The organism is Mycobacterium sp. SMC-4, assembly GCF_050205565.1.
GTDB lineage: Bacteria > Actinomycetota > Actinomycetes > Mycobacteriales > Mycobacteriaceae > Mycobacterium.
Window position 1 is genome coordinate 228091 of record NZ_JBNMQU010000007.1, and the last position, 56665, is coordinate 284755.

General features: G+C 66.0%; 55 protein-coding genes and 2 pseudogenes (2 of these 57 running past the window's edge). 27 read left to right on the plus strand and 30 right to left on the minus strand.

The genetic code is table 11. The annotated features are described in order from the left end of the window. On the minus strand, positions 1 to 549 hold the beginning of the coding sequence (locus ACQI46_RS14515; RefSeq protein WP_427094700.1) for an amidohydrolase family protein. Its footprint begins 642 nt before the window's first position; only the first 549 of its 1191 coding nucleotides appear in the window; the start codon lies at positions 547 to 549; the stop codon falls past the left edge of the window. 282 nt (positions 550 to 831) lie between these two features. Then, positions 832 to 1599 carry an SDR family NAD(P)-dependent oxidoreductase gene (locus tag ACQI46_RS14520; RefSeq protein ID WP_427094701.1) on the minus strand — a complete coding sequence of 256 codons (768 nt, stop codon included), beginning with the start codon at positions 1597 to 1599 and terminating at the stop codon, positions 832 to 834. A gap of 337 nt (positions 1600 to 1936) precedes the next feature. Between ACQI46_RS14520 and ACQI46_RS14525 the strand changes: the two genes are divergently transcribed. Next, complete coding sequence (locus ACQI46_RS14525) at positions 1937 to 3346, plus strand: cytochrome P450 (protein WP_427094702.1); 1410 nt, start codon at positions 1937 to 1939, stop codon at positions 3344 to 3346. Between the two features lie 206 nt (positions 3347 to 3552). Here ACQI46_RS14525 and ACQI46_RS14530 read toward each other — a convergent pair whose 3' ends face one another. From ACQI46_RS14530 to ACQI46_RS14540, 3 genes and pseudogenes are all read right to left on the minus strand, one after another. Beyond that, on the minus strand, positions 3553 to 4518 hold the full coding sequence (locus ACQI46_RS14530; RefSeq protein WP_427094703.1) for an NADPH:quinone oxidoreductase family protein: 966 nt from the start codon (positions 4516 to 4518) through the stop codon (positions 3553 to 3555). A gap of 150 nt (positions 4519 to 4668) precedes the next feature. Beyond that, on the minus strand, positions 4669 to 5850 hold the full coding sequence (locus ACQI46_RS14535) for a cytochrome P450 (protein ID WP_427094704.1): 1182 nt from the start codon (positions 5848 to 5850) through the stop codon (positions 4669 to 4671). A 183-nt stretch (positions 5851 to 6033) separates the two neighbouring features. Next, positions 6034 to 7235 (minus strand): annotated as a pseudogene (locus tag ACQI46_RS14540) (cytochrome P450). 357 nt (positions 7236 to 7592) lie between these two features. On the opposite strand from ACQI46_RS14540, the gene ACQI46_RS14545 reads away from it, so the two are divergent. Beyond that, complete coding sequence (locus tag ACQI46_RS14545) at positions 7593 to 8996, plus strand: WS/DGAT/MGAT family O-acyltransferase (protein ID WP_427094705.1); 1404 nt, start codon at positions 7593 to 7595, stop codon at positions 8994 to 8996. A gap of 14 nt (positions 8997 to 9010) precedes the next feature. Here ACQI46_RS14545 and ACQI46_RS14550 read toward each other — a convergent pair whose 3' ends face one another. After that, positions 9011 to 10564 carry an AMP-binding protein gene (locus ACQI46_RS14550; protein WP_427094706.1) on the minus strand — a complete coding sequence of 518 codons (1554 nt, stop codon included), beginning with the start codon at positions 10562 to 10564 and terminating at the stop codon, positions 9011 to 9013. An 82-nt stretch (positions 10565 to 10646) separates the two neighbouring features. On the opposite strand from ACQI46_RS14550, the gene ACQI46_RS14555 reads away from it, so the two are divergent. From ACQI46_RS14555 to ACQI46_RS14565, 3 genes are all read left to right on the plus strand, one after another. Then, entirely contained in the window at positions 10647 to 11360 is a 714-nt protein-coding gene (locus tag ACQI46_RS14555; protein ID WP_427094707.1) for an enoyl-CoA hydratase/isomerase family protein, read from the plus strand. 61 nt (positions 11361 to 11421) lie between these two features. Next, positions 11422 to 11874, plus strand: coding sequence for a Zn-ribbon domain-containing OB-fold protein (locus ACQI46_RS14560; protein ID WP_427094798.1), 453 nt, complete (start codon positions 11422 to 11424; stop codon positions 11872 to 11874). A gap of 11 nt (positions 11875 to 11885) precedes the next feature. Continuing rightward, the gene (locus tag ACQI46_RS14565; protein WP_427094708.1) at positions 11886 to 13040 is read left to right on the plus strand and encodes a thiolase family protein; all 1155 of its coding nucleotides are present in this window, start codon (positions 11886 to 11888) and stop codon (positions 13038 to 13040) included. 7 nt (positions 13041 to 13047) lie between these two features. Here the strand turns inward: ACQI46_RS14565 and ACQI46_RS14570 are convergent, their stop codons facing one another. Beyond that, positions 13048 to 13689, minus strand: a complete 642-nt coding sequence (locus ACQI46_RS14570) for a TetR/AcrR family transcriptional regulator (protein ID WP_427094709.1) — start codon at positions 13687 to 13689, stop codon at positions 13048 to 13050. 202 nt (positions 13690 to 13891) lie between these two features. Here ACQI46_RS14570 and ACQI46_RS14575 point away from each other — a divergent pair, with 202 nt between their 5' ends. Next, complete coding sequence (locus ACQI46_RS14575) at positions 13892 to 15190, plus strand: cytochrome P450 (RefSeq protein ID WP_427094710.1); 1299 nt, start codon at positions 13892 to 13894, stop codon at positions 15188 to 15190. 53 nt (positions 15191 to 15243) lie between these two features. Further along, positions 15244 to 15684 (plus strand): hypothetical protein, encoded by a 441-nt coding sequence (locus ACQI46_RS14580; RefSeq protein ID WP_427094711.1) that lies wholly within the window; start codon positions 15244 to 15246, stop codon positions 15682 to 15684. Positions 15685 to 15706: 22 nt separating this feature from the next. Here the strand turns inward: ACQI46_RS14580 and ACQI46_RS14585 are convergent, their stop codons facing one another. Next, the gene (locus tag ACQI46_RS14585; RefSeq protein ID WP_427094712.1) at positions 15707 to 16132 is read right to left on the minus strand and encodes a hypothetical protein; all 426 of its coding nucleotides are present in this window, start codon (positions 16130 to 16132) and stop codon (positions 15707 to 15709) included. 79 nt (positions 16133 to 16211) lie between these two features. Here ACQI46_RS14585 and ACQI46_RS14590 point away from each other — a divergent pair, with 79 nt between their 5' ends. Beyond that, positions 16212 to 16730, plus strand: coding sequence for a hypothetical protein (locus ACQI46_RS14590; protein ID WP_427094713.1), 519 nt, complete (start codon positions 16212 to 16214; stop codon positions 16728 to 16730). A 21-nt stretch (positions 16731 to 16751) separates the two neighbouring features. Here the strand turns inward: ACQI46_RS14590 and ACQI46_RS14595 are convergent, their stop codons facing one another. The 12 genes from ACQI46_RS14595 to ACQI46_RS14650 are packed head-to-tail and all read right to left on the minus strand — an operon-like array spanning position 16752 to position 31350. Next, on the minus strand, positions 16752 to 18368 hold the full coding sequence (locus tag ACQI46_RS14595; protein ID WP_427094714.1) for an MCE family protein: 1617 nt from the start codon (positions 18366 to 18368) through the stop codon (positions 16752 to 16754). Continuing rightward, positions 18368 to 19681 carry an MCE family protein gene (locus ACQI46_RS14600; protein ID WP_427094715.1) on the minus strand — a complete coding sequence of 438 codons (1314 nt, stop codon included), beginning with the start codon at positions 19679 to 19681 and terminating at the stop codon, positions 18368 to 18370. The genes ACQI46_RS14595 and ACQI46_RS14600 overlap by 1 nt, the downstream gene beginning before the upstream one ends. Before the next feature lie 56 nt (positions 19682 to 19737). Then, positions 19738 to 21234 carry an MCE family protein gene (locus tag ACQI46_RS14605; protein WP_427094716.1) on the minus strand — a complete coding sequence of 499 codons (1497 nt, stop codon included), beginning with the start codon at positions 21232 to 21234 and terminating at the stop codon, positions 19738 to 19740. Further along, the gene (locus ACQI46_RS14610) at positions 21218 to 22321 is read right to left on the minus strand and encodes an MCE family protein (RefSeq protein ID WP_427094717.1); all 1104 of its coding nucleotides are present in this window, start codon (positions 22319 to 22321) and stop codon (positions 21218 to 21220) included. Before ACQI46_RS14610 ends, ACQI46_RS14605 begins: the two co-directional genes overlap by 17 nt. After that, positions 22322 to 23347: an MCE family protein gene (locus tag ACQI46_RS14615; RefSeq protein ID WP_427094718.1), complete on the minus strand. Its 1026-nt coding sequence runs from the start codon at positions 23345 to 23347 to the stop codon at positions 22322 to 22324. Beyond that, positions 23344 to 24540: an MCE family protein gene (locus ACQI46_RS14620; protein WP_427094719.1), complete on the minus strand. Its 1197-nt coding sequence runs from the start codon at positions 24538 to 24540 to the stop codon at positions 23344 to 23346. The genes ACQI46_RS14615 and ACQI46_RS14620 overlap by 4 nt, the downstream gene beginning before the upstream one ends. A 9-nt stretch (positions 24541 to 24549) precedes the next feature. Further along, on the minus strand, positions 24550 to 25407 hold the full coding sequence (locus ACQI46_RS14625; protein ID WP_427094720.1) for an MlaE family ABC transporter permease: 858 nt from the start codon (positions 25405 to 25407) through the stop codon (positions 24550 to 24552). A 12-nt stretch (positions 25408 to 25419) separates the two neighbouring features. Continuing rightward, the gene (locus tag ACQI46_RS14630) at positions 25420 to 26229 is read right to left on the minus strand and encodes an MlaE family ABC transporter permease (RefSeq protein WP_427094721.1); all 810 of its coding nucleotides are present in this window, start codon (positions 26227 to 26229) and stop codon (positions 25420 to 25422) included. Continuing rightward, positions 26229 to 27395: a thiolase C-terminal domain-containing protein gene (locus ACQI46_RS14635; protein WP_427094722.1), complete on the minus strand. Its 1167-nt coding sequence runs from the start codon at positions 27393 to 27395 to the stop codon at positions 26229 to 26231. Before ACQI46_RS14635 ends, ACQI46_RS14630 begins: the two co-directional genes overlap by 1 nt. Beyond that, positions 27392 to 28603, minus strand: coding sequence for an OB-fold domain-containing protein (locus tag ACQI46_RS14640; protein WP_427094723.1), 1212 nt, complete (start codon positions 28601 to 28603; stop codon positions 27392 to 27394). The genes ACQI46_RS14635 and ACQI46_RS14640 overlap by 4 nt, the downstream gene beginning before the upstream one ends. A 36-nt stretch (positions 28604 to 28639) precedes the next feature. Continuing rightward, positions 28640 to 29848 carry a CaiB/BaiF CoA transferase family protein gene (locus tag ACQI46_RS14645; RefSeq protein ID WP_427094724.1) on the minus strand — a complete coding sequence of 403 codons (1209 nt, stop codon included), beginning with the start codon at positions 29846 to 29848 and terminating at the stop codon, positions 28640 to 28642. A gap of 5 nt (positions 29849 to 29853) precedes the next feature. Further along, positions 29854 to 31350, minus strand: a complete 1497-nt coding sequence (locus ACQI46_RS14650; protein WP_427094725.1) for an aldehyde dehydrogenase family protein — start codon at positions 31348 to 31350, stop codon at positions 29854 to 29856. 293 nt (positions 31351 to 31643) lie between these two features. Here ACQI46_RS14650 and ACQI46_RS14655 point away from each other — a divergent pair, with 293 nt between their 5' ends. The 5 genes from ACQI46_RS14655 to ACQI46_RS14675 all read left to right on the plus strand — a co-directional run bounded on the left by ACQI46_RS14655 (position 31644) and on the right by ACQI46_RS14675 (position 35445). Beyond that, on the plus strand, positions 31644 to 32345 hold the full coding sequence (locus tag ACQI46_RS14655; RefSeq protein WP_427094726.1) for an SDR family NAD(P)-dependent oxidoreductase: 702 nt from the start codon (positions 31644 to 31646) through the stop codon (positions 32343 to 32345). A 68-nt stretch (positions 32346 to 32413) separates the two neighbouring features. Further along, the gene (locus ACQI46_RS14660) at positions 32414 to 33274 is read left to right on the plus strand and encodes a mycofactocin-coupled SDR family oxidoreductase (protein ID WP_427094727.1); all 861 of its coding nucleotides are present in this window, start codon (positions 32414 to 32416) and stop codon (positions 33272 to 33274) included. Positions 33275 to 33314: 40 nt separating this feature from the next. Then, positions 33315 to 33509 (plus strand): ferredoxin, encoded by a 195-nt coding sequence (locus ACQI46_RS14665; RefSeq protein ID WP_427094728.1) that lies wholly within the window; start codon positions 33315 to 33317, stop codon positions 33507 to 33509. Between the two features lie 48 nt (positions 33510 to 33557). Continuing rightward, a complete protein-coding gene (locus ACQI46_RS14670; protein ID WP_427094729.1) occupies positions 33558 to 34928 on the plus strand; it encodes a cytochrome P450 in 1371 nt (456 codons plus the stop codon). Between the two features lie 79 nt (positions 34929 to 35007). Then, positions 35008 to 35445: a hypothetical protein gene (locus ACQI46_RS14675; protein ID WP_427094730.1), complete on the plus strand. Its 438-nt coding sequence runs from the start codon at positions 35008 to 35010 to the stop codon at positions 35443 to 35445. A 107-nt stretch (positions 35446 to 35552) separates the two neighbouring features. Here the strand turns inward: ACQI46_RS14675 and ACQI46_RS14680 are convergent, their stop codons facing one another. Genes ACQI46_RS14680 through ACQI46_RS14705 form a run of 6 tightly spaced genes read right to left on the minus strand, consistent with a single transcriptional unit; the run spans position 35553 to position 42001 of the window. Beyond that, positions 35553 to 36764: a DUF1214 domain-containing protein gene (locus ACQI46_RS14680; RefSeq protein WP_427094731.1), complete on the minus strand. Its 1212-nt coding sequence runs from the start codon at positions 36762 to 36764 to the stop codon at positions 35553 to 35555. Then, on the minus strand, positions 36751 to 37539 hold the full coding sequence (locus ACQI46_RS14685) for a sugar phosphate isomerase/epimerase family protein (protein WP_427094732.1): 789 nt from the start codon (positions 37537 to 37539) through the stop codon (positions 36751 to 36753). The genes ACQI46_RS14680 and ACQI46_RS14685 overlap by 14 nt, the downstream gene beginning before the upstream one ends. Beyond that, positions 37539 to 38705 (minus strand): sulfotransferase family protein, encoded by a 1167-nt coding sequence (locus ACQI46_RS14690; protein WP_427094733.1) that lies wholly within the window; start codon positions 38703 to 38705, stop codon positions 37539 to 37541. Before ACQI46_RS14690 ends, ACQI46_RS14685 begins: the two co-directional genes overlap by 1 nt. Continuing rightward, positions 38702 to 39829 carry an LLM class flavin-dependent oxidoreductase gene (locus tag ACQI46_RS14695; RefSeq protein ID WP_427094734.1) on the minus strand — a complete coding sequence of 376 codons (1128 nt, stop codon included), beginning with the start codon at positions 39827 to 39829 and terminating at the stop codon, positions 38702 to 38704. Before ACQI46_RS14695 ends, ACQI46_RS14690 begins: the two co-directional genes overlap by 4 nt. A 14-nt stretch (positions 39830 to 39843) precedes the next feature. Continuing rightward, the gene (locus ACQI46_RS14700; protein ID WP_427094735.1) at positions 39844 to 41019 is read right to left on the minus strand and encodes an acyl-CoA dehydrogenase family protein; all 1176 of its coding nucleotides are present in this window, start codon (positions 41017 to 41019) and stop codon (positions 39844 to 39846) included. Then, a complete protein-coding gene (locus tag ACQI46_RS14705; protein WP_427094736.1) occupies positions 41003 to 42001 on the minus strand; it encodes an acyl-CoA dehydrogenase family protein in 999 nt (332 codons plus the stop codon). The genes ACQI46_RS14700 and ACQI46_RS14705 overlap by 17 nt, the downstream gene beginning before the upstream one ends. 247 nt (positions 42002 to 42248) lie before the next feature. Between ACQI46_RS14705 and ACQI46_RS14710 the strand changes: the two genes are divergently transcribed. Genes ACQI46_RS14710 through ACQI46_RS14725 form a run of 4 tightly spaced genes read left to right on the plus strand, consistent with a single transcriptional unit; the run spans position 42249 to position 45866 of the window. Next, entirely contained in the window at positions 42249 to 43382 is a 1134-nt protein-coding gene (locus ACQI46_RS14710) for an amidohydrolase family protein (RefSeq protein ID WP_427094737.1), read from the plus strand. Positions 43383 to 43401: 19 nt separating this feature from the next. Continuing rightward, positions 43402 to 44544: an amidohydrolase family protein gene (locus ACQI46_RS14715; protein ID WP_427094738.1), complete on the plus strand. Its 1143-nt coding sequence runs from the start codon at positions 43402 to 43404 to the stop codon at positions 44542 to 44544. Between the two features lie 3 nt (positions 44545 to 44547). Next, complete coding sequence (locus ACQI46_RS14720) at positions 44548 to 44961, plus strand: Rieske (2Fe-2S) protein (protein ID WP_427094739.1); 414 nt, start codon at positions 44548 to 44550, stop codon at positions 44959 to 44961. 32 nt (positions 44962 to 44993) lie between these two features. Then, positions 44994 to 45866, plus strand: coding sequence for an alpha/beta fold hydrolase (locus tag ACQI46_RS14725; protein WP_427094740.1), 873 nt, complete (start codon positions 44994 to 44996; stop codon positions 45864 to 45866). 11 nt (positions 45867 to 45877) lie between these two features. Here ACQI46_RS14725 and ACQI46_RS14730 read toward each other — a convergent pair whose 3' ends face one another. Continuing rightward, complete coding sequence (locus ACQI46_RS14730; RefSeq protein WP_427094741.1) at positions 45878 to 46360, minus strand: hypothetical protein; 483 nt, start codon at positions 46358 to 46360, stop codon at positions 45878 to 45880. Between the two features lie 69 nt (positions 46361 to 46429). On the opposite strand from ACQI46_RS14730, the gene ACQI46_RS14735 reads away from it, so the two are divergent. From ACQI46_RS14735 to ACQI46_RS14780, 10 genes and pseudogenes are all read left to right on the plus strand, one after another. Next, a complete protein-coding gene (locus ACQI46_RS14735; protein ID WP_427094742.1) occupies positions 46430 to 47728 on the plus strand; it encodes an NADH-ubiquinone oxidoreductase-F iron-sulfur binding region domain-containing protein in 1299 nt (432 codons plus the stop codon). A gap of 8 nt (positions 47729 to 47736) precedes the next feature. Next, positions 47737 to 48012 (plus strand): ferredoxin, encoded by a 276-nt coding sequence (locus ACQI46_RS14740; protein WP_427094799.1) that lies wholly within the window; start codon positions 47737 to 47739, stop codon positions 48010 to 48012. 1 nt (position 48013) lies between these two features. After that, on the plus strand, positions 48014 to 49669 hold the full coding sequence (locus ACQI46_RS14745) for a thiolase C-terminal domain-containing protein (protein ID WP_427094743.1): 1656 nt from the start codon (positions 48014 to 48016) through the stop codon (positions 49667 to 49669). After that, on the plus strand, positions 49666 to 50559 hold the full coding sequence (locus ACQI46_RS14750) for an alpha/beta fold hydrolase (protein WP_427094744.1): 894 nt from the start codon (positions 49666 to 49668) through the stop codon (positions 50557 to 50559). The genes ACQI46_RS14745 and ACQI46_RS14750 overlap by 4 nt, the downstream gene beginning before the upstream one ends. Continuing rightward, complete coding sequence (locus tag ACQI46_RS14755; RefSeq protein ID WP_427094745.1) at positions 50559 to 51377, plus strand: NAD(P)-dependent oxidoreductase; 819 nt, start codon at positions 50559 to 50561, stop codon at positions 51375 to 51377. The genes ACQI46_RS14750 and ACQI46_RS14755 overlap by 1 nt, the downstream gene beginning before the upstream one ends. Positions 51378 to 51387: 10 nt before the next feature. Beyond that, positions 51388 to 52209 (plus strand): annotated as a pseudogene (locus ACQI46_RS14760) (NAD(P)-dependent oxidoreductase); the annotation flags it as partial. Between the two features lie 113 nt (positions 52210 to 52322). Beyond that, positions 52323 to 53525, plus strand: a complete 1203-nt coding sequence (locus ACQI46_RS14765; RefSeq protein ID WP_427094746.1) for a cytochrome P450 — start codon at positions 52323 to 52325, stop codon at positions 53523 to 53525. Between the two features lie 28 nt (positions 53526 to 53553). Beyond that, entirely contained in the window at positions 53554 to 53754 is a 201-nt protein-coding gene (locus tag ACQI46_RS14770; protein WP_427094747.1) for a ferredoxin, read from the plus strand. Further along, positions 53751 to 54956 carry a cytochrome P450 gene (locus ACQI46_RS14775; protein WP_427094748.1) on the plus strand — a complete coding sequence of 402 codons (1206 nt, stop codon included), beginning with the start codon at positions 53751 to 53753 and terminating at the stop codon, positions 54954 to 54956. The genes ACQI46_RS14770 and ACQI46_RS14775 overlap by 4 nt, the downstream gene beginning before the upstream one ends. Positions 54957 to 54963: 7 nt before the next feature. Then, a complete protein-coding gene (locus ACQI46_RS14780; RefSeq protein ID WP_427094749.1) occupies positions 54964 to 55743 on the plus strand; it encodes an alpha/beta fold hydrolase in 780 nt (259 codons plus the stop codon). Between the two features lie 97 nt (positions 55744 to 55840). Here the strand turns inward: ACQI46_RS14780 and ACQI46_RS14785 are convergent, their stop codons facing one another. The 3 genes in view from ACQI46_RS14785 to ACQI46_RS14795 are tightly spaced (at most 17 nt apart) and all read right to left on the minus strand, a layout consistent with a single transcriptional unit that may run on beyond the window. Beyond that, complete coding sequence (locus ACQI46_RS14785; protein WP_427094750.1) at positions 55841 to 56125, minus strand: DUF1330 domain-containing protein; 285 nt, start codon at positions 56123 to 56125, stop codon at positions 55841 to 55843. 17 nt (positions 56126 to 56142) lie between these two features. Next, on the minus strand, positions 56143 to 56334 hold the full coding sequence (locus ACQI46_RS14790) for a ferredoxin (RefSeq protein WP_427094751.1): 192 nt from the start codon (positions 56332 to 56334) through the stop codon (positions 56143 to 56145). Then, positions 56331 to 56665, minus strand: partial view of a cytochrome P450 gene (locus ACQI46_RS14795; RefSeq protein WP_427094752.1) — the final stretch only. It continues 940 nt past the right edge of the window; only the last 335 of its 1275 coding nucleotides appear in the window; its start codon lies beyond the right edge, outside the window; the stop codon is at positions 56331 to 56333. The genes ACQI46_RS14790 and ACQI46_RS14795 overlap by 4 nt, the downstream gene beginning before the upstream one ends.

The window sequence follows — 56665 nt, forward strand, 5'->3', positions numbered from 1 at the left end:
CAGCTCCTCGATCGCCTTCTCGACGATCGGCAGCGTGATGACCGGGGTGACGAAGATGCGGTTCTGGTAGTTGAAGCCCCAGACCTCGTCGAGCCACTGATTCAGCGAATGGATGATGACGTGGATGGCGACCGGATCGTCGCGCAACCGCTCCTCGATGAGGCTGGCCAGCGTCGGGAACATCAGGCTGCGGTCCACGCCGAGTTCGTTCATGAGCTCGAGGCGGGGACCCGGCTCGAAGAACGCGGGGATGGATCGCATCGGCTCACCGAAGAGCTCACGCTTGCTCTTGCCGTCCGGGTTGCCGAACTTGAAGTACTCCTCCCAAGCACCCGGCTTGGCGACATGCGAGAACGTCGGGTTCGGGATGTAGTTGCTGATCTGTCCCTTGATCGCGATCTTGGTCCGACCGTTGACCTCGACGTACTGGACGATGTCCTTGTACTCCTTGGGCAGGTACTTGGTCATCGCCTCCGGCGGCTCATACAGATGGTTGTCCGCGTCGAACAGCGGGAACGGGATGTCAACCCGGTGGGAAAGTTGCCCCATGGAACACTCCTTTTCGTCTCGGGAGAATCGTATTCTCATTTCCGGCGGGCTGCAATCACCCAACCGCTTAGAACTGCCCAGACCCTGCCGGAAACCGGCCGTTTCCCGCCGATCTGGCTCTGGGTGCCGGAAGGAGGCGGCAGCGAGGCGCACCTCGGAAGACCCCGACGAATATCAAGTCCCCGGTCGGACGGTTCCGACGAAACCGTGAGCGCCGCGCCCATGTTCGCGGCGTGTGCTCGTCGGACCGACCAACGTTCAGAATCTCGGCCGAACGAGAAACTAATCCGGAGTCGACCGGAAATCGACGCGGAGCAGTCGCGAAGCCCGAGCCGCCAGTTCGGGCACCATGGCGCCGAAAGCCAGTGCCACCCGGATATCGACGGGCGCGACCATGGCCTCGCCCCTGTTGCGCTCGATCGAGGTCAAGACGGCACGAACGACTTGTTGCGGGCTGCTTGTGCGCAGACCACGCGGCACGGCCAGTCCACTTTCGACGAACATTCCGGCGTCACGAACGAGCACCGGCTCCACTATGGAGACACCGATGCCCGTCTCGTGGAGGTCCTGCCGCAAGGCCAACGCAAAGCCGCGAAGGCCGAATTTGGTCGCGTTGTACACCGCCGAGTTCGGCGCGGTCACCCGGCTCCCTGCGGAGCCGACGAAAACGATGTGCCCTCGGCGTCGATTCGCCATCATCGGTATTAGGCCACGCGCCAGCATCATCGGGGCCCTCAGATTCACCGACAGGGCGTCGTCGAGCTCCTCGACAGGCATGTCACCGACTCGCCCTCCTGCCTGAACAGCGGCGTTGGCTATCAGCACGTCAACCGAGCCGGCTTGCTCGATCAGCCGTTGGACATCCCGGCGCCGGGCGAGATCAGCGACTACCGAAGTAGCGCCCAACTCCTCCGAGAGTTCCTCCAATTCGTGCTGCCGGCGGCCCGTCAGTAGCAGTTCGGCACCTGCTTCTTTGAGACCTCGCGCGAGCGCCTCGCCGATTCCTCCGGTAGCTCCCGACAGAAGGACGGTGCTGCCCTTTACCCGCATGAGCGTGAGCCTTGACGACAAGGCGAAAAGATCCAGCGGGAATGCGCCCCACCGCTTCCCGACGACGACGCCACGAAAACACCACGAGCCCAGGTCATTACCATCTGGACACCGTACGAGCTGTTCAGATGCTTTGCCTACTCTCCCCCGGACTCCGCCTGTGGTGCACCCTCCTTCACCTCGGCGCCGATGGGCCGCGGAACCCAGCCGTCGACCGGACTTCGCATCGTCAAGTCGCTCGACCACCGCCGAATCAACCCGTCACACAACTCGAAGCCCTACCCCGGTTCGCTGACTCAGGTCATATTCGAGCCGCCACTGCGGTAGTCTTTCGCCTGTGACAGCCGGCGGCGCGGACGGGGCGGGTTCCAGTGGGGCGAACGCGCGCCGACGCCCACCAGGGCCCAGCCTTCTTGCCCTGAGCGCAATCGCGATGAGGATGCCCAACTCACCGTATACATTGCTGCCTGAAATAGCTCGGCGTTACGGTGACATCGTCAACATACCGATCCCCGTGCCCGGCATGACAGTAACTCTGCTCAGCCATCCTGATCATGTCGAACACGTGATGACACGTAAACACACGGGTTACGTCAAGCACGAGTCAACCCGCGAGCTGTTTTTCGGCGAGCCTGCCCCATTCGGCCTGCTTGCGGGCGAGGAGTGGAGGCGCGTTCGCCGGTCACTCAGTCCGCACTTCGGCGGCCAGGCGTTGACCGCAGTCAGCTCGCAACTCACGGGTGCGTTGACGGAACGTGTTTCGGCGTGGAGCCGCTATGCCGATTCCGGACAGTCGATGGAGCTACAAGACGAACTCGGTGTGGTGGTCTTGGACGGTCTGTTGCGGTCGATGTTCAGCACTGCGTTGCCGACCGAACGATTGCGGCGATTCGCCACGGCCGCTCAGCATTATGACCAGTACGTGGCGGCCCGCGTGGCCACCTATTTCCTGCCAGGCTTCCTCCCCCGGCCCTACCGCTTTCGTGGCGAGCCCGCTAAGCGATTTCTGTTCGCCCAGGCTGACGATTTCGTCGCCCGGCGCCTACGCGAAGGGCCGCGACGGACTCCCGACGTCCTCGACACGTTACTGAGTACGTCGTACGAGGGTTCGCAAGAGCATCAGTACGCGCGGCTACGGGCCGACCTGTTCTCCCTCATGCTGGGGGCGGTGGGGACGACAACCGCCGCCGTGGGATGGGCAGTGGGATTGCTGTTCGCCAACCCGCCTGCCCTGGCCAGAGCGTACGACGAGGTCGATGCCCTCGGAGGGGCAGAACTGGGCTTCGGGCAGCTCCAGAATCTGGAATACCTACAGTGTTGCCTCGACGAGGCTCAGCGCATCCAATCGGCATCACCGGCCAACGTCCGCACCGCGGTTGACGACGACGAAGTTGGTGGTTACCACATCCCGGCAGGCTCACAGATCCTCCTCTCCCCGTATGGCCTACACCGCGACACCAGATTCTGGGACGCTCCGGAGGAGTTTCGGCCGAGCCGGTTCGTCGGCCACGAAACGAATCGAAATGCGTTCCTGCCGTTCAACGTCGGGCCGCGCAAATGTATGGGTTATCGACTTGCGAATACAGCCGGAGTGCTGACTCTGGCAGCGATACTGCAACGCTACTCAGTAGAGCTTCCTCCCGAGTGGCGGCCCCGCCACGAATTTCGACGGGCGAGCAAGGTGCCCCGCGGACTATCGGTGACGCTGTCCCATCGCCGATTGGTACGAAGCGCCTCCACACATTGACGGACGATCGTCCACAGAACATCGCCCCATCAACGAGCGTGGTCACGCGGGTCGGCCGACCCACGTCACTTGTGATCGTTTGCCGCAACCCGGGATCGAAGCGAATTTGCCTCCGGAGACTGGCGACTTTCCTTCCTGGCACGCGCATGTCGGTGGCTGCGCCTACGCCGCGTCGAAGCGGTTTCCGGGCCAGGGCCCACTGACAGTCACGGCACGAGCACGGCCTTGCCGAACACTTCCCCTCGAGCCAGACGCTCGAGCGCGTATCTGGCATCAGACAACGGGAACACCTCAGGAACAGGTGGGCGGAGACCGGCCTTCACCAACCCCGCGATGGCGGCCTGTAGTGAGGTTCGGCCCTCTCGTACGCGATCGACAAAGTCGGTTGAGTTCACCCCGACGATGTCAACATTCCGGTCACGCAGCCGGTCGAGCCTGAACGACGGGATACCTTCGCCGGAGGCGAATCCCAGAACAAGCAGCCGGCCGCCTGGCGTGATCACATCGAGGGCGGCACCGGATACACCGCCACCGACCTGATCGACGACCACGTCTACACCGCGGCCGGCTGTGCATCTTCTGACCTGTGTTGTCCAGCCGTGGTCGAGCAGCAGCACTGCGTCGGCTCCGAGTGACTCGACGAATCGAATCGCTTGCCGCCTTTGCACCATCGCGATGACTCTTGCGCCGAGCGCCTTGGCAACCTGCACTGTGGCAGTCCCGATTCCGCCGGCAGAGCCGAAAACCAGAACCGTCGCTCCGGCTTGCAGGCCGCCTCGGTGGACCAGTGTGTAGTACGCCGTGTAGTAGTTGGCCAGCAAGCACGATGCCGATGCGTCGTCGAGGTCCGGTGGTGACTTGACCACATAGGCCGCGGGAACCGCTACCCGCTCTGCATAGCCGCCGAGCATCGGACAGGCGGACACTCTTTGCCCCACAGCGAATTCAGAACCGGGCGGTGCTGAGCGCACCGTTCCCGCAACCTCGTTACCAGGAATGAACGGAGGGTCCGGTTTCCACTGGTAGCGACCGCTGATGAGGAGCAGGTCCGGGTGACAAACGCCGGCAGCGCCAACATCGATCACCACCAGATCGTTCGACGCAGGTTCGGCGACGTCGGCGTACTCCAAACACGATGGGCCGCAGAGCCGTCGCACCACAGCAGCTTTCATACTGTGCGCAGCCGCGACCACCGACGACAGGAAGTCACGCCGAGCCCCGACTCCGGTAACTTGCCGCTCTTGACGGACGACCGTGGACGAAGCCAGGCGCGGCGTTTGTTCGCGGAGGCTCGTGACCTGGACCCAAGGACAGGGGCACTGTCACCACTGCACCGGCAGAGTGACGAGACCGCCGCCCAACGTCTCACGCTGGATCACGAGTTCTTCGACAGGTACCGCCAATTGCATGGTCGGGAACCGGGTCACCAGATTGGTCAAAATCGCCTGCAATTCGGTCCGGGCCAATGGCGCGCCCAGACAATATCGACTGCCGTGGCCGAACGTGATGTGTTTCGAGGACGGGCGTGTGACGTCAACACGGTCAGCATTGTCGAAAACGGCGGGATCATGGTTCGCGGCACCCACATCGAGCAGCATCAAGTCGCCGGCGGCGATTTTCTGGGTGCCGACCTCGATATCGGTTCGCGCGTACCTCGGAATGGCACCGCCGCCACGAAAGGAGGCACGGAGGGTTTCCTCCACCGCGTTCGGGACGAGGCTCGGGTCATCGACTAGCCGCTGCCATTGGTCCCTGTTTGCCAATAACAGCAAGACCGCCATCCCGATCTGAACGATCGTCGACTCATGACCGGCGAAGAGCAGCGACATCGACACCATGACGACCTGTTCGTCGGTCAGTTCCGCATTTCCTGCCAGCCGTGAGATCACGTCGTCATCGGGGTTACGGCGCTTCTCCGCAACCAATTTCGCCCCGTAGTCGAACATCTCGAGCATTCCGGCTTCGGAACGGACTCGGTCAGTCGTGCTGCTGACGTCCTTGATCCAGACGCGGAATTTGTCGCGGTCTTCGTACGGCACACCAAGAAGTTCACAGATGACCAGAAGCGGCAATGGCACCGCAACTGCCGAGTGCAGATCTGCCGGCGCGCCCTGCCGTTCCAGATCGTCGAGGAGCTGTGTGGTCAATTGCTGTACCCGGGGCCGAAGCGACCCCATGTGTTTCGGCGCGAACAGCGGCTGCAGCAACGCCCGGAACTGGGCGTGGATTTCGTGCTCATTCTCGAAGTCGAGGCCTGGTGGCGGACCGCCCATCATCATCGACGCATCAGCGCGCGCGGCGACTTCTGGTTGCCTGTGAGCTCGTCCCAACCGTTCGTCGTCCAGCAGATCACGTACCTGCTCGTGATGGACGACGATCCATGCACTGTCGCCGACCACAGTCTTGACCGGGTGAACCGGACCGCGTTCCTGGAGCTCGCGCATACGTCGAGCAACAGTGGTCGGATCGCCTTGCTCGTAGGGCAATTGCGTCAGCGCGTCCATAGATCCCCGTAATTAGCTAGTCGAACGTCGTGCTGCCCTAGCCACTATAAGTCGATATCAAGTACTGAACAATGGAAGCGCTCGACCAGAGATTCCGTTCTCCTGCGGCGTTCTTGATCGGGCATGCCCGTGCCTGCTCCCCGGGCACACCACCGAGGGAGCAACTACGGGTGGTTCGATGATTCAGCGAGAGATCTCGACCGGAAGGTGCGACCACCCTGCCACTGTCGGCGTCATGACTTTTCTGGCTGATTCCCAGTCGATCCGATATTCCGGCATCAGGTCGAGCAGGCGGTCCAGAGCCACGGTTGCCTCCATGCGGGCCAGCGCTGCACCGAGGCAACTGTGGATTCCGTAGCCGAGACCCAGGTGGACGGACTGACTGTGTGCGCGCTCGGTGTCAAACCTGTCAGGATCGGCGTAGGCACGTGGATCGCGGTTGGCAGATGCTCCGCAGAGCAATACGGCTTTGCCCGCGGGAATGACTGTGCCGGCGATCGTAACCTCACGTAAGGTCCGACGCAGGTTGTAACGAACGGGTCCATCGAAGCGCAGCACTTCTTCGATAGCGGCAGGGATCTTGCGGCGATCCCTTTGAAGCGCCCGCCACTGGTCGGGGTGTTCAGCGAAGAGCGCCACCGCGCTGCCCACCAGTTTGGTGACCGTTTCGGAGCCGGCGCCACCGAGAACCAATGCAAACGAGGTGATTTCGAGGTCATCCAGTCGTGTCGGACCTTCACCGTCACGGTCGACCTCCGCAGCAACCAGATGACTGATCATGTCGTCGCGCGGACGAGCGCGACGCTCCTGCGTCAGTGCGTAGTAGAAGGACACGGCATCAGTCAGGGCCTGCGTAGCGACATCGTCGCGTTCGAACTGGCCGGGGGTGATGCGGTTGACGAAGTCCATCCACTGCCGCATCTGCATCCGACTTTCCTCCGGAACACCTGCGAGCTCGCTGATTACGTCGACCGGGAAGTGCGCGGCGAAATCTTGGACGACATCGAAGCGATGGCCTTCGATATCCCCAAGTAGCGGTCGACGAGCTCAACCACTGAGCCGCGCAATGCCGCGATCGATCGTGGTGTGAAAGCCTTGTTCACGAGACTTCTCATTCTCCGGTGCTCCGGCGGGTCCATGAACAGGATCGCCTTCGGCGGATCGTCGTCGGACTTCATCATCGTCAAGTCGATGCCTGCGGCGGACGAGTACGTCTCGTAGTCTCGGTACGCCGCGATCACATCGGCGTATCGGGTCAGCGCGTAGAAGTCGTGATCAGAGTTGTAGATCACGGGCGAGCTTTCCCGGAGTCGCCGGTACACGGCGTGATGGTCTCGGAGAAACTCCTCGGAGTAAGGATCAAAAGTCGTCTCGCGGTTGACCATTGCGGTTGCCTCCCCGTGGATTGATGCTCGACCAGCAGCACCCACGCCAACTCTAGGGTGTGGCCGGGCCGAGTACCGTATGAAGCAAGGCCGGGTCGGTGTCCGCGGGCAACGCACCACGGTACGGCCAACTCGACGCGGCGGGTAAGACAATTCGTAAAAGCGTCTTCAACGAGGGCTTCGGAGTCACTGCCCCCACGCAATCGGTGTGCGATACTTCTGATCCCGCATCGCACCATTGTTCTTCCGCACGAGCGGGCGGTGGATGAGGCAACGATACGGTACAGCAGCCCCTCGGAATTCCATCCGGCGACCTGTCCGACCGGCGCGATTCTGACAGTCAGGGAGACGAAGTCGATGACAATCGCACGTCTTGGCGGTTTCGACACCAGCTTTCTGTTCCTCGAGTTCGGTCCCCAGACGATGAACATATCGACCCTGATCGAGCTGGACTTCTCCACCGCGCCCGATGGTTACAGCTATGAAAGTCTGCGCCGGTATCTATTGGACCGGATGGACGCGTTGCCGGAGCTTCGCGTGAAGCTCGCCGATACGCGCCTCAATCTCGACAACCCGGTATGGGCCGAGGACCCGGACTTCAACCTGGACCGGCACCTGCATCGAGTTGCACTACCCGCGCCTGGGGGTCGATCTCAACTCTCGGAAGTCGCAGCGAATCTCATTCCTGCGCCGCTGGATCGTAGCCGTCCCCTCTGGGAGCTGTGGGTCATCGAGGATGCCTCCGCTCCAGGGCGCCCAATCAACTCCAGGGCGATTGCGTTGCTGCTCAAGCAGCACCACGCGATCATGGACGGAGCAAGCGACACCGACCTGATGAGTCGGTTGTGTACCACCGACGTCGCCCGATCACATCCCGATCGCATCGCCGGCCCGGACACTTTGAGCACCGGACAAATCGCGGTCGACGGTGCGCTGCGTTTCGTGCAACGCCCCGCGCACATTGTCATGAAGCTGTTGCCCACCATCGCGCGAGGGGTGGTCAATTCGATGAAGCTGTCTGCACGCGGACTTGCGATGGCCAGCCCGTTGCGAACTCCGGCCACAAGGTTCAACGGCAACATCTCAGGTGAACGCAGTGTCGCATTCCTACAACTGGACCTCGCCGACGTCATGGCAGTGAAGACAGCGTTCGGCGTCAAGGTCAACGATGTCGTGCTGGCGCTCATCTCCGGCGCGTTGCGTGGCTACCTCGCTGACTTGGGCGAGCTGCCTGCGGAAGCCCTGACCGCACTGGTGCCGGTGGCGGTCAACGACCGGACGGAGACCGGTGGCGCCAATCAATTGTCAGCAGCCTTCTGCAGCCTCCAGACCCACATCGCTGACCCGGCGGAACGGCTGAAAGCCATCGCTCAGGCAAGTGTGACGGCCAAGAAGCACAGCACTGCTCTGGGTCCGACGATCCTGCAAGACACCCTGCAGTACGTTTCTCCCAGGATTCTGGGTTGGGTACTGAGGCTCTACGTCTGGTCCGGCATCGCAAGCCGACGGCCGTTGTTCAATGTCGCCATCTCCAATGTGCCGGCCCCGCCGGTGCAGTGGTACCTGTCGGGCGCGAAAGTCACTGCGATGTACGGGATCCCTCCCGTGATGCACGGTGTCGGGCTGAATGCCGGTGTGAGCTCACTCAACGGCAAGCTCGAAGTGGGGCTTGTGTCGTGTAGACGACTCTTACCGGATCTCTGGAACGTGGCGGATCGCCTTCCTGACGTTTTGGCAGAGCTGCTCGACGCTGCATCCTGATCACGGCCCGCTTACTAACTGCGCAGACCTTGACGCACGAGGTACTTCTGCACCTTTCCGCTGGCCGTTCGCGGGAAGTCCTCGACCTGTCGCAGCTCCTCGGGCCACTTCTGGGTCGCAACGCCGTGGGCCTTGAAATGGGCGCGTACCTCGTCCAGAGACGGCATTGCGTGCCCGTCGCGGACCCGCAGCACTGCGGCGGCGTGTTCCCCCAGTCGTGAGTCGGGAGCCGCCACCACCACAGCCTCGGCGACCGCCGGCATCGCCAGCAGCACCTCTTCGACCTCGAGGGCGCTGATGTTCTCGCCGCCACGGATGATCACGTCGGACTTGCGGTCCGTGATGGTCAGGTACCCGTCCTCGTCGAGGACGCCGACGTCTCCCGTGCGGTACCAGCCGTCCTCGTCGAAGGCCTGCGCGGTCAGCTCGTCGTCGGTGTAACCGAGGCACAGATCCGGGCCGCGGCTGTAGATCTCGCCGTCGGGACCGAGCTTGATCTCGACGCCGGGCCGGGCGTTGCCGTCGGTGAACAGGCGCTTCTCGGCCGGCGCGGTAGGGCGCGATCCGGTGATCGACGGATGCTCGGTGCTGCCATAAGACCGGAAGACGAACATGCCGAGGTCATGCAGGCGCTGGGTCACCGCCGTGGGAACGGTCGAGCCGCCGAGACCGACGGTGGTGAAGTGACGCAGGTGCTCGGGTCGGCAGTCGGGGTGGTCGAGCAGGCTGGTTACGAAGTAGGGCGGGCCGCCGCCGATCGACAGTCCGTCACGTTCGATGAGCTCGAGCACCCGCCCGGGATCCCACACGTCGCACAGGTCGATCGGTGCGCCCTCCAGGACCGGGATCAGGAACGCGCCGACCATCCCGATGAAGTGGCCGACGGGCGTGGCCGTCAGCTGGCGGCCACGGTCGGGGGGATAGTTCTCCAGCAGCTGGCGGGTCTCGAAGCTCAGGGTCTGGTGACTGTGGATCACGCCTTTGGGGTTGCGGGTGGTGCCGGAGGTGAACGCGATCAGGGCCGGGGCGGCCGGGTCGGCGTCGACGGTGCCGGTCATCGGCTCGTCGGCGAGCAGTTCCTCGAAGGGACACCCGTTGCCGTCGACGTGGTCGGCGCCGACCAGTCCGACGATCGGGATCTCGGTGCACAGGTCAGGCAGATGGCGCATCCGACCGAATTCTTCGGTGGTGACGAAGGCGCGCGGCTTGGCCGTCCCCAGGATGTGGGTGAGTTCTTTGCGACCGTAGAAGTGCACGATGGGCACGATCACGGCCCCGAGGAACGCCGAGGCCCAGAACGTGACGGCGGCTTCGCGCCAGTTGGGCAATTGCATCGCGACGACGTCTCCGGCGCCGACCCCGCGGGCCTGCAGGCCGGCGGCCAACCGCCGGGCGTCGCGCTCGACATCGGCGAACGTGCCTGTGTACGGGCGCACCTGGGAGTGCACGCAGAACCCGGTCTGCGGGCTGTCCTTCAACCCTCGCGCCAGTAGGTCGCCGAGCGTCTCTCGGGTCCACCAGCCTTCCTGCTCATACCGCTTGACCAGCTCCGCAGGAATCGTCCGCATGTTCCTCCCATAGCAGGTGAATGCTCACGTGATGCTATTCTCCGCAAACGAGAATGCCAATACCGCAGATGGAGAATGCTTGATGGTCGACCTCGAGATCGAAGACGGCTTGGCGATCATCACCATCGATCGACCGCAGGCGCGCAATGCGATCTCTCTGGAGACGATGGATCACCTCGACAAGGCACTCGACGGCGCGCAGGGTGCCGCCGCGCTGGTGCTCACGGGCACCGGTGACCGGGCGTTCGTCTCGGGCGGCGACCTCAAAGAACTCAGCGCGCTGCGCACGGTCGAGCAGGCGTCGGCGATGTCGTTCCGGATGCGGTCCATCTGCGACCGGGTGGCTCGATTCCCCGGGCCGACCGTCGCCGCGCTCAACGGGCATGCGCTGGGCGGCGGTGCGGAGTTCGCGGTGGCGGCCGACATCCGGTTGGCGGCCGACGACATCAAGATCGGCTTCAACCAGGTCGCGCTGGCGATCATGCCTGCGTGGGGTGGCGCCGAACGACTGGTCGAGCTCGTGGGTTACAGCCGGGCGCTGCTGCTCGCCGGCACCGGACGCATCCTGCCGGTCGCCGAAGCCGAGCGCATCGGCCTCGTCGACCAGGTGATTCCGCGTGCGTCGTTCGACGAGCAGTGGCGGCTGATCGCGCGCTCACTGGCCACCGCGCCGGCAGGTCAGGTCAAACGGGTCATGCGCGGCGCGCCGACCACGGAAGCCGTGGCCGCGTTCGCCGGGTTGTGGGTGTCCGACGAGCACTGGGCGGCGGCGGACAAGGTGATGAAACGCAGCTGACGTGGGCCGGGCGTGGCTGCGACGGGGCGGTTCTCTCTAGACGAGAACGTCATTTCCGATTATCGTCACTGCCGTGTCGACCTCGCAGCGGGCGCTGGCGCCCGAGATCTCCACTTGGCCCAATGACGACCCGCAGTTGATCGGTAGCCGATGCACGGGTTGCGGAGCGACCACCTTCCCGGTGCAGCAGCGCTGCCCGAAGTGCAGCGGCGGCGAGATGTCCGAGGTGCTGTTGCCGCGACGCGGCACCCTCGTGGCATGGACGACGCAGGGCTTCCCGCCGGGACCCCCGTACAAGGGTCCGGCCGGCAAGGACTTCGTACCGTTTGGCGTCGGATTGGTCGAATTGCGCGAGGGTGACCAGGGCGTCATCCGGGTCGAGGGCCGCCTCACCGAGAACGATCCGGCCAAACTCCAGTTCGGGCAGGACGTCGAGCTGACCATGGTGCCGTTCACCAAGGACGAGGACGGCGCCGAGATCATCACGTTCGCGTTCGCACCGGTCGGCAACTGAGAAGGATGACGATGAGCAACTCCGCCAATGACGTCGCGATCATCGGCGTCGGCCTGCACCCGTTCGGCCGGTTCGACAAGACCGCGATGGAGATGGGCGCCGACGCCATCCAGTTGGCCCTGACCGATGCGGGCCTGGAGTGGAAGGACATCCAGTTCGGTTTCGGCGGTAGCTATGAGGTGTCCAATCCCGATGCGGTGACCCGTCTCGTCGGCTTGACCGGTATCACGTTCACGAACGTGTTCAATGCGTGCGCCACCTCCGCGTCGGCGATTCAGCAGACTGCCGACACGATCCGGCTGGGTAAATACGACATCGGTATCGCCATCGGGCTCGACAAGCACCCGCGCGGCGCCTTCACCGACGACCCCGCGAAACTCGCGCTGCCGCAGTGGTACGCCAACAACGGCCAATTCGTCACCACGAAGTTCTTCGGCATGAAGGCCAACCACTACATCCACAAGCACAACATCTCCGAGGAGACGTTGGCGCGGGTGGCCAACAAGAACTTCCGCAACGGTGCGCTGAATCCGAATGCCTTCCGCCGCAAGGAGATCTCGGTCGAGGAGATCATGGCCTCGCCGGTGCTGAATTATCCGTTGCGGCAGTACATGTTCTGCGCGCCCGACGAGGGCGCGGCCGCGGTCATCATGTGTCGCGCCGACATCGCGCACAAGTACACCGACAAGCCGGTGTATGTGCGCGCCAGCGAGATCAGGACGCGGACCTACGGCGCCTACGAAGTGCACGCCACCTCTGCGCCGCTGGACGAGGACCCTTCGCCGACGGTGTTCGCCGCCAAGGCCGCGTACGAGGCGGCCGGCATCGGGCCCGAAGACGTCGACATCGCGCAGTTGCAGGACACCGACGCCGGAGCCGAGGTCATCCACATGGCCGAGACCGGACTGTGCGCCGACGGCGAGCAGGAGAAGCTGTTGGCCGACGGCGCAACGGAAATCGGTGGCAGCATGCCGATCAACACCGACGGCGGATTGATCGCCAACGGCGAACCCATCGGGGCCTCGGGGCTGCGGCAGATGCACGAGTTGGTGCGTCAGTTGCGCGGCGAAGCCGGCGAACGCCAGGTGCCGGGTAATCCCCGGGTCGGCCTGGCACAGGTGTACGGCGCACCCGGCACCGCGTCGGCGACGATCGTGTCGCTGTGACGGGTTGCTACTGACCGCTGCGCAGCGCCACTCCCCCGTCGCCGAATGCGGCGGCGGTCTCGGGCAGCGGCTCACCTTCGAGTTGGCGTAGCCACTGTTCGCAGAACTCGAAGGTCTCGTCGTGGCCGGTGCTCATGCCCAGCGCACGCTCCATCACGATCGCCTGCGACACCGCGGTGGCGAAGACGGTCCACACCACCGGCGGGACGCCGGTGTCGTCCTCGGCGCCGTGCCGGTGCAGCGCTTCGGCGATCGCCTGGTTCTGCGCCTCCCGGAATCGTTCGGCGTAGTAGACGATTTCGGCGCGTAACGCCTTGCGGTGGTTGGCCAGACCCATGAACTCCATGGTGAGGCGGGTTGCTTCGGGCGCCGTACTGAACCGCCACAGCGCCCAGAGCGGCTGCGGAGACTGCAGCGCGGTGGTCAGCACCGTCAGCCCCTCCTCGGCCCTGCGCCGGAACACCGCCAGGAAAAGGTCCTCCATGGTGCGGAAGTAGTAATGCACCAACTGGGGTTTGAGTCCGGCCTGATCAGCGACGCGACGCGACGTGACGGCCGCGTACCCCTCTGCCAGGAGCAGCTGTTCGGCAGCGTCGAGCAACACCACGCGGTTCTTCGCGTCGGGGGCCCCGATTCGTCGCGATGTCATGGTCACCTCCTGTCTTGCACCGGTATCGCCCACGCTCGGACAGCACCGGTGAGTGCGCGACATGCGGCCTGATCTTGACCCTAGCTCGCAAGCCATGCTAAGCAGGTGCTCAGCATCTGCGTCAGCGTACGCCGGTACACCGGAACACCACACGGTTCCGGACCACATTCAGCGACAACCCGCAGCCCCGGGAGGCATGGACATGACGGACACGAGCGATTTCGACACGATCGACTACTTCACCGATCCCGCCCTCGTGCCCGACCCTCATCCCTATTTCGACCATCTGCGCAGCAAGTGTCCGGTGGTCAAGGAACCCCACTACGGCGTGCTGGCCGTGACCGGATACGACGAGGCCGCCACCGTCCTGAAGGACACCGACACGTTCTCCTCCTGCATCGCCGTGGCCGGCCCGTTCCCTCCCCTGCCGTTCACTCCCGAAGGTGACGACATCACCGACCAGATCACCGCGCACCGGCCCCAGATGCCGATGTACGAGCACATGGTCACGATGGATCCGCCGGAGCACACGAATGCCCGCTCGCTGCTCAACCGGCTCCTGACCCCCAGCCGCCTCAAGGAGAACGAGGACTTCATGTGGCGGCTGGCCGACGAGGTGCTCGACGACATCATCGGCGACGGTTCGGTCGGCCGCTGCGAGTTCCTCACTGCGTACGCAAAGCCGTTCTCACTGTTGGTGATCGCCGACCTGCTGGGCGTCCCGGAGTCCGACCACGAAGAGTTCCGCACCGTGCTCGGCGCGCCGCGTCCGGGCGCGAACGTGGGTTCGCTCGACCACACCGACCTGGTCTCGACCAACCCGCTGGAATGGCTCGACGACAAGTTCATCTCCTATGTCGAGGACAGGCGCGAGAATCCGCGCGACGACGTCCTCACAGCCCTGGCGACCTCGAAGTACCCCGACGGGTCCACCCCGCCGGTCATCGAGGTGGTGCGCTCGGCGACGTTCCTGTTCGCCGCCGGCCAGGAGACCACGACCAAGCTGCTCTCGGCGTCGCTGCGGGTGCTCGGCGACCACCCCGACATCCAGGAGGCCCTGCGCCGCGACCGCAGCCGCATCCCGGTGTTCGTCGAAGAGGCCCTGCGCATGGACGCGCCGGTCAAGAGCCAGTTCCGGCTGGCCAAGAAGCCGACCAAGGTGGGCGATGTCGACGTACCCGCCGGCACCACGATGATGGTGTGCCCCGGCGCGGTCAACCGCGACCCGAGCCGCTTCGAGAACCCCCACGAGTTCGACCTGAACCGCAAGAACGTGCGCGAGCACATCGCGTTCGGACGCGGGGTGCACTCGTGCCCCGGTGGGCCCCTGGCCCGCGTCGAGGGTCGGGTCTCGATCGAACGCATCCTCGACCGCATGGGCGACATCGCCATCGACGAGGAACTGCACGGCCCGCCCGGGAACCGTCGTTACAACTACGAGCCGACGTTCATCCTGCGCGGATTGACGGATCTGAACATCACGTTCACCCCAATTCGGTGAGCACATAAGCCGATTCGAGTACGGACCGACATTCTGCGTTCTAGACTTCGACAATGGTGTTGAGCAAAACGCTGCCGATGGCTGCTGCCGGTATGGCCTGCTTGTGTGCGGCGAGCACGGTGCTCGCCGCGGGAGTGGCCGAGGCACAGCCACCGCTTCGGCACGTGCGCTACACCGTGGGCGCCAGCCAGGACATCGCCAACGCCGAGATCTACTACCGTCAGGTCGATCCGCCGACGTGGGCGGAGTACAGCCACAATCCGTACCAGTTCACGCCCAACGTCGAGTTCAACCTCGGGCCGGGCAAGCCGTGGGTGTTCGAGACCATGCTCCGCGATCCGGATCAGTGGGCGATGGTGGTCGTCGGTATCCCGACCCAGATGACGCCCCCGTTGGAGGCACCGGGATTCGTGTGCGAACTACGCGTCGACGACGTCGTGGTCGCCACGGATTCGGGCTCCAAGGGGGCGCTCTGCTCGATACGCCCCTGGTGACCGCCGGCGGTTTCCCAGCCGGCTAGAGCGGCGGCTCGTTGATGCTCGCCGACGCATCGCCACGCGCCCAGAACGAACGGTTGTCCTTGCTGATGCAGGTCAGGAACAGGCCGTCCGGCGCCTGGGCCACCTGTCCGTCGAGCGCCGGACACAGGTCCCCCTCGTTCTTCACGCCGTGCATCTCCGGCGACCGGAACCACCGGGGCTCGTACCGCCGCGGGGATCCGCAGAACACCAGCCGCCCCCAATTCGTCACGCCGAACGCGTAATACGTGGTGTTGGCGCAGTACGACCCCAGCACGACGTTCGGCTGGATACCCGGGGTGCAGTTCGGGTAGTTGCAGTCGGCGCCCGGCGGAGGCGGCGGCGGCTGAGCGGCGACGGGCGGAGCCGCCAGCAGCCATGCCGGAGCCGTCAGAGCAGCAAGTCCCGCGAAAACAGAGCGCACTCGGCCATTTTCACATATTCGGATAACGAAATTCTCCCTTTTGAAGAGCATTTCTCAAGGCACCGTTAGGCTTTGGAGCATGGGTACTGCACGCGCACTCGGAGTCCTGGCCGCGACAGCGGCAACCGCGATCGCAAGCCTGGCCGGGGCACCCGCCGCGCAGGCCGAGGACTGGGGTGTGGACATCAGCGGCACGTGGGACGTCTACTCCGACGGAGAGTGGGCCAGGACCAACGAGGTGCTGATCGACCAGAAGTCCGTGCGGGAGACCTGGACCGTCGACGTGAACTGCGTCAGCCCGATCGAGTGCACCGGCGTGGTCAAGAGCAGCCTCGGCTGGACGGGCACCGCCCGGCTCGACGACTTCTGGTACATCGAGCACGAGGTGCCCAACTGGATGCCGTGTCCCAACGGCACTTTCGCGACCGGATATCAGAAATTCATCATGTGGGGCATGAACCCGGACATCGAACGACGCGTCACGCGGTTCATCACCACCATGGGCGGCCGCAACGTCACCAAGAGCGACAGCGGGGCGTGCGGCGTGAACCATCCGAAGGTGATCGAAATCCCGGTGCGGGCCGAAAAGCTCTCCTGACCCGCACCGGCAGTCCGCCGGTCACTTCGGCAGCAGGTCCTTCCAGGACGCCGGCGCCGGACCGGATGCCACCGTCCTGACCTGTTGCAGCGAACCGTCCGGCGCAAGGTACTTGCCGGTCTTCGGGTCGTACTGCGCGGTGGCGACCGACGGCCCGTCCGCGGGCTCTCCCTCGAACGCACTCGGCGCGACCGGCGTCGCTCCCGGAGCGAACTCCGCGGGCGCAGGTGCAGGTGCCGGAGGCGCACCCGGCGCGGGCGGCCCGACCGGGAACGGAGGTGTTCCCGGCGGTGACACCGGCGGTGTCCCCATCCGTTGGCCTCCCGGTGGGAGCGGAGTCCCCTCGAGCGGAGCGTGGATGCGGTCCTCCCCCTCGACGCGAGCATCGATCGGGATGCCCTGCTTGACCAGGTTGGGATCGAACGGGTACGGCCCGAGCGGATGCTGCCGGATGGCCTGCGGCACGAAGCCGCGGGGGTCGTTGCACAGCTCGACGGTGGGCGCACGCTTGCCGGGGTGGGCCATGCACGGATAGTTGCGGGCACCGCGGACGTTCATCGGCGAATCCTGCGGCAGCTTGCAGTAGAGGCCGTCCGGCGTGTCGATCACCGTCTCGTCCTCGGGACTACGCCACTGCGACGGCGGCAGGAAGCCGACGGTGCAGGGATTCGGATCGCTGATGGTCAGCGCGAAGTCACCCATCGGCAGACCCGACGGCGCGTTCTGCGGCAGGCCGAAAGACTGCTGCGCGGCGATGATGCCCGGGAACAAGACCAGCAGCTGCTCGATCGAGGGGTTGTACGTCACCAGGATCTGACCGACAGTGGTCAGGTTGGCCAACAGGACGGGCAGCGTGGGCTTGACCTGCTCCAGCAGCGAGCTGACCTCGTCGGCGAACCCGGGCCCCTGCTGCAGCATCGTCCGGATCTGCGGATCGTTCTGCACCACCTGGGCTGTCACCCCATCGAGGCTGCGCGCCCAGGTGCGGATGGCCTGCGTCGTCTCGGCCTGCGAATCCAGCAGCGGCTTCATGTCGTCGACCAGCGTGCGCGTCTGATCGGAGACACCACTGAGCTCGTCGGTGATGTCAGAGGCCGAGTCCAGCAGTGACCCGAACTCCGGACCGGCGCCGTTGAAGGCCTTGTAGGTCTCGTCGAGCAACTCCGGGATGCGGTCCTTGGGCAGGCTGTCCACCATCGCGCTCAGCTGATCCAGCATCGGCCCGGTCTCCTGCGGAATCGTGGTGTTCTCCACGGTGATTCGCGATCCGTTCTCCAGATACGGTCCGGAGTCGGTGCGCGGACGCAGATCCACATACTGCTCACCCACGGCAGAGACGCTGCGTACCTCGGCCTGCAGGTCCGCGGGCACCTTGGGTGAGGTATCCAACGACAACGTCGCTTCGGCGCCGTTCTCGGTCAGCGCCACCGAGGTGACCTTGCCGATCTGCACACCGCGATAGGTCACGTTGCTGAAGCGGTACAGACCGCCGGAGGCCGGCAGCTCCAGCTTCACGGTCAGGCGGCCGACACCGAGCAGTGTCGGCACCTGCATGTAGGCGAAGATCATCACCGCCACACCCACGATCGACGCGATCGTGAAGATGATCAACTGATTCCGGACGAAACGGGTCAGCATCAGCGACCACCTCCAGGTGCCGGAGCGACAGGCACGGCGGGCTCTGTCGCGCTCTGAGCTCCATACGGTCCCGCGAAGATCTGCTCACCGGTGATGGGCTGCGACTGCGGCAACCACGGCTGCGCCGGGGGTGGCGGGGTCACCGGCAGCAGCGGCGCGGCCACCGGCGGCGGCGCGGTCACCGCACCCTCGGGCGGAGGCGGCAGCGCATCGGCCGGCGGCGGGGCCACCCCGAGCTTCAGCGGATCGTAGGAGTAGTTCAGGTAATACGGATCGCCCGGCGCGGGAATGAGTTTGGCGTTCTCGTCACCCCACCGCGTACCGAGGAGAAGGGTCTTCTTCAACCGCGGATAGGTCAGGTCGAAGGTCGCGTACAGGTTGATGTAGTCACCTCGCGTGATGCGGTCGGCGAACGTCGGCCCGTACGGGAACGCCGTCGCCCACAGCACCGCCAGGTTCAAGTCGGGACCGATGTCGGCCAGCGCCCCGAGGATGGGACCCAAGTTCTCCAGGTTCTTGATCAGGTCGTCGCCGGCGTCGTTGACCAGTCCGGTGGTGGTGTCGCTGAATTCGCCGAGCTTCTGCAACGCCGTGGTGAACTGCGGGCGCTGCTCGATGAGCACATCGATGGCCGGCGGCACCTCTTTGAGGGCCCGGTCGATCACCTCTCGCTGACCGGCGAACGTGCCTGCGACACGGCGCAGTTGCTGCATGGACGCCACGATGTTGTCCCGCTGCTCGTCGAGCACCCCGACGAAGTTGTCCAGCCGCGTGAGCAGTTCACGAATCTCGTTCTCACGCCCGGATATCCCGGTGTTCATGCTGTGGATGATGTCGCCGATCTGCCCCAGACCGCCGCCGTTGGCCACCGTCGACAGCGACGACAACGTCTGCTCGGTGGTGGGATAGATGGAGGCGTCGTTGAGCGGCAGTGTCGCCCCGGGCTGCAGCCGGCCGCTGGGCTCCTCGCCCAGCGGCGGGTTCAGCGCCAGGTGCATCGAGCCGAGCAGGCTGGTCTGGCCGATCGTCGCCACGGCATTGGCCGGGACCACCACGTCGGGCTTGACCGAGATCTCGATGTTGGCATGCCAGTTGTCGACCGTCATCTTGCCGACGCTGCCGACGATGACGTCGTCGATCATCACCGGCGAGTTCGATTCCAGCGTCGCCACGTTCGGCATCTGCACGACGTAGGTCTGCGCGTCGGCACCGCGGCCCGGAGCACCGGGAAGCGGCAGCGAGTTCACTCCCTGGAAGGCGCAGCCCGTCAGGGACAGCGCAGCGCTGACCCCCACGACGCTCAGTCGCTTCATGCCGGGGATGCTCGGTCGCTTCGCTCCGGGCATGCTCGGTCGCTTCGCTCCGAAGATCATGACGGCGGCATCCCTTCTGCCGGAAGCAGTGGCCCGTTGGCAGGCGCCGGCGGACCGCCCGGCGCCGGGGTCGGCGGCAACAGCAGACCGTCGACGGACTGCGGCTGCGGGGGCAGATTGCTCTGGATGTTGGGCGGTCCCGGAATCGGCGCGCCGGGGAACAACGGCGGCGACGGGATCGCCGGTGCGTCGTCGTCGGTCGTGTAGATTCCGCGCGGCCCGTGCGGATCGGTCCAGCCCGGAGGCGGCGGGATGTCCCCGGAACCGGTGTAGGCGGACACCGTCGGCCGCGGCTCCGGCGGGTCGTTCGGACCGCTACCGCCGGGCGCCAGCTTCGGATCGGTGTAGATCAACCGCTCAGGGCTGACGGCCGGCCGCAGGTAGGCGTTGATCGGGAACGGCAGGTTCCCGAAGTTCAACAGCCGCAGGGCCGGTCCCAGGTACTGGGCGCACAGCTTGGCGGTCTCGGGCGCGGTGGTGTTGGCGACGCCGCCGATCAGACCGCACACGAACCACACCGGGTTCGAGAAGTTCGACAGCGCGAACGCGCCCGTCACCGAGCCGCCGTTGGGATAGAAGATGTTCTCGAAGTTCGCGATCGCGTTCGGCATGATGTGCAGCACGTTCTCGAACGCCATCCGGTTGTCGACGAGGATCTGGGTCAGGCTCGCCAACCGCTGCACCTGCTCGGAGGTCTGGTCTCTGCTGCCGGCCACGAAGCGCTGCACGTCGCCGATCGCCAGGGAGAACTCCGTGAGCGCCGAGTCGAGTTCGGACCTGCTGTCGTTGACGACGCTGGTCAGGCTCGCCAACCGGTTCTGGAAGAGCACGATCTGCTGCTTGCTGTCGCGCAACGCGGTGACGAACACCTGCAGATTCTTGATGATGTCGCCGATGTTCCCACTGCCTTCGGCGAAGATCCTTGCCGCACCGGACAATTGCCGCAGCGTCTCGCGCAGCTTCTCCCCGTTGCCGCCCATCGCATCAGCTGCGCTGTCGACGAACCGCGAGATGGACGTGCCGTCCATGCTGGCCTGCGGACCCAGCTCGGTGGCCAGCCGGGTCAACTGCGTCTTGACCTCGTCCCACTCGACGGGCACCGCCGTGCGCTCGCTGGGGATGACGCCGCCGTCATCCATGGTCGGGCCCCCACCCTCGCGGTAGGCCGGCGTCAACTGGACATACCGGGCCGCCACGAGGTTCTGCGCGACGATCACCGCACGCGCGTCGGCAGGCACGCTGACGCCGCGGTCGACCTTGAGGGTCATCTTGGTCTGGGTGCCCTCGGGCTCGATCTTGTCGATCGAACCGACCTTGACGCCCGAGACGCGCACTTCGTCGCCCGGGTAGATCGCGGTGGCGGTCGGAAAGTACGCCGTGATGGTGTACGGGCCGAAGAACACCTGGCGCACCAGGAACGCGGCACCGGCGACCAGCAGGAGGGCCAGCACGATCGCCGTGCCGGCCACCAGCGGCTTACGGGTTGCCATCATTGGGCAGATCTCCTGGCTGCGGAATGCTGTTGACAGGGAACGGGATCTCGGCGCGCGGTCCGGCGTTGTCCGGCGGCTGGCCCGCGTCCACGCCACGGCGGAAGCCGAACGCGTACTCGAGGAACGGCTGCAAGATCTGAGCGGGCGACACGTTGGGCACCAGCGCGTTGTAATACGCGCCGTTGGAGACGATCTCGCCCTGGGTCAGGTAGTACTTCGCTCCACCGGGCAGCATCTTGGCGAGGTTGTCGCGGTTCTTCTCCAGCACAGCCACGACCGTGTTGAGCCGTTCGAGTGCCGGCGCGAGCTCGGCCTCGTTGTCGGCGACCACGCCGCGCAGTTCCTGCGACACCGCGGTGATGTTGCTCAGCAGGCTGGTGATCGCGTGGCGCCGGTCATTCAGCACGGCGAGCAGATCGTTGGCGTTGAGGATCAGCGAGTTGACCTGCTTGCTGCGCTCGGAGAAGATCCCGGTCACGTCACCGGCCGTGCGAAGCAGCTCCGCGAGGCTCTCGTTGCGGCTGTTGAGCGACTTCGACAGTCGCGACAGTCCGTCGAAGGTCGGACCGAGTTGTGGCGCCACCTGGTCGAGTGTTTCGGCCAGCGTGTCCAGCGACCGGTTCAGCGAATCGGTGTCGGTTTCGGCGGTGTTGGACGTCAGCTCGCCGACGGCGTCGGTCAGGGAGTACGGCGACGACGTCCGCGAGGTCGGGATGGCCTGTTGCGGGTCGAGGGTTCCGCTGCCGGCGGACTCGAGCGCGAGCACGCGCTCACCGAGAAGTGTGCCGGTCCGGATGTGCGCCGTCGTGTCGGACCCGAGCGCGTACTTGCCGTCGATGGTGAATCCGACGAGGGCGTCGCCGTTTTCGAGCTCCACCGACGACACCGAGCCGACCTTGATGCCCGATACCGTCACGTCGTTGCCGACGGTCAGTCCCCCGGCTTCGACGAACAGCGCCTGGTACCGGATGGCGGTGGCCCACTGCAGGAGTCGTTCCGGCTGCAGGCCGACCGCGATGACCAGGATCATCAGCACGACGCCGATGAACCCTGCCTTGGCGAGTTGAGAACCGCGATACTTGAGCATCTACTCGTCCACGCACCTTCCCGTTTCTTGCTTGATCCAGGGGAAGACGACGGTTCGTCCCTCGAGATCGCTGGCGCGGAAGGTGATACCGCAGATGTAGTACGGGAACCAGGCTCCGTAGGAGCCCACGCGGGCCAGCTTGCGGTAGATCTCGGGCAACCGCTGCAGCGTGGCGTCGAGGCGGTCGAGATCGTTGGTCACGAAGGGTGCGAGCCGGCTCAGCTCGTCGACGGTCCCGGCGAGCGGGGCACGTCCCCGGCCTAGCAGGTCGGCCATCGATGCGGTGCCGTTGTCCAGCGCCTCGATGGCCGTGCCGATCGGGTCACGGTCTGCCGACAGTCCACGGACCAGTTGCTCGAATTTGTCGATGGCGTTGGAGAATTCCTCGCCGTCCTCGGAGAGGGTGTCGAGCACCGAACGCAGGTCCACGATCAGTTGCTCGATCGTCTCGTTGTTGTCGGCGAGCGCGTTGGTGAACGACGACGACTTCGACATCAGCGACTCCAGAGTGCCGCCCTGCCCCTGCAGGATCTGGACCAGCGACGAGGTCAGCGCGTTGACGTCCTCGGGATTGAGACCCTGGATGACGGGCTTGAGGCCGCCCAGCAGGAGGTCGAGATCCAACGCCGGCGCCGTGCGTGTCTGCGGGATCTGGCTGCCCGCCGGAACGATCTGAGTGGAGTCGGGAGTGTCGACGAGTTCCAGGTAGCGGTCCCCCACCAGGTTCAGGTAGCGGATGACCGCCTGTGTCCCCGTGGTCAACACGGTGTTGCGGTCGGCGTCGAACTTGACCAGCACCGAACGATCCGGCTGCAGCGACACTCCGGTGACGGTGCCGACGCGGATACCGGCGATGCGCACGGTGTCGCCGGTCTCCAGTCGCGACGCATCCGAGAACACCGCCGAGTACTCGTTGGTGGAGCCGGTTCTGGCGTCACTGAAGACGAAGAACAGGAAGGCGGTGAGTACCGCCATGACCAGCCCGAAGATGCTGAACTTGATGAGGGTTCCGACTGAGCGCGTCATCCTGGCATTCCGATCTGCGCGGTGTTGCGCGGCGGTCCGTCGAGCGGTCCGAACAGCCAGTTCTTCAGACCCTCGGAGTTGAGCAGGATGCCTGCGTTGCCGTACTGGGCCGGGTTCGAGCCGACGTCACCGATGAGCAGCGGCGGAACGAATTCGGCCGGCAGCTCGGGCAACCCGAGTTCGGCGCAGTAGTCACGGCCACCACTGCTGGCCGCCACCTTGGGCAGATCCCTCGGATAGCGGTAGCGCTCGACACCCAGGGTCAGGCCCGCGTTGACCATGACGCCGGAGAACTGCGGTGCGGACTTGGCGAACGGCACCAGGCCGCCGATGCCGCACCAGAGGGACTTCCGGTACAGGTGCAGCAGGTCGGTGGTGGGAACCAGCACGTCGAGCGCGTCGGTCAGGCCCTTGCGGTTTCCGCCAACCACCTCGTTGCCGATGTCGGCCAGACCGATGGCACTGACCAGGAACGCATCTAGGTTGTTCTGCTCCTCGACGATCGAATTGCTCAGCTGTGTCGCGTTTTCCACCGTGGACAACAGCTCACCGCTGGCATCGGCGTAGGTCTGCAGCACCGGCACCGACACCTCGATGTCGTGGGCCAGGGTCGGCAGGCTCGGTTCCAGCTTGGCCAGCAGTTCGTTGAAGTCGCTCATCGTCTGCCCGAACTTCTCGCCGCGGCCACTGAAGGCCTGCGAGATGGCACCGAGAGTCTGGTTCAGCTTCGTCGGTTCGACGGCGTCGAGCACGTTGACCAGGCGCTGGAAAACGGTGTTGACCTCCACGGTGACGTGCTGGCCCTGCAGTACCTGCCCCTTCTCGAGCGGCTCGGCCGACGCGTCCGGTGGCGCTTCGAGTTGGACGAATTTTGCGCCGAACACGGTCGACGACGCGATGTCGACGGAGACGTTGCGAGGGATCAGGTGCATCTGGGACGGATCCATGTCCAGGCGCAGTTCGGCTTTGCCGTCGGGTCGGTACGCGATCGAGTTGACCGTGCCGACCTGCACGCCACGCATCTTGACCTTCGCGTCGGGATTCATCACCAGGCCGGCCCGGTCGGAGACCACCGTCACGGGAACCGTTTCGGTGAACTTGCCCGCGAACAGCCCGACGGAGACCACCAGGATGACCACCAGCACGACGACCAGTCCGAGGCCGGCCAGCGGCCGCACGTAGTTCTTGTTCAACTCGTCCCCCTAGCCCGACAGGTTGAAGTTGCCGTTGGAACCGTAGATCGACAGCGACACGAGCAGCGTCACCGACACCACCACCACCAGGGAGGTCCGCACGGCGTTGCCGACCGCGGCACCCACGCCCGACGGACCGCCGGAGGCGAAGTAGCCGAAGTACGTGTGCACCAACAGGATCGCGATCGCCATGAGGATGGCCTGCAGGAACGACCACAGCAGGTCGATCGGGTTGAGGAAGGTGTCGAAGTAGTGGTCGTAGAGGCCGCCGGACTGCCCGAATATCACCACCGTGGTGAACTGCGAGGCCAGGAAGGACAGGATCACCGCGATCGAGTACAGCGGCGCGATCGCCACCATCCCCGCGACGATCCGGGTGGACACCAGGTACTCGACAGGCGGGATGCCCATCGACTCCAGCGCGTCGACCTCCTCGTTGATCCGCATGGCGCCCAGCTGGGCGGTCACCCCCGCCCCGAAGGTGGCGGCCAGACCGATGCCGGCCACCACCGGCGCGGCGATACGCACATTGATGAACGCGGCCAGGAAGCCGGTCAGCGCCTCGATACCGATGTCACCGAGGGAGCTGTAGCCCTGGATCGCCAACGTGCCGCCGGCGGCCAGGGTCAGGAACCCGACGATGACCACGGTGCCACCGATCATCGCCAATGTGCCCGCGCCCATCGAGATCTCTGCGATCAGCCGGATGATCTCCTTACGGAAATGCACCGCGGCGTGCGGGGTGCCTGCCAGCGCCCGACCGTAGAACAACGTGTGGTCGCCGATGCGCGACAGCCAATCCACCGGCCGGTTGACATTGCGGATCAGCCGCGGAAACCGCGTCCTCAGGATCGTTGTGGTGCCCATGTGTTCTCGCCCCTAGCCCGACGTCATCCGGATACCGATGGCGGTGACGAGCACGTTGATCACGAACAGCGCCATGAATGCATAGACCACCGTTTCGTTGACCGCGTTGCCGACCGCCTTGGCGCCACCACCGGAGATCGTCAGCCCGCGGTAGCAGGCCACCAGACCGGCGATCAGACCGAACAGGGCGGCTTTGACGCAGGAGATGATCACCTCGGGCACCCCGGTCAACAACGTGATGCCTGCGGCGAACGCGCCGGGGTTGACGTCCTGGACGAACACCGAGAAGAAGTAGCCGCCCAGGATGCCGATGATGACCACCAGGCTGTTGAGCAGCAACGCCACCAGGCCTGACGCCAGCATCCGTGGGGTGACCAGCCGCTGCACCGGGTTGATGCCCAGCACCTCCATTGCGTCGATCTCCTCACGGATGGTGCGCGACCCGAGGTCGGCACACATCGCGGTCGCCCCCGCACCGGCCACGATCAGCACCGTCACCATCGGACCCACCTGGGTGACCGCTCCGAAAGCCGCACCGGCACCGGACAAATCAGCCGCACCGAGCTCGCGCAGCAGGATGTTCAACGTGAACGACACCAGCACGGTGAACGGAATCGCCACCAGCAACGTCGGCGCCATCGACACCCGAGCCACGAACCACGACTGCTCCAGGAACTCCCGCCACTGGAACGGCCGCACGAACACATATCGCACCGCGTCCAACGCCATCGAGAAGAACCCACCGACGGCCTGCATCGCCCCGGACAGGCCGTTGGGCAACGCGATCCCCGTCGACCAGCGTTCCGGTCCCTTCACCGCCATCAGCGTGGTCTCCCTGGTCCTTCTAGAATCGTCACAGCCGCTACCGCCGTCGGTCCGCCGATGTTGTGCGCCAACCCGATTCGCGCGCCGTCCACCTGATTGGCGGCCTCACCACGCAACTGTTGAAACAGCTCGACGCACTGTGCCACACCAGTGGCCCCCGGCGGGTGACCTTTGGACTTCAACCCGCCGCTGGGGTTGACGGGCAATGAGCCACCGACGCTTGTCACCTCGGCTTCGAGTAGCTTGTGCGCGCCGAATCGTTCGGCGAAGCCCAGGTCTTCATAGCTCATCAGCTCGATACCGGTGAGGAAATCGTGCACTTCGGCGACATCGATGTCGGACGGCGACATACCCGCCGCCTTGTAGGCCTGTTGTGCCGCACGTGCTGTGGCGGGGAAGCTCGTCATGTCGGGTTTGTGCTGGTGCATCACGGAGTCCAACCCCAGCCCGACACCGCGAATCCACACGGGACGGTCCGTGAAGCGGTCCACCACCTCGTCGGCCGCGATGACGACCGCTGCGGCGCCGTCACTTTGCGGCGCGCAGTCGTACAGCCGGAACGGGGTCACCACCGTCGGTGCGTTCAGGGCCTGCTCCATCGTGATCTCGAAGCGCAGTCGCGCCTTAGGGTTGGTCGCTCCGTGGCGGTGGTTCTTGACCGCCACCATGGCTAAGTGTTCTTCAGTTGCCGAAGATTCGTGGAGATATCGGCGAACATGCAGGGCGAATCCTGCGGGCGCCACCAGGCCCAGCGGATAGTCCCAGGCCATGTCGCGCACCATGGCTTCCCATTCCCACAGCATTTCGGCCGAAGTGGTGTCACGCAACTTGTCCGCGCCCATCACCAGCGCCACGTCGCAGGCACCCGAACCGACGGCAAAGAGCGCGTTGCGGATGGCGTCGTGTCCGGTCGCGCACGAGTTCTCCACGCGGCTGACCGGCAACTCCGTCAAGCCCAGCGTGTCGGCGAGGATCCCGGCCGGAAAGCCGTCGGCCGTGCCCATCGCGCCGATCCACGCGGCCTGCAGGTCTGACTTCGTCAAGCCCTTGTCGACCGTCGCGGCGCACGCCGCGTACGCCATCGGGAGCAGATCCTTGATGCCCAGTGCGAAATGTTCACCGAACGGTGTCATCCCGGCACCGACGATCGCGACGCGCCTCATGCGGCACCCTGGCTGTCTGCTCCTCGCGCAAGCGCTCGTCGCTGACTGTCGGGTTCGAACGCATAGCCGTAGTCGGGCACCCCGGAGCGCACGGCCACCCGCCGCAGGGCAAGGCGGCCGCGGTCGCCGATGTCGACCGTCCCGGGCGGCGCTCCGGTCACTTTGACCAAGGCGCGGACCGCGACCTCGTCGAGTTCGACGATGACCAGCGAGTACGGCGTCCGCAGACCCGGAACCGGCAGGTGCACCGTGGTCTCGGTGTACACCGTCCCGGTGCGCGGCAGCGGCACCAGCTCATAGTCGGTCGACAGCACGCCGTTGGCGTCGACGCGGTAGCGCGGCGGGAAGTCGAGCTCACCGGTGTCGGCGAATCGTCCGGCCTCCCAACGCACTTTGGCCTCGAATGCCCGTTCGTACGCGGCCAGGGAGATCGGGATGTCGCCGTCGGCGATGTATCTGCCTTCGGGCATCGGACGGGGGGCCGGCTCGCGCCGGTGGATGGCGGCGGTCCCGCCGGTCACGGTGATGCCGGACAGGATGGCCTGTTCGACGGCCACCAGGGGCCCCGTGACTCCGCGTTCGGCCAGACCCGCCAAGGCGAACAGACCTGCGCTGGCACCCGAGGTCGGCAACGCCGGCGGGTCGCCCAGGCACAGTTCACCGACGCGCTCGTGGTCGACGCCGGCGATCGCCACCGGCGTGTCCAGCCATGCCGCCGCCAGCGACGCGATCAGGCCTCGTTCGTGCAGCAGGCGCGGGTCCCCGTAGTCGTGGATGTCGCCGGTGGCGTCGCGGGTGCGGACCGGCAGGCTGCGCGCCACCCGGGCCGCAGTGCGGACCTGCAGGCCGCGGTCTGCGGTCACGATCGCCGCGGCACCGGCCGGCTGCAGGTCAGCGCCGATGATCAAGGTGCGGGGCCGCGCCGAGCTCACCGCGTCGAGGGTGGCGGGCGCCCCGCCGAGTCGTTCGTCGACCTCCAACTCGGGATCGAGTCCCAGTCCGGCCAACAGCACCGCCGCGTTGCTGCTGTCGATCATCGGCAGATCACGGCTGACCAGCACGACACGTTCCACCGCGGCGCCGTCCGTCAGCGCCGCCCGTCCGGCCTCCACGGCCATCGTGACGACGTCTTCGTCGTCACCTGCCACGCGGTGCAGGGGCGCACCCCAGCACGGCAGGTAGGTGCCGACGGACGTGACGAATGGCATGCAGGTTGCCTCCAGCGAAATGTGTTGCCGGCCGCGTCAGGTGACGGCGCCGGCCGTCTTCAGCTCGATGATCCGATCCCAGTCCAACCCGAGCTCTTCGAGGATCTGGTCGGTCTGCTCGGCGAAACCGGGCGCCGGTCCGGACGTCGGAGCGCAGACGTCGAACTGTACCGGGTTGGCGACGAGTTCGAGTTCCCCTGCGGTAACGAGGTATTCGTTGGCGCGGATCTGCGCGTCCTGAGCAGCCTGCAGGGTGTCCTGCACAGGCGCCCAGGGACCGGCCAGCGTCGCGAACCGCTCACTCCACTCGGGCAGCGTGCGCTTGGCCATCGCCTCGGTGAGGATTCCGGTGGCGGTCTCGGTGTTCTCGGCGATCGACTCCGCGGTGGCGAACCGTGGGTCGTCGATCAGATCCTCGAGGTCCATGTGCCGGCACACGTCGGCCCAGAACTTGGTCGGCTGCATCATCACGAACGAGATGTAGCGGTTGTCGGCGGTCGGATACAGGCCGACCAGCGGGTTGATGGGCGACCCGTGCACTCCCGGCGGGAACGCCTCCATCCGCTCCTGGAGGTGGGTGGTCAGTGCCACCGTGTGGCCCAGCGCCCACAGACCGCTACCCAGGAGCGAGACGTCGACGATCGACGGTTCCCCGGTGCGTTCCCGCTTCAGCAGCGCGGCGGCGATCCCACCGGCCAGATTGGTGCCCGAGATCGTGTCGCCGTAGGCCGGCCCCGGCGGACCGACCATGCCGGGGGTGCCCGGTGGCGTGATGGTGGCGGCGGTACCGGCGCGGCACCAGAACGCGGTCATGTCGTAGCCGCCTTTGACCGCTTCCTCGCCACGCGGTCCCAACGCGCTGCCGCGGGCGTAGACGATGTTCGGGTTCACCGCGCGGATGTCGTCGACGTCGATGCCGAACTTCTGTCGGTGCCCGGGCAGGAAGCTGGTCAGGAACACGTCTGAGCGCCGGGCGAGTTCGAGCAGGACCTCGCGCCCCTCCGGCACCGACATGTCCAGCCCGATGCTGCGCTTGAGCCGATTGGCGTGTTCGATGTTCGGGTTCGGGTCGCCCTCGACGCGCAGGAGCCCGGTCTGGCGCAGTCCCCGCTGCGGGTCGCCGGTGACGGCGTGCTCGACCTTGACGACGTCGGCTCCCCACTCGGCCAGCACCGCACCGGCCGATGGGACGAAGCCGTACATCGCGACCTCGAGGACGCGAATGCCTTCCAGAGGCTTAGTCATAGCGCTTACCTCACCACCGTTGCGAACGTCTTGGTTTCCAGGAACTCTTCGAGTCCGGCCCGGCCCATCTCGCGGCCGATACCGGACTGCTTGTAGCCGCCGAACGGGCTGTCCGGGCTGAAGTAGTTGCCGCCGTTGATGGAGAAGGTGCCGGTGCGGATGCGGCGGGCCACGGCCAATGCCCTCTCCTGGCTGCCGAACACCGCACCCGAGAGGCCGTAGATCGAATTGTTGGCGATGCGCACCGCGTCGTCGTCATCGTCGTAGTCGATGACGACGAGCACCGGGCCGAAGACCTCTTCCTGCGCGATCTCGCTGTCCGGATCGACATCGGCCAGCAGGGTCGGGGTATAGAAGAAGCCCGGGTCGACCTTCTGGCCGCCGGTCACCAAGGTGGCACCCGCGGCCACGGCGCGCTGCACCATGCCGTCGACCTTGTCGCGCTGTTTCTCGCTGATCAGCGGACCCATGTAGGTCTTGGGATCCGCGGGATCTCCGTACCTCACCAACCCGAAGTTGTTCTTGATCAGCTCGACGATCTCGTCTTTGTGCTTGCGCGGCACCAGCAGCCGGGAGGTGAGCGCGCAGCCCTGCCCGGCGTGGGTGACCATGCTGAACGCCGAGAACAACGCGGCGGTGTTGAAGTCGGCGTCGTCGAGCACGATCGCGGCGGACTTGCCGCCGAGTTCGAGGAACACCTTCTTCAGCGTCTCGCTGGCCGCGGCCATGATGGCGCGCCCGGTCGGGGTCGAGCCGGTGAAGGTCACCATGTCGACGTCGGGGCTGGTGGTCAGTGCCGCACCCACCGCCGGATCGGCGCCGGAGAGGACGTTGACGACGCCGGCGGGGATGTCGGTGTGCTCGGCGATCAGCTCGCCGAGCGCGAGCGTGATCAACGGCGTGTCCGGTGCGGACTTCAGGACGACGGTGCAGCCGGCGGCCAGCGCGGGCGCGAGTTTGGCCAATGCCAGCTGGTTCGGATAGTTGTAGGCGATGATCGCCGCGACGACGCCGGCGGCTTCCTTCTCCACCCACCGGTGATGTTGCATGCCACGGCTTTCGATGTTTCCGAGGTCCTCGGTCATCGGATAGCCCTGCAGCAGTTCTGCGTAATAGCGCACGATGTCGATCGGCTGGTCGAGTTGCGCACCTTGGCACAGCGATTCGGTGGCGCCGACTTCAGCGATGGTCAACTGCGCCAACTCGTCGCGATGCTCGAGCAGCGCGCTGTGCAACTGCTGCAGGCAGCGCACGCGAAGCTCGACGTCGGTCGACCAGTCCGTGGTGTCGAACGCGCGCCGCGCCGCGGCCACAGCGGCGTGCGCGTCGTCGACGGTGGCGTCGGGCGCGTGGCCGAGCAATTGGCCGGTGGCCGGATTCAGCGACGGAAACGTCCGCTCGGTCTCGACCAGCTCGCCGCCGATGAGCAACCGGCGTGCGGCGCGCGCGCCGACGTTGTCGGCGCTTCCCTCGGTGGTCGCGATCGCGGGTGCTTCCGACATCTTCCTCCTCGCAGAGTTACGTCAACGTCTGCATTCATCTGGGCTGATGTGATGGAAACTGCATTCTCATCACCGGCGAATCATACATTCGCTCGATGAGAACTCAAGAAAATGCCGAGAACGAGCGCTGCCAGCGGAAAACGGTGCGACAATCATCGGCCGGACGTCTCGCCGATGACGATGACGCGCCCGAGATGTCTTGCGATTGTGCAGCATGCGAGAGTACGGTTCTCATAATCGGAAGGAAGATTCTTGATCCCTGTGTGGTTTGACGACACCCCTGGAGACCGCGGATGAAAACCGCCGTCGTGACAGGAGGCGCCTCCGGTATCGGCGCCGCGATCGCCGAGCGACTGCGCGCCGATGGTCTGCAGGTCGCCACCCTCGACTTGAACCCGGGAGACCAGAAGTTCTCCTATGCCACCGACGTCACCGACCGCGCCGCCATCGACGACGCGCTGGATCAGATCCGGACCGAACTGGGCCCGGTGACGGTGCTCGTCAACGCCGCGGGTCTCGACCGGTTCAAGAAGTTCACCGATCTGACGTTCGAGGACTGGCAGAAGATCATCGACGTGAACCTCCACGGGGTGTTCCACTGCGTGCAGGCGGTACTGCCCGACATGATCGAGGCGGGCTGGGGACGCATCGTCAACATCTCCTCGTCGAGCACGCATTCCGGGCAGCCCTTCATGGCGCCGTACGTCGCAGCGAAGTCGGGCGTCAACGGCCTGACCAAATCCCTGGCGCTGGAGTACGGCCCGTACGGCATCACGGTCAACGCCGTGCCGCCCGGCTTCATCGACACCCCGATGCTGCGCAAGGCCGAGAAACGGGGCTTCCTCGGCGACACCGAGAAACAGATCGAAGCGACCCCGGTACGCCGGATGGGTCGACCGGAGGACATCGCCGCCGCCTGCGCCTTCTTCATCTCCGAGGAAGCCGGTTATGTCACCGGGCAGATCCTCGGCGTCAACGGCGGCCGGAACACCTGACCGGGCCGGACCAGACCCCGCCCGAAGTACTCAACAGACCCCGCGGACATCGAAAGGAACACCACACTATGGGACGCGTTCAGGGGAAGGTCGCCTTCATCACCGGCGCCGCACGTGGACAGGGACGCAGCCACGCGGTGCGCCTGGCCGAGGAGGGCGCCGACATCATCGCGGTCGACTTCTGCGAGGACTTCGAGACCATCGGCTACCCGATGGCCACCCCCGAAGATCTCGAGGAGACCGCGGCTTTCGTCGAGAAGACCGGCCAGCGGATCGTCACCGCCAAAGCCGATGTCCGCGAGGCGTCCCAGCTGCGCGCCGCCCTGGAGGCCGGCCTGGCCGAGTTCGGCAAGGTCGACATCGTGGTGGCCCAGGCCGGCATCGCCGGCATGAAGGGTCAACCGCCGCTGCAGGCCTGGACCGACGTGATCAACACCAACCTGGTGGGCACCATCAACGCCATCCACGTCGCGCTGCCGCACCTGAAGGAAGGTGCCTCGATCATCGCGACGGCGTCGGCCGCGGCCCTGATGGATGCGCACAACAAGCCCAACCCCGGTGGCGACCCCGGCGGCATGGCCTACATGGTGTCCAAGCGGATGATCTCGTCGTTCGTTCACGACCTGGCCACCGAGCTCGCCGTGCGCGGCATCCGCGCCAACGTGATCCACCCGACCAACTGCAACACCGACATGCTGCAGAGCCCGCCGATGTACAAGTCTTTCCGGCCGGATCTGGAGAACCCGACACGTGCCGACGCGGAGCCGGTGTTCAGCGTGCAGCAGGCCATGAAGGTCAACTACATCGAACCCGAGGACATCAGCAACGCGGTGCTGTGGCTCGCCTCCGAGGAGTCCCGCTACGTGACCGGCATGCAACTGCGCGTCGACGCCGGCGGCTATCTCAAGTGGTACGACTACCACGTCTGATCAGCAGGACGGACAGCAACAGGGTGGAAAGGGAGATGCCGTGAAGGTTTGGGTGGACCAGGAACGCTGCCAGGGTCACACACTGTGCTCGATGATCGCACCGGATTCCTTCGAGCTCAGCGACATTGACGGCACCGCCTCGCCGGTCAACGAAATCGTGCCGCCCGACCAGGAGGACGCGGTGCGTGAGGCTGTGCAGTCATGCCCAGAACAGGCCATCTCGATCGAGGAGTGACCTACCCGGGTCGCTGATCAACAACGCGAAAGCACAGGAGCAGAAGCCTTGAGTGTCGACGACGTCGTGAACGGCACCGCCGACGACAGCCGGAAGAAGAACTCGTACTACTTCGACCGGCACACGCCCGAGTATCGGTTGCAGTTCGAGAAGATCACCGAGGAGATGCACTCCAAGTGCCCTCTGGCGTGGTCGGAGACCTACGGCGGTCACTGGGTGGCCGCCGGCAGCAAAGAGGTCTTCGAGCTGGCACGCTGCCCTGCGGTGTCCAACCATCACGACATCTCCGGCGAGACGCCGTACCAGGGCATCACGATCCCGAAAGCCAGTCGCGCCACCGTCGTTCGCGGCGGCATCCTGGAGATGGACGAACCCGAACACAGCGCGTATCGCGGGGCGCTGAACCCGTATCTGTCCCCGGCGGCGATCAAGCGCTGGGAACCGTTCATCGACGAGATCACCAGGGCCGCACTCGACGAGCACATCGAGTCCGGTCGCATCGACTTCGTCGATCACCTGGCCAATGTGGTCCCGGCGGTGTTCACGCTGGCCATGATGGGCATCGAGCTGAAGAAGTGGAACGTCTACAGCGAGCCCACCCACGCTTCGGTGTACACACCCGAGCACGCGCCCGAACGCGAGAAGATCAACGAGCAGCACCGCGAGATGGGCATCGATCTCATCAACAACATGATGGAGATCCGCGAGAACCCCCGCCCCGGGCTGGTGAATGCGTTGTTGCAGTTGCGCATCGACGGCGAGCCCGCGCCCGACATGGAAATCTTGGGCAACCTGGGTCTGATCATCGGCGGCGGGTTCGACACCACCACCGCCCTGACCGCGCACGCGCTGGAATGGCTCGGCGAACATCCCGACGAGCGGGAGCGGCTGAGCCGGGAACGGGACACCCTGCTGCACCCGGCCACCGAGGAGTTCCTGCGGTTCTTCACCCCCGCACCCGGTGATGGCCGTACGTTCCACGAAGACGTCGAGGTCGAAGGTCAGAAGTTCAAGCAGTACGAGCGTCTGTGGCTGTCGTGGGCGATGGCCAACCGGGACCCGGCGGTGTTCGACAAGCCCAACGAGGTCGTCCTGGACCGGAAGGGCAACCGGCACTTCAGTTTCGGCATCGGTGTGCACCGCTGCGTCGGGTCCAACGTGGCGCGCACGGTGTTCAAGTCGATGCTGACCGCGGTGTTGGACCGGATGCCCGATTACGTCTGCGATCCCGAAGGCACGGTGCACTACGACACCATCGGTGTCATCCAGGGCATGCGGAACCTGCCCGCGACCTTCACCCCGAGCAAGCCGCTTGGTCCGGGGCTCGACGAAACGATCGCCAAGCTGCAGCGTATTTGCGACGAACAGGAACTGGCCCGCCCCATCACCGAGCGCAAGGAACGCGCCGTCATCGATTGAGTCGCCGGTTCCGGCCCGTCGGGGGAGCCGGAAGTGGTTCGATGATGCGGTCGGCGCAGGCAGGAAGGCGGCACAGGGCATGAGGTTCAGCAGGATCGGCGCGGTGTTGATGGCGTTGTTCGCCACGGCGACCATGCTCGCACCGCCGTCGTCTGCCCGCTTGCCGCTGGGCAACTACGACGTGCTGACCAACCGGTACGACCGGGCCTCGTGGTTCTGGTACGTCACCGCCTGCATCCCGGAGAAGACGGCCGACTGCATCCACGTCGGCGGGCGGCCGCGACTGAAGTTCTACGAGTACTACGACAGCAAAGCGTGGCTCGTCGACGGTCGATACACGTTCACCGTCGACCAGCCCGACGGTCTGCGCTGCCCCGGCCACAACATGCCGACGCGGGACACCTACTCCTTCGACGCGGTGACGCGGTTCGGCACCATCGACTCGAAGTACGACGTGGGCTGCTTCAACGGCCCGCCCGGAACCCAGTTCTGGACCTTCGCCCTCCAGCGCCTGTAGCCGAGGCACCGCGAGCCCGCTGGCGGCCCACCTTCCCTCGGCGAGCGCGCGTGTCTGTCCCTCGACACACCGCGAAACAGCAACACTTTGCGCGCGCTCGTCGGCGCTCACAGCAGCGAATAACGCCGCTGAATCCCGTTGAAGCGCTCCCACATCTGCGTGACGCGCTCGCCGGGTGTCACCGTGACGGTGGTGGGCGGCAACACATCGGCCAGTTCGTCGTACTTCACCACCCGGGTGGTCAACTCGACCGGCGCACCCTCGAGCATATGGCGGTAGGTGACGTTGCCTCGCTCGAAGCCCTGAGTGTCCATCCAGTTGTGGTAGCCGGGGTCCACGTGCGCCAGCAACAGACGCACCCGACCGTCCGCATCGACCGCGGTACGGCTCGGGGTGTAGCTCACCGGCCGGTACAGGAAGTCCATGCTGGTGAAAAAGACCCCCATGTTGGTCAGCGACCACAAGCCGTCATGGGCGTCGAACTCGATGACCAGCGCCTCGTCGGGCCTCAGCCGCCAGTGCATGTTGACCGCCGCGCGGCCACGCTTGACATCGTCGGCATCGGCATCGGCGGCCGGAAAGGTGTTGGGGTGTTCGGCGTCGACTCCCCCACGCGTGAAAGGGAACTCAGGCCAGTCGCGCATCATCCCGGTCAGGAAATCCCCGGCCCACCCGATCGCCTCGATCGTCTGGGCAGCTGTCGGGAGCGGCTTGGGCGCGGCCATGTCGATGCGTTCGATCCGCATTCGGGCGGGCACCTCGTCCCAGGAGTCGAAGCCCTGGCGGATGAAGAGTTTCCGAGATTCGGCAGTCGTGGGCAACCAGTTCGGCGCGCGTTCAGGTCCGCCGATGTACACCTCGAACGAACCGTCGGCTGCCGAGGTGAGTTGTGCACCCGTCAGGTTGGCTTCGGGGAGGTCGCCGAACGGTTCGTGCAGTACATCGGGGCGGGCGGGTCGGCGTCCCTGCACGGTGATGTTGAGGAACCTCGCCGTGCCGGGTGTCCCGACCAGCCGATAGACCGAGGAACCGTCGATCCAGGCCTGCTGGTAGGTGAAATCCGCGCAGTCCCCGCCCAGTTTGCGTGTCGGTCCGCAGAAGGCGTGCAGGCTCGGATAGCGCGTGTCCCGGGTTTCCAGCGCGAGATCGAAGGCCTGGCCGAGGTTCTGGGTGAGAAACCGCATCCCGTCGACCCGGTGCAGTTCCGAGGTCGCATTGTGGTCCTTGAAGACCTGCTCCCCTGCCGCCTTGAGCCGGTCACAGAACGCCACCCACGCGGCGTGCAGCTCCGCGTCGCCGGCGCCGTCACCGAGGGCCATCGCCGCTCTCCGAAACCCGTTCGAGCATGGCGGAGGTCACCTCACATGCGCGGCGCGCTGCATCCAGGCGGCCTTCGGATTCGATACGGGGTCCGATCAACTCGAGGTCGAAACCGTGCCGGTAGCCCAGCGCCAATACCTGCGTGATGATCGACTCCAGCGGGATCGCCCCGTCGCCCGGTACGGCGCGGGCCGGCAACGCTCGGTCGCCGAGCACGTAGTCGCTGAGCTGGATCATCTCGGTGCGCGGCAGAGCGCGCTCGAGCAGCGCCGCCAGGTTGGCCTCGGCCCAACAGTGGAAGACGTCGACGCAGATACCGATTCCCGCCATCTCCGCCAACGCGATGGTGTCGGTCAACGTGTGCGCAATGTGGATGTCGGCATACAGGCTCGAGGCGTTCTCGACGGCCAGCGCGACGCCTGCCTGCCGGGCGTGGTCGACGCACGGGGCGACCAGATCGCAGAACCGGTGGGCTGCCTGTTCCCAGGTCAGTGCAGCCCGTCCGCCGGTGAGCATGTAGACGACGCGCGCTCCGACGTCGGCGGCAGAGTCGATGACCCGTTTCAGCCCGTCGGTCGCGCCGAACAGGTGGTACACCGTCTCCACCGAATATCCGTTCGCCTTCAGTGCCTTTCGCAGCATCGGGTCGGACAGCTCGCTGTCGATCAGGCTCAGCCGCGTGATGCCCAGCGACTCCCAGCAGGCCATCATCTGCGTGGCATCAGCGCCGAGGAACGTGACGTCGTGCACCGAGAGCCTCGCGTCGACAGCCATCAGCCACGCTTCTCGATCGCGACGCCGAAGCGCTCACGGAACGGCCGGAACTCCTCGTGTAGCGCGTCGAGGTCCTCGCCGATGTCGGTCAGCACACTGGTCGAGTACACGAATTTGCCGTGCCGGTCGCCCTTGTTCTCGGCGAGGTAGGTCCGCATCGCCGTCTCGGCCTCGCCGGACAGCTCGCGCCCGCAGAACGCGTAGTAGGAGCGGACCGTCTGCACCGGATCGGCGACGAAGTCGGTGTAGCGCACGTGCAGGATGCGCGGATCGTCGACGAGCGGGTGGGTCATGGTGTTGGCGATGCTGGCCCGGGTCAGGTCCAGGTGCATGCGCGCTGCGGCGCGCAGGTCGACGGCGCCGACCATGCCGTCGGCGATGTCGGCCATCATCATCGTCCGCGATGCCGCGACCTGCACGGGGTCGCGGTGCAACCACACCAGGTTGGCATCGGGGTAGGCGGCGAAGAACTCACGCAGTCGGAATCCGTGAAAGCCCTTGAGCACCCAGCGTTTCGGCGTCCGGCCGTACTGGCACTGCGCCAGCATCGCCTTGTGGATGCGGTACTGCGCGACGGCATCTGTGGGCAGTCCGCCGACGACGGTCGGCATCGGCACCCGCCACCAGGCGGTGGGGGTCAGCACGCGGAAGTCGAACGCCCAGGTGCGTTCGTCTTCGGGCAGACCGTCGCCGAGCATGTCGTTGTAGGGGTGGCTGTGCAGCCATTTCGGTATGGCGGCATTGATCTCGCGCCAGTCGGCATCCGCGCGCGCCCGACGCGGATCATCGGGACTTGCGGTGCCCGGTGGCGGTGACGGGTACATCACCTCCCAGAAGCGCAACGCGCGGTTGTCGGGATCGACAGACATCAGGGCATGCATCAACGTTGTGCCCGAACGTGGCTCGCCGGTGACGAACATCGGCTGTTCGATGACTTCCTCGGCGAGCGGATACCGATTCCGGTCTTCGAAGAACTCCAGCCGTGTGGTCAACAACCAGTGGCACACCTCGGTGGCGCGCGCCCGTCCGTCGTGGTCCATGCCGAAGCTGTCGAGGAGATCCACGGCGAGCGCGAACCGCTGCTCGAACGTGGGGTCCCCGTAGTCGGTCAGACCGGTGGCAGAGCGTGCGCGCTCGAGCATCGCCTCGGCGTCGAGCACCGTCATGAGATGTCCGTGCACATCGCCAGCAGTGCGTCCTCGGCCGCACGCACGTTCTCGGCGGAGGCGGCGGCGTGGTCGAGTCCGGCCATGGCCCCGTAGTCGAGGATCTTGGGCACCCGCAGGCCGGCGTCGACGTAGTCCTTGACGGTCCGCGCCACCTGTTCGGGCGTCCCGTGCGGCACCATCGCCAGCACCATCTCGGGCTCGACGCGGTCGAGGAAGTCCACGATCCGCTCCCGGGACAGCGTCGCCGGGTCGATGTCGTGGAACCCCTGCCAGTTTTCGCCCATGGGGTGGCGGAACCCGAACGCCGCCAGTGTCGGGGCCGGCACCTGCAGCAGGAAGGACTTCACCAGGGGGGCCGCGAGGATGTTCTCCAGTTCCGCTTCGTTGCGTCCCATGAGGCAGACCTGGATGTAGGCCGGGGTGATCGCCATCGGGTCGCGGCCGGCCCGGTCCGCGGATTCCCTGACCGCAGCGAGCTTTTCGGCGTAGTCCTGCGGTGTCCACGCGCCCGCGGGCCACCACCCGTCGGCGTACCGGCCGGCGATGTCCAGCGAGCGGGGCCCGCTGGCTCCGATCCAGATCTCCGGGAATCGTCCGTCGTAGGGTTCGGCGTCGAGCCTGGCGTGCTGCAGACGGTAGAACCGGCCGTCGTAGTCGACCGGACCGTCGCTCTCCCAGAGCAGACGGATGACGTGCAGCGCCTCCTCGAAACGGCCGACGGGCCGGCTGAAGTCGAAACCGTAGGGCGAGATGTTCTCTTTCTCCCCGCTGCCCAGGCCGAGGATGAAGCGGCCCTGTGACAGGTGGTCGATGGTCAGCGCGCTCTGCGCGAGCAGGGACGGGTGTCGTCGGACGGTGTCGACCACGCTGGTGGCGAGCGACACGGTGGAGGTGAGGACCGCCGCGGCTGCGGCGACCGCCATCCCGTCGAGATGCCGGTGCGGAGACGGTGAGACGGTGGCCAGGTCGGTGAACTCCGGGGTCCAGATCGAGTCCGGCCAGAAACTGACCATGTGGTCCGGCAACCAGATCGAGTGGTACCGCCCGCTGTCCAGACTCTGCAGCTGGGTCAGGTCGAGCGGCAGGGTGGTACGCAGGAAAGCTGCCGGCTGGACTTTCACCTGGAGTCTCGCGCTCAGCGCCGCGGCAGACCGAGGACCTGTTGGGCGATGATGTTGCGCTGGATCTCCGAGGTGCCGCCGGCGATCGTGCCGCCGAAGCTACGGCAGTAGCGTTCGAACCAGCTCGCGAAGTAGTGATCGAGATTCATGTGCGCGTAGGGCCCCGACGTCGCGGGATGCACGAGCCCGTCCGGCCCGGCGGTGTCGAGCGCCAGACCTTCGATGCGCTGTTCCGCCTCGGCGCCCAGCAGCTTGGGTACCGACACCGACGCCACGTCGACCTCGCCGCGGGCGGCCTTGGCGATACCGACCGAACCGAGCAGGCGCAGCGCGTGGTAGTCGATGATCGACGAGGCCAGTGCGTCGCGCTCCAAGGCATCCTTGGGCCGGAAGTCGGCGATGCAGTTGGCGATCCGGTCGGCGAAGCCCAGCCACATCATGGTGCGCTCGTGGCCGAGGGAGCCGTTGGCCACTCCCCAACCGCCGTTGAGCGGGCCGACGAGGTTCTCCACCGGCACCCGCACGTCGGTGAAGAACACCTCGTTGAAGTCCAGGTTCTCGATTCCGGTCATGTCGGCGAACGGCCGGCACACCACGCCTTCGAGGTCGGTCGGGATCAGCAGCACGCTGATTCCCTTGTGTTTGGGGGCATCCGGGTCGGTGCGCACGAACGTCAGCAGGAAGTCCGCGTCGTGAGCCCCGGAGGTCCAGACCTTCTGCCCGTTGACGACGAAGTGATCACCATCGCGAACGGCTTTGGTGCGCAAGGACGCCAGATCCGACCCCGCGCTGGGCTCGCTCATCCCCAGTGACGCGGTGCGTTCCGCGCGCAGCACGGGTACCGCCCACTGCTGCTTCTGCTCGTCGGTGCCGAAGGTCAACAGCGAAGCCGCGATGATGTTGACACCCTGCGGGTTGAAGCTGTGATAGATCCGGCGCCGGCACAGTTCCTCGGCGTGGACGAAGGTCTGCAGCACCGTCGCGTTGCGCCCGCCGAACTCCGGCGGCTGAGCCGGCAGCAGCCAGCCGTTGTCGAACAGCAGCCGTTGCCAGTCCCGGGCCCACTGCGGCATGTGGGACACCGACCGCGGCCGCTCCAGCGTCTCGGCGGCCGACGGGGTGTGCTCGTCGAGGAAGGCCGAGAACTCGGCGCGGAATTCCTCGACGTCGGCATCAAAGGTCAGCTGCATTGAATTCCTCCGCGATCATGGCGCGATGCTCGGCGGCGCCGCCCAGCATCAACTCTCCGGCCTTGGCGCGCTTCAGCGCGAACTGCACGTCGTTCTCCCAGGTGAATCCCATGGCGCCGAAGCTCTGCAGTCCGTGCTTGAACACCAACGCCTGGCATTCACCGGCGGCCGCCTTGGCCATGGCCGCCGCGAGACGGCGGCGCGGGTCGTCGGCGGCGATGGTCAGCGCCGAGAAGTAGGCCAGGGCTCGCGCCCGCTCGATCGCGATGTGCATGTCGGCGGCCTTGTGCTGGATGGCCTGGAACGTGCCGATCGCTACGCCGAACTGTTGACGGCTCTTGGCGTGTTCGATGGCCAGGTCCAGGATGCGCTGGCACGCACCGACCATGGTGATCGCCATCCCCATCAGGGCCACATGGTGGGCGCGCTCGGTGTCGGCGGTCAGCCGCTCGCTGTCGGCGACGTGCACTCCGACGAAAGAGACCTCAGCGACGTGCAGCACCGGGTCGAACGTCTCGACCCGGCGGGTGACGACCTGGTCTGCGCCGACCAGGAACACCCCGGCAGGCGTACGCACGGCCAGCCGTTCGGCGCGGTCGCCGTCGAGCACGTACCTGTCGGTCCCGCTGAGCACCCAGCCTTCGGCGTCTCGGACCGCGGTGACACCGCTGTACACCGCCGTTCCGGAGCTCTGCGGGTCGAACCGGTCTCCCACGAGCGGCGCGAACTGGGTCAGCGTCGCCAGGAACGGTGTGGGGTCGGTGGCCCGGCCCAACTCCTCGAGCACGATCGCCAGCTCGACGGCGTTCTCCGGATCGGCGAGCTCGGTCCACCCCGCGTCCAGATAGCTCTGCCACAACGGCGTCGCATCGACGCCGTTCTCGGCGATGTCGCGGATCAGCGAAGCCGGGCACTGCTTGGACACCGCATCGCGTACGGTCTCCTGCCACAGCCGCTGGTCAGGATCGAATTCGAGTAACACCCGTGCGCCTCCTCGGACCGGCAGTCAGACGAGAATACCATTCTCTTTTCCGGTGTCAGCATTCTCGCCCGGCGCACATCGACTGTCCGGAAACAGGCGCTGAGCGAGCGACAAACATCGGTCTCTACCAGCGCGGATGTTAAGCGTTTCGCTTGAGAACAGAATTCTTGCTTATGAAGAACAACGATCTACACTGGGGTCATCGACGGTCGCGCCCTCGACCGCCAAGAGCAAAGGATCAAGCTGCGTGAAGGAATTCGATGACGGGTCCGGCGGCCTCGACGGCGCCGGGGTGAAGGTCCCTGTCATAGACGCCAGCGTGCACATCTTCTGCGAGTCCAACAAGGACCTGCGCAAGAATTTCCTGCGGGAACCGTTCCGCAGCCGGGGCTTTCCCGATTACGAGATGGACTGGTACGGCGCACCGGGCGGCGAGTACGCCGACCGCACCACAGGCCCGGACGGTCAGTACCCGGGTTCGGATCCGGCAGTGGTCGCCAAGCACCTGTTCACCGACCGCGGCGTCGACATCGCCGTACTGCATCCGATGACGCGCGGCGTCATGCCGGACCGGCATCTGGGCACCGCGATCGCCTCGGCGCACAACGAGATGATGGTGACGCGGTGGTTGGACCATCCGGAGTTCGGCGAGAAGTTCCGCGGAACGCTGCGGGTCAACCCCGACGACATCGCCGGCGCACTGCGGGAGATCGAGAAGTACAAGGACCACCCCCGCATCGTGCAGTTGGGCGTCCCACTGCAGTCGCGTGAGCTGTACGGCAAGCCCCAGTTCTGGCCGCTGTGGGAGGCCGCGGTCGACGCCGGGCTGCCGGTGGCAGTGCATTTCGAGGTCGGCTCCGGAGTAATGCTGCCGCCGACCCCCAACGGGCTGACCCGCACCTACGAGCAGTTCGTCGGATTCACCGCGCTGAACTTCCTCTATCACCTGATGAACATGATCGCCGAGGGGGTATTCGAAAGGATGCCCGCGCTGAAGTTCGTGTGGGCCGACGGAGCCGCCGATCTGCTGACGCCGTTCATGTGGCGGATGGACTGCTTCGGCCGCCCACACCTGGAGCAGACTCCTTGGGCACCCAAGATGCCCAGCGACTACCTGCCCGACCACGTCTACTTCGTGCAGGGCAGCCTCGACGGACCCGGCGACGTCGATTTCGCCGGCGAGTGGGCGGGCTTCACCGGCAAGGACGACATGGTGATGTACGGCTCGAGCTATCCGCACTGGCAGCTCAACGAGTTGTCCGTGCCCAAGGCCTACAGCGACGAACAGCGCGACAAGTTGTGCTGGCGCAACGCCGCGAAGCTGTACGGCATCGAAGTTGGCGCAAGTCCATCCCTGACGCCCACGGCTGCGGCACAGTAGAGGTAACGAGGAGGCCATCATGAGTGTTACCGCCAATCCCCGCGTTCCGGCTGCCGAACGTATCGCCGTACGGTGCGTGGACTCCGACGTCCATCCCACGCCGCGCCGCGGCGAGCTCACCCAGTACATCCCAGAGCCGTGGCGCAGCAATTACTTCCTGACCCGCCGGGTCGGTGAGCAGATCTACTACGACGCACCGGACTACGCCCATACCTACGCGATGCGCGTGGATTCGTTCCCGTCCGATGGTGAATTCGCCTGCAGCGACCCGGATCTCGCGTTCAAGCAGCTGATCATGGAGGCCGGCGCGGATATCGCGATCCTCGAACCCGCCGCGTATCCGGCTCGGTTGCCCGAGGCCCAGCACGCGATGTCGTGCGCACTCAACGACTGGCAGGCCAACCACTGGCTCGACAGCCACAACAACTGGCACGAGCGGTGGCGGGGATCGATCTGCCTGGCCATCGAGGAGCCGCAGGACAGCGTGGCCGAGATCGAACGCTGGGTCGGTCACCCGTACATGGCGCAGATCCTGATCAAAGCCGAACCACGGCCCTCATGGGGCAACCCGAAATACGACCCGATCTGGGCTGCCGCGGCCAAACACGACATCCCGGTCAGCTGTCACCTGTCGCGCAGTCACTACGACGAACTGCCGATGCCGCCGGTCGGTCTGCCGAGCTACAACCACGACTTCATGGTCACCTACTCGCTGCTGGCGGCCAACCAGGTGATGAGCCTGATCTTCGACGGCACGTTCGATCGCCACCCGAATCTGCGGATCGTGTTCGTCGAGCACGCCTTCACCTGGATCCTGCCGCTGATGTGGCGCATGGACGCGCTCTACGAGGCCCGCAAGTCCTGGCTCGACATCAAGCGCAAGCCCAGCGAGTACGTCAAGGACCACATCAAGTTCACCACTCAGCCGCTGGACTACCCGGAGGACAAGACCGAGTTGACCCGGGCCTTCGAGTGGATGGAATGCGAGAAGATCCTGCTGTTCTCCAGCGACTATCCGCACTGGACGTTCGACGATCCGCGCTGGTTGGTCAAGCACCTGCCCGAGCATGCGCGCGAAGCCGTGATGTTCCGCAACGGGATCGAGACCTACAAGCTGCCGGACACCGTGCCGGCGCTCGAGGGTCAGGTACGGGTCTTCTAGAACATGAGCGAGGACAAGGCGCCCGGCCAGCCAGCAGGGCGTGAGCCCCGGCTGGCCCAGGGCCGGGAACATGTGGTGGCCACCGTCGACGAAATCCCGCCCGGGAAGCACAAACTCGTGCCCATCGGACGGCACGGCGTCGGTGTGTACAACGTCAACGGCACCTTCTACGCGATCGCGAACTACTGCCCGCACGAGGGTGGTCCGCTGTGCGCCGGACGGACCCGCGGTCTGAACATCGTCGACGAGAACGTGCCGGGCGACTCGGTCATGGTGCGCGACAAGGAATACATCTTCTGCCCCTGGCATCAGTGGGGCTTCGAACTGGCCACCGGCACCACTGCGGTCAAGCCTGAGTGGAGTATCCGCACCTACCCCGTCCGGGTCGTCGGCAACGACGTGCTGGTGCAGGCCTAGAACGCGCCGTAGCCCAAGTCATTGGAGACACGTTGCCCAACAAGACAATCGAGATCAACGGCGGAAATGTCGTCTACGAGATCCTGGGCGAGAAGGGCGATTTCGTCGTCCTGACGCCCGGTGGCCGGTTCAGCAAGGACATCCCCGGTCTGCGTCCGCTGGCCGAAGCGCTGGTCGACGGTGGTTACCGGGTCCTGTTGTGGGACCGGCCCAACTGCGGCGCCTCCGACGTGCAGTTCTACGGCCAGAGCGAATCGCACATGCGTGCCGAGACGCTCTACCACCTGCTCACCGGACTCGACATCGGGCCGTGCATCATCGCCGGGGGCTCGGGCGGTGCGCGGGATTCGATGCTGTTCACCATGCTGCATCCCGAGATGGTCACCAAACTCGTGGTGTGGAACATCGTGGGCGGCGTCTACGGCAGTTTCGTCCTCGGCGGTCACTATGTGGTGCCCAGCATCCTCGCCGTTCGCGGGCTGGGCATCAAAGGCCTGTTGAGCGTGCCGGAGTGGCGTGAGCGCATCGCCGAGAACCCGGTCAACGAGCAACGCATTCTGGACCTGGACGCCGACGCGTTCCTGAAGGTGATGCTGCGCTGGCTCAACGCCTTCGTGCCCAAACCGGGACAGACGATTCCCGGTGTCGCCGACGAGATGTTCGACGACATCACCGTTCCCACGCTGATCATCCGTGGTGGCGAGAACGACTGGGATCACCCGAAGCGCACCTCGTTCGAGGTGCACTGCCTGATCAAGGGTTCCACGCTGATCGACCCGCCGTGGCCCGAGGACGCGTGGGAACGCGCCGGGGAGAAGATGGCCCAGAGCGGCGGCAAGAACTTCTGCCTGTTCGACACGTGGGTGCAGGCGGCGCCGGCGATCCTCGACTTCCTCGGGAAGTGATGGCCGTGGCCTCAGACGCTGATGATCTGCACCTCACAGTTCAGGGACGCCTCCAGTGCGGTGTGCACTCGGCTCTCGGGAACACGTCGCAGGTCCGCTTTGCTCAGCGTCACCTTGACGACGTCCCAGCCGTCGTCGGTGGGGATGCGTTCGATCTCGCCCTGCAGCCCCAGCCCGGCCAGGACCCCGTGCGCGTCGTCGTCGGTACCTCGACTGACGTAGGTGAGCACGCCGGCGACCGGTTCGACACCGAATCCGCCGAAAGCGTCGCGGCACAACCCGACGGCGACGGCCTGAAGCTGCTCGACATCGTCACCGGCGATCAGGATTTCGACCTGCCGACGGTTGGGCGGCATCGCCGCCAGATCGGCATCGACGACACCCACCTGATGACCCTGGGCCAGGTCGGAAAGCGTTGCCATGCCGTCACGTAACTGGTCGGCGGTCAACCTCGCCGACGGGTCCACATCGACTCGCACCACCGCAGTCCTCATGCGCGTCAGCCTATCGGCAGGCAGGAAGGGACCAGACATGATGACCTACGACCACACGGACGGGCCGCGATGAGCACCGACAACGGGCTGGCCATCCGCTTGGCGTTGTCGGTGTGGCCGGGCCTGACGCCGCGTCTGCTGCTCGACTCCGGATCGCCCGAGCCCGAATCGCTTTCGTCGTATACCGATGCGGGCGGCTACCAGCAGATCGACGATCTCGACGCCCTGTTGGACAGTGTCGACCGCAGCGGGCTGCTGGGCCGCGGCGGCGCCGCGTTCCCCATGGCCGTCAAGTTGCGGACGGTCCGCGACGCCGGCCGCGACGGCAGCCAGACCGTCGTCCTGGCCAACGGTGAGGAGGGCGAGCCGGCCTCGATCAAGGACCGGTGGCTGATGCGGCACCGACCACACCTGGTGCTCGACGGGGTGCGGCTGGCCGCCCGAATCGTCAACGCGCCGAAGGCCTTCGTGTACGTCTCGGATGTCGAGTCCGCGGTCGCGGTCAACACCGCGCTCGCCGAAGCCCCGCTCGACGATGTCGCGGTCAGTGTGGTCACCGTCGACCCCGGGTACGTCGCCGGCGAGGAGACCGCCGCGGTGCGTGCGGTCAACGGCGGTCCGGCCAAGCCCACCGACAAGCCGCCGAGGCCCTTCGAGGAGGGTGTCGACGGGAACCCGACGCTGGTCAGCAACGTCGAGACACTGGCCAACCTGCCGTTCATCGCGCGCCACGGTAGCGACGCCTACCGGAGTGCGGGCACCTCGGCCTCCCCCGGCACGTTCCTGGCGACAGTGACCGGAGCGGGCCGACCGCCCACGCTCTACGAGCTCCCCCACGGAATATCGGTGACCGAGCTACTGGCCCTGCACGACGTGGACGCCACTGCTGTCCGCGGCGTGTTGATGGGCGGTTACTTCGCGGGCCTGCTCAACCGGGAGATCCTCGACGTCACGCTGGACCACGAGTCGCTGCGCCGGCTCGGCAGCGGACTGGGCTGCGGCGCGATTGCGCTGCTGACCACCGAGTGCCCCGTCGCGGTGGCCGCGTCGGTGATGGCGTATTTCGACCGGGAGAACGCGGGACAGTGCGGTTCCTGCTTCAACGGCACCGCCGCGATGTCCGCGGTCACCGATGCGCTGCTGCGCGGCGCGGCCACCCAGGATGACCTGACCCGGCTGGAGCGGTGGTCCGTCGTGCTGCGCGGCCGGGGTGCGTGCGCGACGTTGGACGCGGCCACCAACGTGGCGGCGAGCTTGCTGCGCGCCTTCCCCGCCGACATCGCGCGCCATCTGGCCGGCGACTGCGAAACCTGCAGTGCCCAGATCTATTCGGCGCTGCGGCCCTACGAGGTGGAGACGGCGTCGTGAGCGAACCGATGAAGATCAAGCTGGACCGCACGCTGTGTGACGGGTTCGGGATCTGCGCCAAACATGCCCCGGAGTACTTCTCGCTCGACGACTGGGGATACGCCTCGCTGATCGGTGATGGAACGGTGGCCGAAGCGGACCGGGACGCGGTGATGCGGGCGCTGCTGGACTGCCCCGTGCACGCGATCATCGAGTTGCGCGCCAAGAAGAAGACCAACGGCGTTGCGGTGCCCGGCCCGGCCGACTCGACGCGCGCGTCGGCGCCCGAGAATGTCGGGAGCTGACGTGGACATTCCCGGTCGTCCGCTGCCGCAACTGACCCCGCTGAACGAGTTCTTCTGGACCTCCGGCGCGGCTGGTCGCCTGCGCATCCAGTGCTGCAAGAGCTGCGACTCGCTGATCCATCCGCCCGCGCCGGTCTGCCGGTACTGCCGTCAGACCGACATGGGCGTCACCGAAGTGTCGGGCAAGGCCACCGTGGCGGGACTGAGCGTCAACCACCGGTTCGGGTTCCCTGATCTGCCACCGCCGTACGTGGTGGCCGAGGTCGCGCTGCTCGAGGATCCCCGGGTCCGGTTGACCACCAATCTGGTCGGCGCGGAGCCCGATGCGTTCGCCATCGGCCAGCCCGTCGAGGTGGAGTTCGCCCAGGCCGACGATGTGTGGCTCCCGTTGTTCCGGCCCGCGTCCGACCCCGACGCTCCGACCGCGCTGCCGACCGATCCGATCCCGCCGGACCAGTTCGCCACCCACGTGCGTCCGATGCTGACCACCGAGAAGTTCGAGGACCGCTCCGCGATCACCGGCATCGGGATGTCGAAAATCGGTCGACGCCAGATGGTTCCGCCGCTGGCGCTGACCATCGACGCCTGCACGCAGGCGGTCGCGGACGCCGGGCTGACCTTCGACGACATCGACGGCCTGTCCACCTACCCGGGTCTGGACATGGCCGGCATGGGCGAGGGAGGCGTCAGCGCGCTCGAAGGCGCCCTCGGCCTGAAGCCCACCTGGATCAACGGCGGAATGGACACCTTCGGCCCGGGCGGGTCGGTCATCGCGGCCATGATGGCCGTCGCGACCGGGATGGCGCGCCACGTGTTGTGTTTCCGCACGTTGTGGGAGGCGACGTTCGGTCAACTGATGAAGGAGGGGAAGATGTCCCCTCCGATGGGCAAGCGCACCAGCAGTTGGCAGCATCCGTTCGGTGCGACTTCGGCGGCCCATGTGTTGGCGCAGAACGCCAGTCGGCACTTCGACCGCTACGGCACCACGCGCGAGACCCTCGGGTGGATCGCACTGAACCAGCGCGCCAACGCCGCGCTGAACCCGACCGCGATCTATCGCGATCCGATGACCATGGACGACTACCTGTCCGCGCGGATGATCACCACTCCGTTCGGTCTCTATGACTGCGACGTCCCGTGTGACGGCGCGGTCGCGGTAGTGGTGTCGGCGATCGACGCTGCAGAGGACCTGCCACACACACCGGTGCGTTTCGAGGCGGTGGGCACCCAGATCATCGAGCGCCTCGACTGGGACCAGACCACCCTGACCCACGAACCGCAGGTGCTGGGGCAGTCGGCGCATCTGTGGTCACGGACCTCGTTGCGCGCCAAGGATGTCGACGTTGCCGAACTCTACGACGGGTTCACCTTCAACTGCCTGTCCTGGTTGGAGGCGCTGGGCTTCTGCGGTATCGGTGAAGCCAAGGACTTCCTCGACGGCGGCAAGGCCATCGCACGGGACGGGGTCATTCCGCTGAACACCCACGGCGGTCAGTTGTCCCACGGCCGCACCCACGGCATGGGTCTGATCCACGAGGCCGTCACGCAGCTGCGAGGCGATGGAGGGGAACGTCAGGTGTCCGACGCGCGAGTCGCCGTGGTCAGCAGCGGCGGGCTGACCCCGAGCGGTGTCCTGCTGTTGCGGACGGACGCGTGACGGCGGTCCATCCACGTCCGCGCGTCGTCCTGGTCGACGGCGTGCCGATGTCCGCGCTCGTGGCGGCGGCGCCCGAGCCGCGTGCGGTGCTTGTCGCGGTCCACGGCGGGGCGACGTCGTCGATCTATTTCGACTGCCCTGGACATCCGCGGCTGTCGCTGTTGCGGGCTGCCGCAGCAGCCGGTGTCACCGCGATCGCCCTGGACCGTCCCGGATATGGTGCCTCGGCACTGCATCAGCAGGAGTTCACCGATCCGGACCGCCGCGTCGAATTCGCTTTCGGCGCCGTGGACAAGATGACCTCGGGGACCGAGCGCGGAGCGGGATTGTTCCTGCTCGGGCATTCCGCCGGGTGCGAACTCGCGGTGCGTATGGCGGTCGGTGACCGCCGTGACGAGATCGTGGGCCTGTCCCTGGCCGGTACCGGTCTGCGGTACTGCCCCGAGGCATGGGCGATCATCAAGGACGCGACGGTGAACTCGCGGCCAGGTGGCTTACGCGATCTGCTGTGGGAGCCCACCCGTCTGTATCCGCCGGAGGTGCTCACCGGCGGGCTGTCGGCTCCCGGTGTGCCCTATGAGGCGAACGTGACCGCGCACTGGGCGCGGCGCGATTTCCCGGAGCTGGCCCGCCGGGTCGAGGTACCCGTGCAGTTCAGCGTCGCCGAACATGAGCGGGTCTGGGAATCCGGCCCCGCCGCCAACGCCGACATCCTCGCGTTGTTCAGTTCCGCGCCCGGCGTCGTACTCAACGAAATGCCCGACAGCGGACACAATCTCAGCGTCGGGCTGTCGGCGCACACCTATCACCAGCGCGTGCTGGCGTATCTCGACGAATGCCTCGCTGCATCCGGCGGCGAGCGCGACGACACAGAAGTGGAGGCCGGTTGATGCGGGTCGGATTCATCGGGTTGGGCAGCCAGGGCGGGCCGATGGCGCGGCGCATCGCCGAGGGCGGCTTCGAGACCACCCTGTGGGCGCGTCGCGCCGCGAGCCTGGAACCCTACGCCGACACGCCGGCCAAGTCGGCGTCGACGCCGGCTGAGCTGGGTGCGGCCAGCGACCTGGTCTGCCTGTGCGTGGTCGGTGACGACGACGTGCGCGAGGTGCTCTATGGCGACACCGGGGTGCTGGCCGGGATGGCCGAGGGCGGCATCGTCGCGATCCACAGCACCGTCCATCCCGACACCTGCCGCGAGATCGCTGACAGGGCCGCCGCGCAAGGGGTCTCGGTCATCGACGCGCCGGTCAGCGGCGGCGGCCCGGCCGTCGAACAGGGCACGCTTCTCGTGATGGTCGGCGGTGACGAGGAGGTGGCCGAGCGCTGCCGCCCGGTGTTCGCGACCTACGCCGACCCGATCGTGTACCTGGGTCCGCTCGGCAGCGGACAGAACACCAAGATCCTCAACAACCTCCTGTTCAGCGCCAATTTGGGGAGCGCCGTGAGCACCCTCGAACTCGGTGAAGCACTCGGCATCCCCCGCGACAAGCTGGTCGAGGTGCTCAATCGCGGCTCGGCCACCAGCAAGGCGGTCGGCAGCATCTCGATGTTCGGCGGCACGCTCGACGGATTGGCGCCGATCGCCGGGGCGCTGCTGCAAAAGGACGTCCGGCATGCGGCCAGCCTCGCCGCCACGGCGTCGGCGCCCGAAGGGGCGGTGTTCACCGCCGCCGACGCCGCGCTGATCGCCATGGACCACAGGCGATGAGCGCTCGCGCGAAGAGAAAAGAAAGACCGTGACGCGCGTCGGTTTCGTCGGCGCGGGCCGCATGGGCTCCCCCATGGTCGAACGCCTCGTCAAGGCGGGTTACGACGTCCGGGTGCTCGGGCGCAGCAGCGAGAAGCGGAGCGCCGCCGAGGAATTGGGTGCCACCGCGGTGGCCGACGTGGGTGCCGTGGCCGGTGGCGCCGATGTCGTCGTGGTGTGCGTGTTCTCCGACGACCAGGTGCGCGAGGTCTGCCTCGACGACGGTCTCCTGCGCGCGATGGCCCCGGGCTCGACGCTGGTCGTACACACGACCGGAAGTCCGCGCACCGTCGAGGCGCTCGCTGCGCAGGCACCGGGCATCTCGGTGATCGACGCGCCGGTGAGCGGCGGGCCGCACGACATCGCCGCGGGCCAGATCACGCTGTTCGTCGGCGGTGACGACGCCGCCGTCGACCGGGTGCGACCCGTCCTTGCCGCGTACGGCGATCCGATTCTGCACACTGGTCGGCTGGGTTCGGGCCAGTGGGTGAAGCTGCTCAACAACACGCTGCTGACTGCGCAATTGGGGTTGTTGCGCGAGGCCGCGGCCTTCGGTGCGCGGGTCGGCGTGGAGGAGGCGGGACTGATCAGCGCGGTCCGCAAGGGCAGCGGCTCGAGCAGGGCCGCCGAGATGGTCGGTGCGCGCGGGTCCGGGTCCGTCAGCGAGTTCGTCACGTCGATCAGCGAGTTCCTCGGCAAGGACGTCGCCGTGATCCGCGCGGTGGCCGCCGAAACCGGCAACGACCTCGGCGTACTGGAGAGTCTGCTCGACAGGGCGCTCGGCAGCGACTGAATCGCAGCGTTCGGATGTCGAATGTGACGGTGCTGACACAGCAAAACTGATAGCGTTACAAGTGATTCGTTTCTCGTAAAGCATCCGGCCAGCCCGCCGCGACGGAGGAAATCATGACCGCTCCTGAACTCCGCTTCGATCCCGTCTCTCAGGACTATTTCGACAATCCGTATGAGATCTATCAGCGGATGCGCGACGAGGCTCCGGTTTACTACGACGCGGAACTGGATTTCTACGCGCTGACCCGGCACGCCGACGTGGCAGCGGCGCTGAAAGACCACGAGGCGTTCTCGTCGTCGCGGGGTTGCGACCTGGCGATGATCCGCTCCGAAGAGGGTCCGGTGAAGTCGATCATCTTCATGGACCCGCCCGAGCACCGCCACATGCGCAGCTTGCTGAACAAGGCATTCACCCCGCGCGCCATCCAGTCCCAGCGCGAGACCATCACCGAGCTCGTCGAGCAGTACCTCGCTCAGGTCGACCCGGACAATTTCGACGTCGTGCAGGACTTCTCCGGTCCGTTCCCCGTCGAGGTGATCACCCGCATGGCCGGCGTGCCGGAGGACTTCCGCCAGCAGGTCCGGACGTGGATCGACACCAGCCTGGAGCGCAAGCCCGGCCAACTCGGCCTCTCGGAAGAGAACATGCAGGCCAACATCGACTCCGGGATGTACTACTACGGCCTGGTCCAAGAACGTCGGCAGAACCCGCAGGACGACATGATCAGCCGCCTGATCGCCGCCGAGATCCCCGGCGAGGACGGCCGGATGCGCAAGCTCGACGACCTCGAGATCACCGGCTTCACCACGCTGCTCGGCGGCGCCGGGGCCGAGACCGTCACCAAGCTCGTCGGCAGTGCGGTCGTGGAGTTCGCCCGCCATCCCGAGCAGTGGCAGATGCTGCTCGACGACCGCAGCCTGGTCCCGGCCGCCGTCGAGGAGCTGCTGCGCTACGTCGGCCCGGTGCAGTACAACGTGCGGTACACCGTCAAGGAAGCGCACGTGCCCAGCGGCACCATCCCGGCGCACAAGCCGGTGTTCCTGATGAAGGCCGCCGCCAACCGCGACCCCCGCGCGTTCGACAACGCCGAGACCTTCGACATCACCCGTGACCGCACCCAGGCGCAGAACCTCGGCCTCGGTTACGGCATCCACAGCTGTCTGGGCGCCGCGCTGGCCCGCTTGGAGACCCAGATCGCGCTCGAGCATCTGCTTGATTTCATGCCCCGCTACGAGGTCGACTTCGACGGCCTCGAGAGGGTGCACATGCAGAACGTCGCCGGCTATCACCATGTCCCGGTGCGCGTTCTGCGATGACTGAGGGCGCGAAGAGGAAGGCGGTGCAGTGACTCGGAAAATCGTCGTCGACTTCGGCCTCTGTGAGGCCAACGGCGTCTGCATGGGCATCATCCCCGAGGTGTTCGACCTCGACGAAGACGACTACCTGCATGTGCTGCAGGAGGAAGTCACCCCCGAAAACGAGGAACAGGTCCAAGAAGCTGTGCGTCAGTGCCCACGACAAGCGATCGCGATAGAAGACGAATGACCTCGACCGAGCTCGTCTTCGACCCGTTCTCGGAAGAATTCTTCAACGGTCCCTGGGAGATCTACCGGCGGATGCGGGCAGAAGCACCGGTGTACTACAACGCCGAGTACGACTTCTACGCCCTGTCTCGGCACGAGGACGTCGCGGCGGCCTACAAGGACTTCGAGACGTACTCTTCGGCGTACGGACTGGACCTTGCGACGGTGCGTTCCGACGAGCCGATGCCGGCGAAGATGATCATCATGATGGATCCGCCTGAGCATCGGCAGATGCGCAGCCTGGTCAACAAGGTGTTCACCCCGCGGGCCATCGAGGCGCTGCGGCCCATGGCCACCGCGACCATCGACCGCTACCTCTCGCAGGTCAACCCGGACGCGTTCGACGTCGTCCAGGATTTCTCCGCGCTGTTCCCGGTGCAGGTGATCACCCAGATGCTGGGCGTGCCCGAGGAGTACCGGCAGCAGGTCGGTGAGTGGGTGGACACGTCGCTGGCCCGCGAACCTGGCCAGATCGACATGTCCGAGGCGGGCATGCAGGCCGTCGGCGAACTGATGGGGTTGTACTACAACATCATCCAGCAGCGCCGGGCCGAACCTCGCGACGACATGTTCAGCAGGCTCATTGCCGCGGAGGTCACGCGCGAGGACGGCGAGACGGAATCGCTGGACGATTTCGAGATCGCAGGATTCGCAACACTTCTCGGCGGGGCCGGGGCCGAAACTGTCACCAAGCTGATCGGCAACGCGACCGTGACGTTCGCCCGCCACCCCGAGCAGTGGCAGAAGTTGCTCGACGATCGCAGCAGGATTCCCGCGGCGGTCGAGGAATTGCTGCGCTACGAAGCGCCCAACCAGTACAACGTCCGGAGATCGATGAGGGATGTCGAGCTGCACGGCGTCACCATTCCGGAGGGCAAGCCGGTGTTCCTGCTCGCCGGCTCGGCCAACCGCGATCCCGACGCCTTCACCGACGCTGACACCTTCGACATCGACCGCGACCGCACCGAGGCGCAGAATCTGGGGTTCGGTTACGGCGTGCACAGCTGTCTGGGTGCCGCACTGGCCCGGATGGAGAGCGCGATCGCGCTCGAGCGGTTGCTCGATTTCATGCCCCGCTACGAGGTGCAATGGGACGGGTGCCGCCGCGTCGCCGCGCAGAACGTCGCCGGCTGGTCGCATGTGCCCGTCCGGGTGATCCGGTAGCACCTTCGTGCGGTTCGTGTTCGTGCACGGCGGTTTTCACGCCGCCTGGTGCTGGGGGCCGGCCATCGCGGCGCTGGAGTCGTTGGGTCACAACGCTGTCGCGGTGGATCTCCCCGGGCACGGGGCACGGCTGCACGAGGAGTCGACGCTGGCCAACCGCCGCGACACGATCACCGAAGCTCTGACCGACGTCACGCCGGCGCGCAGCGTGCTGGTCGGCCACTCCGGCGGCGGTTTCGACGCCACGCTGGCCGCCGACGCGCGTCCGGATCTGGTGCAGCACATCGTCTATCTGGCCGCCGCACTCCCCCGGGAGGGGCGCACCTATCCCGAGGCGATGGCCATGCGTGACGACAACGAGAGTCTCGGCGACGACTTCGATGGTGATGTCGGAGAGATGTTGGGCTACCTACAGTTCGACGAGGACGGCGCGATGCGGTTCGCCGACTTCGAGGGCGCGTGGAAGTATTTCTATCACGACTGCGACGAGGCGACGGCGCGTTGGGCCTTCGACCGGCTCGGCCCGGAACGGTTCGGCGACACCACCGTGACGCCGGTGTCGGTCCCCCGCTTCTGGGAAGCCGACCTGCCCCGCAGTTTCATTGTGTGCGAACAGGATCGGTCGATGCCGCGTTGGCTGGCCGACACGGTGGCCCGACGCCTCGGGGTCGAGCAGCTGTCGATCGACGCGTCGCACTCGCCGTTCCTGTCGCGACCGCGGGAGCTGGCCGAGCTGCTGGTGCACGCGACGACCACCACCCCGGTGGCCCCGCTGTCCCCGTACTGATCGCCTTGCACCGCGAGCGCGCGTGTCTGTCCCCCGACGCGCCGTCTCAGATCAGCATTGTGCGCGCGCTCGCCGACGACGAGCGCGCGCACAAAGTTCAGAGACCCGCGACGATCACCCCGTGGCACTCCGCGGCGGCCTGGCGCAGCTTCGCCGCGGCCTGATATTCCTCGGAGTAGTACCACTCTTTGGCGGCCTCGACAGATTCGAACTCCAACAGCACCGTCTGGGTACCATGCCACTGTCCTTCGAGAGCCTCGGCGGGCGGACCGAATGCCAGGATCTTCGCATTGCTCATCGTCTTGCTCGCCAGCTTGGCGTACTCGCCCATCCCGGCGGGATCCTTGATGTCCTCGGTGATGATCACATAGGCCTTGGCCACAGTTGTGTCTCCTGCTCTCAATCGATTTCGCGGATCGCGCGCTCGGGACAGTTGTCGATCGCCTCGCGCGCGGCGTTCTCGAGACCGGCGGGTACCGTCTCGGGGTCGGCGACGGCCCAACCGTCGTCGGTCATCTGGAACACCTCGGGACACAACGTGAGACACATCCCGTGACCGGCGCACCGATCCTCGTCGACAATCACCTTCATCGAACGTCGAACTCCAGGTGCAGTTCGGTCAGGCCGCGCAGGATGTACGTCGGGATGTAGTCGTAACGCCGGTTGCCGGCCGGGCCGTGCTTGCTGTCGGAGATGCGGATGTCGGTGGTCCGGTCGAGCAGACGCTCCAGCCCCACCCGAGTCTCGGCACGCGCCAGCGGCGCGCCCGGGCAGCTGTGGATACCGCGCCCGAAGGCCAGGTGCTGACGTGCGTTCTTGCGCTCCGGATCGAACGTGTCGGGATCCTCGAAGCGCCGCGGATCGCGGTTCGCCGCACCGTTGATCACCATCACCGTGCAACCGGCGGGCAGTTCCTGATCCC

What these genes read in the sequence shown, in the direction of transcription:
- ACQI46_RS14520 (WP_427094701.1), bottom strand. Translation starts at nt 1,599, where the DNA reads ATGCGGGTAAAGGGCAGCACCGTCCTTCTGTCGGGAGCTACCGGAGGA.
- ACQI46_RS14530 (WP_427094703.1), bottom strand. Translation starts at nt 4,518, where the DNA reads ATGAAAGCTGCTGTGGTGCGACGGCTCTGCGGCCCATCGTGTTTGGAG.
- ACQI46_RS14535 (WP_427094704.1), bottom strand. Translation starts at nt 5,850, where the DNA reads ATGGACGCGCTGACGCAATTGCCCTACGAGCAAGGCGATCCGACCACT.
- ACQI46_RS14545 (WP_427094705.1), top strand. Translation starts at nt 7,593, where the DNA reads ATGACAATCGCACGTCTTGGCGGTTTCGACACCAGCTTTCTGTTCCTC.
- ACQI46_RS14550 (WP_427094706.1), bottom strand. Translation starts at nt 10,564, where the DNA reads ATGCGGACGATTCCTGCGGAGCTGGTCAAGCGGTATGAGCAGGAAGGC.
- ACQI46_RS14555 (WP_427094707.1), top strand. Translation starts at nt 10,647, where the DNA reads ATGGTCGACCTCGAGATCGAAGACGGCTTGGCGATCATCACCATCGAT.
- ACQI46_RS14565 (WP_427094708.1), top strand. Translation starts at nt 11,886, where the DNA reads ATGAGCAACTCCGCCAATGACGTCGCGATCATCGGCGTCGGCCTGCAC.
- ACQI46_RS14570 (WP_427094709.1), bottom strand. Translation starts at nt 13,689, where the DNA reads ATGACATCGCGACGAATCGGGGCCCCCGACGCGAAGAACCGCGTGGTG.
- ACQI46_RS14575 (WP_427094710.1), top strand. Translation starts at nt 13,892, where the DNA reads ATGACGGACACGAGCGATTTCGACACGATCGACTACTTCACCGATCCC.
- ACQI46_RS14580 (WP_427094711.1), top strand. Translation starts at nt 15,244, where the DNA reads ATGGTGTTGAGCAAAACGCTGCCGATGGCTGCTGCCGGTATGGCCTGC.
- ACQI46_RS14590 (WP_427094713.1), top strand. Translation starts at nt 16,212, where the DNA reads ATGGGTACTGCACGCGCACTCGGAGTCCTGGCCGCGACAGCGGCAACC.
- ACQI46_RS14595 (WP_427094714.1), bottom strand. Translation starts at nt 18,368, where the DNA reads ATGCTGACCCGTTTCGTCCGGAATCAGTTGATCATCTTCACGATCGCG.
- ACQI46_RS14600 (WP_427094715.1), bottom strand. Translation starts at nt 19,681, where the DNA reads ATGAAGCGACTGAGCGTCGTGGGGGTCAGCGCTGCGCTGTCCCTGACG.
- ACQI46_RS14605 (WP_427094716.1), bottom strand. Translation starts at nt 21,234, where the DNA reads ATGATGGCAACCCGTAAGCCGCTGGTGGCCGGCACGGCGATCGTGCTG.
- ACQI46_RS14610 (WP_427094717.1), bottom strand. Translation starts at nt 22,321, where the DNA reads ATGCTCAAGTATCGCGGTTCTCAACTCGCCAAGGCAGGGTTCATCGGC.
- ACQI46_RS14615 (WP_427094718.1), bottom strand. Translation starts at nt 23,347, where the DNA reads ATGACGCGCTCAGTCGGAACCCTCATCAAGTTCAGCATCTTCGGGCTG.
- ACQI46_RS14625 (WP_427094720.1), bottom strand. Translation starts at nt 25,407, where the DNA reads ATGGGCACCACAACGATCCTGAGGACGCGGTTTCCGCGGCTGATCCGC.
- ACQI46_RS14630 (WP_427094721.1), bottom strand. Translation starts at nt 26,229, where the DNA reads ATGGCGGTGAAGGGACCGGAACGCTGGTCGACGGGGATCGCGTTGCCC.
- ACQI46_RS14635 (WP_427094722.1), bottom strand. Translation starts at nt 27,395, where the DNA reads ATGAGGCGCGTCGCGATCGTCGGTGCCGGGATGACACCGTTCGGTGAA.
- ACQI46_RS14640 (WP_427094723.1), bottom strand. Translation starts at nt 28,603, where the DNA reads ATGCCATTCGTCACGTCCGTCGGCACCTACCTGCCGTGCTGGGGTGCG.
- ACQI46_RS14645 (WP_427094724.1), bottom strand. Translation starts at nt 29,848, where the DNA reads ATGACTAAGCCTCTGGAAGGCATTCGCGTCCTCGAGGTCGCGATGTAC.
- ACQI46_RS14650 (WP_427094725.1), bottom strand. Translation starts at nt 31,350, where the DNA reads ATGTCGGAAGCACCCGCGATCGCGACCACCGAGGGAAGCGCCGACAAC.
- ACQI46_RS14655 (WP_427094726.1), top strand. Translation starts at nt 31,644, where the DNA reads ATGAAAACCGCCGTCGTGACAGGAGGCGCCTCCGGTATCGGCGCCGCG.
- ACQI46_RS14660 (WP_427094727.1), top strand. Translation starts at nt 32,414, where the DNA reads ATGGGACGCGTTCAGGGGAAGGTCGCCTTCATCACCGGCGCCGCACGT.
- ACQI46_RS14675 (WP_427094730.1), top strand. Translation starts at nt 35,008, where the DNA reads ATGAGGTTCAGCAGGATCGGCGCGGTGTTGATGGCGTTGTTCGCCACG.
- ACQI46_RS14680 (WP_427094731.1), bottom strand. Translation starts at nt 36,764, where the DNA reads ATGGCCCTCGGTGACGGCGCCGGCGACGCGGAGCTGCACGCCGCGTGG.
- ACQI46_RS14685 (WP_427094732.1), bottom strand. Translation starts at nt 37,539, where the DNA reads ATGGCTGTCGACGCGAGGCTCTCGGTGCACGACGTCACGTTCCTCGGC.
- ACQI46_RS14690 (WP_427094733.1), bottom strand. Translation starts at nt 38,705, where the DNA reads ATGACGGTGCTCGACGCCGAGGCGATGCTCGAGCGCGCACGCTCTGCC.
- ACQI46_RS14700 (WP_427094735.1), bottom strand. Translation starts at nt 41,019, where the DNA reads ATGCAGCTGACCTTTGATGCCGACGTCGAGGAATTCCGCGCCGAGTTC.
- ACQI46_RS14715 (WP_427094738.1), top strand. Translation starts at nt 43,402, where the DNA reads ATGAGTGTTACCGCCAATCCCCGCGTTCCGGCTGCCGAACGTATCGCC.
- ACQI46_RS14720 (WP_427094739.1), top strand. Translation starts at nt 44,548, where the DNA reads ATGAGCGAGGACAAGGCGCCCGGCCAGCCAGCAGGGCGTGAGCCCCGG.
- ACQI46_RS14730 (WP_427094741.1), bottom strand. Translation starts at nt 46,360, where the DNA reads ATGAGGACTGCGGTGGTGCGAGTCGATGTGGACCCGTCGGCGAGGTTG.
- ACQI46_RS14735 (WP_427094742.1), top strand. Translation starts at nt 46,430, where the DNA reads ATGAGCACCGACAACGGGCTGGCCATCCGCTTGGCGTTGTCGGTGTGG.
- ACQI46_RS14740 (WP_427094799.1), top strand. Translation starts at nt 47,737, where the DNA reads ATGAAGATCAAGCTGGACCGCACGCTGTGTGACGGGTTCGGGATCTGC.
- ACQI46_RS14755 (WP_427094745.1), top strand. Translation starts at nt 50,559, where the DNA reads ATGCGGGTCGGATTCATCGGGTTGGGCAGCCAGGGCGGGCCGATGGCG.
- ACQI46_RS14765 (WP_427094746.1), top strand. Translation starts at nt 52,323, where the DNA reads ATGACCGCTCCTGAACTCCGCTTCGATCCCGTCTCTCAGGACTATTTC.
- ACQI46_RS14775 (WP_427094748.1), top strand. Translation starts at nt 53,751, where the DNA reads ATGACCTCGACCGAGCTCGTCTTCGACCCGTTCTCGGAAGAATTCTTC.
- ACQI46_RS14790 (WP_427094751.1), bottom strand. Translation starts at nt 56,334, where the DNA reads ATGAAGGTGATTGTCGACGAGGATCGGTGCGCCGGTCACGGGATGTGT.